General features: G+C 64.2%; 52 protein-coding genes, 1 tRNA gene and 1 pseudogene (1 of these 54 running past the window's edge). 22 read left to right on the top strand and 32 right to left on the bottom strand.

From position 1 onward, the window contains the following. From AC1RR3_RS35470 to AC1RR3_RS35450, 5 genes are all read left to right on the top strand, one after another. Positions 1-432, top strand: partial view of a 2-oxoglutarate dehydrogenase E1 component gene (locus tag AC1RR3_RS35470; protein ID WP_492829440.1) — the final stretch only. It extends 2,538 nt beyond the left edge of the window; 432 of the gene's 2,970 nt are visible here — the last part of the coding sequence; the start codon falls outside the window, past its left edge; its stop codon occupies positions 430-432. Between the two features lie 161 nt (positions 433-593). Further along, on the top strand, positions 594-1,838 hold the full coding sequence (gene odhB / locus AC1RR3_RS35465; protein WP_492829439.1) for a 2-oxoglutarate dehydrogenase complex dihydrolipoyllysine-residue succinyltransferase: 1,245 nt from the start codon (positions 594-596) through the stop codon (positions 1,836-1,838). A 55-nt stretch (positions 1,839-1,893) separates the two neighbouring features. Continuing rightward, the gene (locus tag AC1RR3_RS35460) at positions 1,894-2,655 is read left to right on the top strand and encodes an SDR family oxidoreductase (RefSeq protein WP_492829437.1); all 762 of its coding nucleotides are present in this window, start codon (positions 1,894-1,896) and stop codon (positions 2,653-2,655) included. Between the two features lie 57 nt (positions 2,656-2,712). After that, positions 2,713-4,113: a dihydrolipoyl dehydrogenase gene (gene lpdA, locus AC1RR3_RS35455; RefSeq protein WP_492829435.1), complete on the top strand. Its 1,401-nt coding sequence runs from the start codon at positions 2,713-2,715 to the stop codon at positions 4,111-4,113. Positions 4,114-4,147: 34 nt separating this feature from the next. After that, positions 4,148-4,678 carry a hypothetical protein gene (locus AC1RR3_RS35450; RefSeq protein WP_492829432.1) on the top strand — a complete coding sequence of 177 codons (531 nt, stop codon included), beginning with the start codon at positions 4,148-4,150 and terminating at the stop codon, positions 4,676-4,678. A gap of 160 nt (positions 4,679-4,838) precedes the next feature. Here the strand turns inward: AC1RR3_RS35450 and AC1RR3_RS35445 are convergent, their stop codons facing one another. Then, positions 4,839-5,429 (bottom strand): DUF4337 domain-containing protein, encoded by a 591-nt coding sequence (locus tag AC1RR3_RS35445; RefSeq protein WP_492829430.1) that lies wholly within the window; start codon positions 5,427-5,429, stop codon positions 4,839-4,841. 83 nt (positions 5,430-5,512) lie between these two features. Then, a complete protein-coding gene (locus AC1RR3_RS35440; protein WP_492829428.1) occupies positions 5,513-6,475 on the bottom strand; it encodes a tyrosine recombinase XerC in 963 nt (320 codons plus the stop codon). A 112-nt stretch (positions 6,476-6,587) separates the two neighbouring features. Here AC1RR3_RS35440 and AC1RR3_RS35435 point away from each other — a divergent pair, with 112 nt between their 5' ends. Continuing rightward, complete coding sequence (locus AC1RR3_RS35435) at positions 6,588-8,798, top strand: primosomal protein N' (protein ID WP_492829427.1); 2,211 nt, start codon at positions 6,588-6,590, stop codon at positions 8,796-8,798. Positions 8,799-9,092: 294 nt separating this feature from the next. Here AC1RR3_RS35435 and AC1RR3_RS35430 read toward each other — a convergent pair whose 3' ends face one another. Next, on the bottom strand, positions 9,093-9,596 hold the full coding sequence (locus AC1RR3_RS35430) for a septal ring lytic transglycosylase RlpA family protein (protein WP_492829425.1): 504 nt from the start codon (positions 9,594-9,596) through the stop codon (positions 9,093-9,095). Between the two features lie 649 nt (positions 9,597-10,245). Here AC1RR3_RS35430 and AC1RR3_RS35425 point away from each other — a divergent pair. From AC1RR3_RS35425 to AC1RR3_RS35400, 6 genes are all read left to right on the top strand, one after another. After that, positions 10,246-10,806 carry a F0F1 ATP synthase subunit delta gene (locus AC1RR3_RS35425; protein ID WP_492829424.1) on the top strand — a complete coding sequence of 187 codons (561 nt, stop codon included), beginning with the start codon at positions 10,246-10,248 and terminating at the stop codon, positions 10,804-10,806. Next, entirely contained in the window at positions 10,806-12,335 is a 1,530-nt protein-coding gene (atpA, locus tag AC1RR3_RS35420) for a F0F1 ATP synthase subunit alpha (RefSeq protein ID WP_008134187.1), read from the top strand. The genes AC1RR3_RS35425 and atpA overlap by 1 nt, the downstream gene beginning before the upstream one ends. 174 nt (positions 12,336-12,509) lie before the next feature. Next, complete coding sequence (locus tag AC1RR3_RS35415; protein WP_035965381.1) at positions 12,510-13,382, top strand: F0F1 ATP synthase subunit gamma; 873 nt, start codon at positions 12,510-12,512, stop codon at positions 13,380-13,382. 88 nt (positions 13,383-13,470) lie between these two features. Further along, on the top strand, positions 13,471-14,904 hold the full coding sequence (atpD, locus tag AC1RR3_RS35410; protein ID WP_492829422.1) for a F0F1 ATP synthase subunit beta: 1,434 nt from the start codon (positions 13,471-13,473) through the stop codon (positions 14,902-14,904). 86 nt (positions 14,905-14,990) lie between these two features. Further along, complete coding sequence (locus tag AC1RR3_RS35405; RefSeq protein ID WP_492829420.1) at positions 14,991-15,398, top strand: F0F1 ATP synthase subunit epsilon; 408 nt, start codon at positions 14,991-14,993, stop codon at positions 15,396-15,398. A 150-nt stretch (positions 15,399-15,548) separates the two neighbouring features. Beyond that, complete coding sequence (locus AC1RR3_RS35400) at positions 15,549-17,216, top strand: adenylate/guanylate cyclase domain-containing protein (RefSeq protein ID WP_492829418.1); 1,668 nt, start codon at positions 15,549-15,551, stop codon at positions 17,214-17,216. A gap of 153 nt (positions 17,217-17,369) precedes the next feature. Here AC1RR3_RS35400 and AC1RR3_RS35395 read toward each other — a convergent pair whose 3' ends face one another. The 10 genes from AC1RR3_RS35395 to proB form a co-directional block, all read right to left on the bottom strand. After that, complete coding sequence (locus AC1RR3_RS35395) at positions 17,370-17,870, bottom strand: RNA pyrophosphohydrolase (RefSeq protein ID WP_492829416.1); 501 nt, start codon at positions 17,868-17,870, stop codon at positions 17,370-17,372. Between the two features lie 104 nt (positions 17,871-17,974). After that, positions 17,975-18,478, bottom strand: coding sequence for an RNA pyrophosphohydrolase (locus tag AC1RR3_RS35390; RefSeq protein ID WP_492829414.1), 504 nt, complete (start codon positions 18,476-18,478; stop codon positions 17,975-17,977). Between the two features lie 73 nt (positions 18,479-18,551). Further along, positions 18,552-19,769, bottom strand: a complete 1,218-nt coding sequence (locus AC1RR3_RS35385) for a divergent polysaccharide deacetylase family protein (RefSeq protein WP_492829412.1) — start codon at positions 19,767-19,769, stop codon at positions 18,552-18,554. A gap of 155 nt (positions 19,770-19,924) precedes the next feature. Next, positions 19,925-21,286, bottom strand: a complete 1,362-nt coding sequence (locus AC1RR3_RS35380) for a S41 family peptidase (RefSeq protein WP_492829410.1) — start codon at positions 21,284-21,286, stop codon at positions 19,925-19,927. Next, on the bottom strand, positions 21,283-22,614 hold the full coding sequence (locus AC1RR3_RS35375; RefSeq protein WP_492829408.1) for a murein hydrolase activator EnvC family protein: 1,332 nt from the start codon (positions 22,612-22,614) through the stop codon (positions 21,283-21,285). The genes AC1RR3_RS35380 and AC1RR3_RS35375 overlap by 4 nt, the downstream gene beginning before the upstream one ends. A 33-nt stretch (positions 22,615-22,647) precedes the next feature. Continuing rightward, complete coding sequence (gene rlmH, locus AC1RR3_RS35370) at positions 22,648-23,130, bottom strand: 23S rRNA (pseudouridine(1915)-N(3))-methyltransferase RlmH (protein WP_492829406.1); 483 nt, start codon at positions 23,128-23,130, stop codon at positions 22,648-22,650. A gap of 96 nt (positions 23,131-23,226) precedes the next feature. Next, entirely contained in the window at positions 23,227-23,598 is a 372-nt protein-coding gene (rsfS, locus tag AC1RR3_RS35365) for a ribosome silencing factor (protein WP_492829405.1), read from the bottom strand. Between the two features lie 208 nt (positions 23,599-23,806). Beyond that, on the bottom strand, positions 23,807-24,451 hold the full coding sequence (locus tag AC1RR3_RS35360; RefSeq protein ID WP_492829403.1) for a nicotinate-nucleotide adenylyltransferase: 645 nt from the start codon (positions 24,449-24,451) through the stop codon (positions 23,807-23,809). Between the two features lie 22 nt (positions 24,452-24,473). Continuing rightward, entirely contained in the window at positions 24,474-25,769 is a 1,296-nt protein-coding gene (locus AC1RR3_RS35355) for a glutamate-5-semialdehyde dehydrogenase (RefSeq protein WP_492829401.1), read from the bottom strand. Positions 25,770-25,906: 137 nt separating this feature from the next. Next, the gene (proB, locus tag AC1RR3_RS35350) at positions 25,907-27,028 is read right to left on the bottom strand and encodes a glutamate 5-kinase (protein WP_492829399.1); all 1,122 of its coding nucleotides are present in this window, start codon (positions 27,026-27,028) and stop codon (positions 25,907-25,909) included. Positions 27,029-27,233: 205 nt separating this feature from the next. On the opposite strand from proB, the gene AC1RR3_RS35345 reads away from it, so the two are divergent. After that, positions 27,234-28,235 (top strand): Bug family tripartite tricarboxylate transporter substrate binding protein, encoded by a 1,002-nt coding sequence (locus AC1RR3_RS35345; RefSeq protein ID WP_492829397.1) that lies wholly within the window; start codon positions 27,234-27,236, stop codon positions 28,233-28,235. Positions 28,236-28,305: 70 nt separating this feature from the next. On the opposite strand, the gene AC1RR3_RS35340 is transcribed toward AC1RR3_RS35345, so the two are convergent. The 3 genes from AC1RR3_RS35340 to AC1RR3_RS35330 all read right to left on the bottom strand — a co-directional run bounded on the left by AC1RR3_RS35340 (position 28,306) and on the right by AC1RR3_RS35330 (position 31,787). Beyond that, positions 28,306-29,940: an alkaline phosphatase family protein gene (locus AC1RR3_RS35340; protein WP_492829395.1), complete on the bottom strand. Its 1,635-nt coding sequence runs from the start codon at positions 29,938-29,940 to the stop codon at positions 28,306-28,308. Positions 29,941-30,178: 238 nt separating this feature from the next. Continuing rightward, positions 30,179-31,219 carry a GTPase ObgE gene (obgE, locus tag AC1RR3_RS35335; protein ID WP_492829393.1) on the bottom strand — a complete coding sequence of 347 codons (1,041 nt, stop codon included), beginning with the start codon at positions 31,217-31,219 and terminating at the stop codon, positions 30,179-30,181. Between the two features lie 85 nt (positions 31,220-31,304). After that, positions 31,305-31,787 carry a MaoC family dehydratase gene (locus AC1RR3_RS35330; RefSeq protein WP_492829392.1) on the bottom strand — a complete coding sequence of 161 codons (483 nt, stop codon included), beginning with the start codon at positions 31,785-31,787 and terminating at the stop codon, positions 31,305-31,307. A 265-nt stretch (positions 31,788-32,052) separates the two neighbouring features. Here AC1RR3_RS35330 and AC1RR3_RS35325 point away from each other — a divergent pair, with 265 nt between their 5' ends. Next, positions 32,053-32,967, top strand: a complete 915-nt coding sequence (locus AC1RR3_RS35325; protein WP_492829391.1) for a DMT family transporter — start codon at positions 32,053-32,055, stop codon at positions 32,965-32,967. Positions 32,968-32,972: 5 nt separating this feature from the next. Here AC1RR3_RS35325 and AC1RR3_RS35320 read toward each other — a convergent pair whose 3' ends face one another. From AC1RR3_RS35320 to rplU, 3 genes are all read right to left on the bottom strand, one after another. Continuing rightward, on the bottom strand, positions 32,973-33,566 hold the full coding sequence (locus tag AC1RR3_RS35320; RefSeq protein ID WP_492829389.1) for a GNAT family N-acetyltransferase: 594 nt from the start codon (positions 33,564-33,566) through the stop codon (positions 32,973-32,975). Between the two features lie 156 nt (positions 33,567-33,722). Continuing rightward, the gene (rpmA, locus tag AC1RR3_RS35315) at positions 33,723-33,992 is read right to left on the bottom strand and encodes a 50S ribosomal protein L27 (protein WP_008137923.1); all 270 of its coding nucleotides are present in this window, start codon (positions 33,990-33,992) and stop codon (positions 33,723-33,725) included. Between the two features lie 97 nt (positions 33,993-34,089). Next, positions 34,090-34,482, bottom strand: coding sequence for a 50S ribosomal protein L21 (gene rplU, locus AC1RR3_RS35310; RefSeq protein WP_492829387.1), 393 nt, complete (start codon positions 34,480-34,482; stop codon positions 34,090-34,092). A gap of 330 nt (positions 34,483-34,812) precedes the next feature. Here rplU and AC1RR3_RS35305 point away from each other — a divergent pair, with 330 nt between their 5' ends. Then, positions 34,813-35,952 carry an ROK family protein gene (locus AC1RR3_RS35305; protein ID WP_492829385.1) on the top strand — a complete coding sequence of 380 codons (1,140 nt, stop codon included), beginning with the start codon at positions 34,813-34,815 and terminating at the stop codon, positions 35,950-35,952. Positions 35,953-36,339: 387 nt separating this feature from the next. Here AC1RR3_RS35305 and AC1RR3_RS35300 read toward each other — a convergent pair whose 3' ends face one another. Next, entirely contained in the window at positions 36,340-37,203 is an 864-nt protein-coding gene (locus AC1RR3_RS35300) for an alpha/beta fold hydrolase (RefSeq protein ID WP_492829383.1), read from the bottom strand. Positions 37,204-37,402: 199 nt separating this feature from the next. On the opposite strand from AC1RR3_RS35300, the gene AC1RR3_RS35295 reads away from it, so the two are divergent. Both AC1RR3_RS35295 and AC1RR3_RS35290 read left to right on the top strand, forming a co-directional pair. Then, positions 37,403-37,492, top strand: a tRNA-Ser gene (locus AC1RR3_RS35295). Positions 37,493-37,719: 227 nt separating this feature from the next. After that, entirely contained in the window at positions 37,720-40,632 is a 2,913-nt protein-coding gene (locus tag AC1RR3_RS35290; RefSeq protein WP_492829381.1) for a class I SAM-dependent DNA methyltransferase, read from the top strand. A gap of 202 nt (positions 40,633-40,834) precedes the next feature. Here AC1RR3_RS35290 and AC1RR3_RS35285 read toward each other — a convergent pair whose 3' ends face one another. From AC1RR3_RS35285 to AC1RR3_RS35250, 8 genes are all read right to left on the bottom strand, one after another. After that, positions 40,835-41,263: a type II toxin-antitoxin system VapC family toxin gene (locus AC1RR3_RS35285; protein ID WP_492829379.1), complete on the bottom strand. Its 429-nt coding sequence runs from the start codon at positions 41,261-41,263 to the stop codon at positions 40,835-40,837. Further along, positions 41,260-41,544, bottom strand: coding sequence for a hypothetical protein (locus AC1RR3_RS35280; protein ID WP_492829377.1), 285 nt, complete (start codon positions 41,542-41,544; stop codon positions 41,260-41,262). Before AC1RR3_RS35280 ends, AC1RR3_RS35285 begins: the two co-directional genes overlap by 4 nt. 206 nt (positions 41,545-41,750) lie before the next feature. Further along, complete coding sequence (locus AC1RR3_RS35275) at positions 41,751-42,560, bottom strand: ABC transporter ATP-binding protein (protein WP_492829376.1); 810 nt, start codon at positions 42,558-42,560, stop codon at positions 41,751-41,753. Beyond that, positions 42,557-43,348 carry a pyrimidine utilization protein D gene (gene rutD, locus AC1RR3_RS35270; protein ID WP_492829374.1) on the bottom strand — a complete coding sequence of 264 codons (792 nt, stop codon included), beginning with the start codon at positions 43,346-43,348 and terminating at the stop codon, positions 42,557-42,559. The genes AC1RR3_RS35275 and rutD overlap by 4 nt, the downstream gene beginning before the upstream one ends. Positions 43,349-43,382: 34 nt before the next feature. Further along, entirely contained in the window at positions 43,383-44,183 is an 801-nt protein-coding gene (locus AC1RR3_RS35265) for an ABC transporter permease (protein WP_492829372.1), read from the bottom strand. 1 nt (position 44,184) lies between these two features. Continuing rightward, on the bottom strand, positions 44,185-44,571 hold the full coding sequence (rutC, locus tag AC1RR3_RS35260; RefSeq protein WP_492829370.1) for a pyrimidine utilization protein C: 387 nt from the start codon (positions 44,569-44,571) through the stop codon (positions 44,185-44,187). Then, positions 44,568-45,308 carry a pyrimidine utilization protein B gene (rutB, locus tag AC1RR3_RS35255; RefSeq protein WP_492829368.1) on the bottom strand — a complete coding sequence of 247 codons (741 nt, stop codon included), beginning with the start codon at positions 45,306-45,308 and terminating at the stop codon, positions 44,568-44,570. The genes rutC and rutB overlap by 4 nt, the downstream gene beginning before the upstream one ends. Further along, on the bottom strand, positions 45,308-46,321 hold the full coding sequence (locus AC1RR3_RS35250; RefSeq protein WP_492829366.1) for an ABC transporter substrate-binding protein: 1,014 nt from the start codon (positions 46,319-46,321) through the stop codon (positions 45,308-45,310). The genes rutB and AC1RR3_RS35250 overlap by 1 nt, the downstream gene beginning before the upstream one ends. A 139-nt stretch (positions 46,322-46,460) precedes the next feature. Here AC1RR3_RS35250 and AC1RR3_RS35245 point away from each other — a divergent pair, with 139 nt between their 5' ends. The 3 genes and pseudogenes from AC1RR3_RS35245 (at position 46,461) to AC1RR3_RS35235 (ending at position 49,365) form a co-directional block, all read left to right on the top strand. After that, positions 46,461-47,381, top strand: a complete 921-nt coding sequence (locus AC1RR3_RS35245) for a LysR family transcriptional regulator (RefSeq protein WP_492829364.1) — start codon at positions 46,461-46,463, stop codon at positions 47,379-47,381. Between the two features lie 119 nt (positions 47,382-47,500). Next, a complete protein-coding gene (locus AC1RR3_RS35240; protein ID WP_492829361.1) occupies positions 47,501-48,772 on the top strand; it encodes a DUF2157 domain-containing protein in 1,272 nt (423 codons plus the stop codon). Further along, a pseudogene (locus tag AC1RR3_RS35235) lies at positions 48,769-49,365 on the top strand (GDYXXLXY domain-containing protein). The gene AC1RR3_RS35240 and the pseudogene AC1RR3_RS35235 overlap by 4 nt, the downstream one beginning before the upstream one ends. On the opposite strand, the gene AC1RR3_RS35230 reads toward AC1RR3_RS35235, so the two are convergent. Next, complete coding sequence (locus tag AC1RR3_RS35230) at positions 49,362-50,732, bottom strand: aminotransferase-like domain-containing protein (RefSeq protein ID WP_492829607.1); 1,371 nt, start codon at positions 50,730-50,732, stop codon at positions 49,362-49,364. The pseudogene AC1RR3_RS35235 and the gene AC1RR3_RS35230 sit on opposite strands and share 4 nt — an antisense overlap. Positions 50,733-50,894: 162 nt before the next feature. Between AC1RR3_RS35230 and AC1RR3_RS35225 the strand changes: the two genes are divergently transcribed. Next, positions 50,895-51,755 carry a DMT family transporter gene (locus AC1RR3_RS35225; protein ID WP_492829359.1) on the top strand — a complete coding sequence of 287 codons (861 nt, stop codon included), beginning with the start codon at positions 50,895-50,897 and terminating at the stop codon, positions 51,753-51,755. Between the two features lie 25 nt (positions 51,756-51,780). Here the strand turns inward: AC1RR3_RS35225 and AC1RR3_RS35220 are convergent, their stop codons facing one another. From AC1RR3_RS35220 to AC1RR3_RS35210, 3 genes are all read right to left on the bottom strand, one after another. Continuing rightward, a complete protein-coding gene (locus tag AC1RR3_RS35220) occupies positions 51,781-52,995 on the bottom strand; it encodes an EAL domain-containing protein (protein ID WP_492829357.1) in 1,215 nt (404 codons plus the stop codon). Positions 52,996-53,277: 282 nt separating this feature from the next. Then, positions 53,278-53,703, bottom strand: a complete 426-nt coding sequence (locus AC1RR3_RS35215; protein WP_492829605.1) for a hypothetical protein — start codon at positions 53,701-53,703, stop codon at positions 53,278-53,280. Positions 53,704-54,105: 402 nt separating this feature from the next. Further along, the gene (locus AC1RR3_RS35210; protein WP_492829355.1) at positions 54,106-55,269 is read right to left on the bottom strand and encodes a hypothetical protein; all 1,164 of its coding nucleotides are present in this window, start codon (positions 55,267-55,269) and stop codon (positions 54,106-54,108) included. Between the two features lie 341 nt (positions 55,270-55,610). On the opposite strand from AC1RR3_RS35210, the gene AC1RR3_RS35205 reads away from it, so the two are divergent. Then, positions 55,611-56,234, top strand: a complete 624-nt coding sequence (locus AC1RR3_RS35205) for a helix-turn-helix transcriptional regulator (RefSeq protein WP_492829353.1) — start codon at positions 55,611-55,613, stop codon at positions 56,232-56,234. Positions 56,235-56,282: the final 48 nt, after the last annotated feature.

Raw genomic sequence — 56,282 nt, 5'->3', positions numbered from 1 at the left:
CGCATCCTCTATGATGACGCCCAGATGCTGCCGAACGAGCCGATCAAGCTCGTCCCCGACGAGAAGGTCCGCCGCATCGTGCTGTGCTCGGGCAAGGTCTATTACGACCTCTACGAGGAGCGCGAGAAGCGCGGCATCGACGACATCTATTTGATGCGCGTCGAGCAGCTCTATCCGGTGCCGCTCAAGGCGCTGGTGGCCGAGCTGTCGCGCTTCAAGAAGGCGGAAGTGATCTGGTGCCAGGAAGAGCCCCGCAACATGGGTGCCTGGCACTTCATCGAGCCCTATCTGGAATGGGTGCTGAACCAGGTGAACGGTGTGAGCCGGCGTCCGCGTTATGTCGGCCGCGCCGCTTCCGCCGCGACCGCCACGGGTCTGATGTCCAAGCATCAGGCTCAGTTGAAGGCGTTCCTGGACGAAGCACTGAGCTGAGAAGTTTTCTGGACGACGTCATGCCCCGCGAAGGCGGGGCATCCAGTATTCCGCGCCGCTCGTTTCAATCACGAAAGTCACGGCGTACTGGATTGCCCGCGTTCGCGGGCAATGACGTATGGAATTCATGACCGCATTGGCGATCCCTTAAGGAAAAGACCATGACTGAAATTCGTGTGCCGACGCTCGGCGAATCCGTCACCGAGGCCACCATCGGCCGCTGGTTCAAGAAGGCCGGCGATGCCGTCGCCGTCGACGAGCCCTTGGTGGAGCTCGAGACCGACAAGGTCACCATCGAAGTCCCGGCGCCGTCCGCCGGCACGCTGAGCGAGATCATCGCCGCTGATGGCACCACCGTTGCGGTCGGCGCGCTGCTCGGCCAGATCACGGAAGGCGCCGCCGGCGCGGCCAAGCCGGCCGCTGCTCCTGCGAAGCCCGCCGCCGCTCCAGCCGCCGCGGCTGCTGCTGCCGCGCCCGCTCCGGCCGCGAAGGCGCCGCCGGCTGACGCTCCGCTCGCGCCGTCCGTGCGAAAACTCTCGGCCGAGACCGGCGTTGACGCTTCGACCGTTCCGGGCTCCGGCAAGGACGGCCGCGTCACCAAGGGTGACATGCTCGCCGCGATCGAGCGCGCCGCCTCCGCGCCGACCCCGGTCAACCAGCCTGCCGCCGCCGTCCAGGTCCGCGCGCCGTCGCCGGCCGATGACGCCGCCCGCGAAGAGCGCGTCAAGATGACCCGGCTGCGCCAGACCATCGCGCGCCGCCTCAAGGACGTGCAGAACACCGCGGCCATGCTGACGACCTTCAACGAGGTCGACATGACCAACGTCATGGCGCTGCGTGCCCACTACAAGGATGCGTTCGAGAAGAAGCACGGCAGCAAGCTCGGCTTCATGGGCTTCTTCACCAAGGCCGTCGTGCAGGCGCTGAAGGACATCCCGGCCGTCAACGCCGAGATCGACGGCACCGATTTGATCTACAAGAACTACTATCACATCGGCGTCGCCGTCGGCACCGACAAGGGCCTCGTCGTGCCTGTCGTCCGCGACTGCGACAACAAGTCGATCGCCGACATCGAGAAGGGCATCGCCGATTTCGGCCGCCGCGCCCGTGACGGCCAGCTCAAGATCGACGAGATGCAGGGCGGCACCTTCACCATTACCAATGGCGGCATCTACGGCTCGCTGATGTCGACCCCGATCCTGAACGCGCCGCAGTCCGGCATTCTCGGCATGCACAAGATCCAGGAGCGGCCGATGGTCGTCGGCGGCAAGATCGAGGTCCGCCCGATGATGTATCTGGCGCTGTCCTACGATCACCGCGTCATCGACGGCAAGGAAGCCGTCACCTTCCTGGTTCGCGTCAAGGAGAGCCTGGAAGATCCGGCGCGTCTGGTGCTCGATCTCTGATCGCTGATGCTCTGCGAGCGCCGTCGCCCTCTCGCGCGACGGCGCGTGTCGAACCATGGAGGCGGGCGTGACGGATAAAGTCGTTGTCATCACCGGCGGCAGCCGCGGCATCGGGCGGGCGACTGCGATTGCGGCGGCCGCGCGTGGCTTCCGTGTCGTGGTCGGCTACGCCAGCAACAACAAGGCTGCCGATGAAGTGGTCAGCCAGATCGAGGCCAGCAACGGCAAGGCCATCGCGGTGAAATGCGATGTCGCGGTGGAAAGCGACATCATCGACCTGTTCAAGCAAGCCGACAAGTTCGGCACGCTCGGTGCCCTCGTCAACAACGGCGGCATCGTCGGCCAGAGCGGCGTGCGCGTCGACGAGATGTCAGCCGAACGCATCCAGCGCGTGATGGCGGTCAACGTCACCGGCTCGATCCTCTGTGCGCGCGAAGCCGTGAAGCGGATGTCGACCAAGCATGGCGGCAAGGGCGGCGTCATCGTCAATCTGTCATCGGTTGCTGCCAAGCTCGGCGCGCCGAACACTTACGTCGACTATGCCGCGTCCAAGGGCGCGATCGATTCCTTCACTATCGGCCTCGGCTATGAGGTTGCCGGCGAAGGCATTCGCGTCGCCGCGATCCGTCCCGGCCTGATCGACACCGAAATCCACGCCTCCGGCGGCGAGCCCGATCGGCACCATCGTCTGGCCCATATGGTGCCGATGAAGCGTGTCGGCACATCAGATGAAATCGCCAATGCCATCGTCTGGCTGATGTCGGACGATGCCTCCTACGTCACCTCAGCCATTCTCGATGTGTCCGGCGGACGCTGACGCGCCGCGCGGACGCTGACACATCATCATCACGCTAAACTTACGGGACTTTCTCTCATGGCTACCTACGATCTCGTCGTCATCGGCACCGGACCTGGCGGTTATGTCTGCGCAGTGCGCGCCAGCCAGCTCGGCATGAAAGTCGCCGTGGTGGAAAAGAACGCCACGCTCGGCGGCACCTGCCTCAATGTCGGCTGCATGCCGTCGAAGGCGCTGCTGCACGCCTCCGAAATGTTCGAGGAAGCCGGGCATTCCTTCGCCAAGATGGGCGTCAGCGTCTCCGCGCCGAAGCTCGAGCTTCCGGCGATGATGAACTTCAAGCAGCAGGGCATCGACGGCAACGTCAAGGGCGTCGAGTTCCTGATGAAGAAGAACAAGGTCGACGTCTTGAAGGGCACCGGCAAGATCCTCGGCACCGGCAAGGTGGAAGTCTCCGCCGACGGCAAGTCGCAGGTGATCGAGACCAAGAGCATCGTCATCGCCACCGGCTCGGACATCGCGCGTCTCAAGGGCATCGAGATCGACGAGAAGCGCATCGTCTCGTCCACCGGCGCGCTGTCGCTCGACAAGGTCCCCGGCAAGCTCTTGATCGTCGGCGCCGGCGTGATCGGCCTCGAGCTCGGCTCGGTGTGGAAGCGCCTCGGCGCCGAAGTGGTCGTCGTTGAATTCCTCGACCGCATCCTGCCTGGCATGGATGGCGAGATCGCCAAGCAATTCCAGCGCATCCTGGAGAAGCAGGGCTTTGCGTTCAAGCTCGGCGCCAAGGTCACGGCCGTCGACACCTCAGGCAAGACGCTGAAGGCGACCATCGAGCCCGCCGCCGGCGGCGCTGCCGAAACGCTGGAAGCCGACGTCGTGCTCGTCTGCATCGGCCGCGTGCCGTACACGAACGGGCTCGGGCTGAAGGAAGCCGGCGTTGCGCTGGACAATCGCGGCCGCGTGCAGATCGATCCGCACTTCGCCACCAGCCTGAAGGGCGTCTATGCCATCGGCGACGTCGTCGCTGGTCCCATGCTCGCGCACAAGGCCGAGGATGAAGGCGTTGCGGTTGCGGAGATCATCGCAGGCCAGGCCGGCCACGTGAATTACGATGTTATTCCAGGCGTCGTGTATACCACGCCGGAAGTGTCCTCCGTCGGCAAGACCGAGGAGGAACTGAAGCAGGCGGGTGTGGCTTATACCGTCGGGAAGTTTCCCTTTACCGCCAACGGCCGCTCCAAGGTCAACCAGACCACCGACGGCTTTGTGAAGATTCTCGCAGATGCGAAGACCGATCGCGTGCTCGGCGTGCACATTATCGGCATTGAGGCCGGCGAAATGATCCATGAAGCGTGCGTTCTCATGGAGTTTGGCGGCAGCGCGGAGGATCTCGCGCGGACCTGCCACGCGCATCCGACCCGCTCGGAAGCCGTCAAGGAGGCCGCGCTTGCAGTCGGCAAGCGGGCCATCCATATGTAGGCCACGCCGCGAGCCGAATCGGGCGGGACAACACATGCTGCGCCGCCTACTTCAACCGGTCTGGGTCCTGCTGGCGATCGTCTTCCTGATCGAAGCCTGGCTGTGGGACCATCTCGAACCGATCGTCGCGCGGGTTGTCGCAGCGATTCCGCTGGCGCGCTTCAAGCAATGGCTGACGGATCGCGTCGATGCGCTGTCGCCGGCCATGACGCTGATCGTGTTCGCGGTCCCCATCATCCCGCTGTTTCCGCTCAAGCTGGTCGGCCTGTGGCTGCTCACGCATGAGTACTGGACCAGCGCGGTCTTCACGATCCTGTTCGCAAAGCTGCTCGGCGTCGGCGTCACCGCCTTCGTGTTCGACGTGACGCGCGACAAGCTGATGGAGATGCACTGGTTCGAGCGGCTCTACGATCTCGTGATGACGCTGCGCGCCAAGGCCGCCGAGCTGGTCGATCCCGTCAAGCAGCGCATCAAGGAGATCATCAGCGGCAACGGCGAAGGCTGGTCCTCCCGCACGCTGCGTTTGATCCAGCGCTTCCGCAAGAGCGTGCACCAGACGCGCTAGCTGCTCGCCGTACATTCGGTGTCATCGCCCGGCTTGACCGGGCGATCCAGTATTCCAGAGACGTCAATCGAATACGGAGAAGCCGCGGCGTACTGGATGCCCCGGTCAAGCCGGGGCATGACACCGTCTGTGTAGCATCAAGCCACGCGTCTCAACCTCACTAATGCAAATGCAGCAGATGCGGCCACCACAGGCCGAGCGCGGTCATGAGGATGCCGCCCAGCGTCAGGATGCCGGCGACATAGGCGAGCGCGAACATGCCGGTGATGATGGTGGCCGAGGCCAGCACGATGCCGATCTGGAAGGCGGCCGACGCCAGCTCGAAATGATGGTACTTCGCGGTCGCCTCGTCGCGCTCGTGCTCGGCGTGCTTGGCTTTCTCGGCCAGCTGCTCGGTGCCTTCCCCGGTCTCGGGCTCGGAGCGGTAGCGCGCCGCGGTCTTGGTCCAGTCGTCGATCTGCTTCTGCACCACCGCCTTCATGGCGTCATCGGTGGTGGCCGCCAGCGTCAGCTTGCCCTGCTCGGTCGCGGTCACCACCACGGTGCGGCGGATGCTCTTGGCCTGGAAGAACGCCCAGAGATTGGCGCCCTCGACGTTCTTGCTGATCGATTCGGTCTGGGCGCCCTTGCCGAGCGTTTCCGAGATCGCCAGAAACAGCGCCAGCACGGCGATCAGCAGCGCGATCTTCTTGTTCGAGCCGGACGCGTGTTCGGCGTGCTCGGCGTGCTCCATGCTTTCATGTGCGCTCATGATGTTCCTCCTGCCTCGGTTCCCCACGATTGACCGAACCGCGGGCGCCGCGCAAGAGGCAAGCAAGTTATGACGTCAGTGTGTCAGCGCCGCGGATGCGCGCTGGCATAGACTTCCAGCAGCCGTTCAGAATCGATGCCGGTATAGATTTGCGTGGTCGAGAGCGAGGAGTGGCCGAGCAATTCCTGGATGGCGCGCAAGTCCCCGCCGCGCGAGAGCAGATGCGTGGCAAAGGAATGCCGCAGCGCGTGCGGCGTCGCGCTGTCGGGTAGCCCAAGCGCGCCTCGCAGCCGCTCCATCGCGAGCTGGATGATGCGCGGGCTGAGCGGCCCGCCGCGCGCGCCGACGAAGATCGGGCCTTCCGCCGGCAGCGGATACGGGCACATCGAAACATATTCCTGCACCAGTTCCAGCACGTTCTGGAGCACCGGCACCATGCGGGTCTTGTTGCCTTTGCCTGTCACGATCAGCACGTCGCCTTCGCCCGGCTTTGGCACCTCGCGGTGCTTCAGGCCGAGCGCTTCGGAGATGCGCAGGCCCGAGCCATAGAGCAGCGCCATCACCGCGGCGTCGCGCGCCAGAATCCAGGTCTCGCGATCCTCGCCGGCGCGCTCGTCGGCATCGGCGAGACGTTTGGCGGATGCCATCGGCAGCGGTTTTGGTAATGTCTTGGCCACTTTCGGCGCACGGATGGCCGAGAGCGCGCCGACCTTGCCCTTACCCTCGCGCTCCAGAAAGCGGCCGAACGAGCGCAGCCCTGCCAGCGCGCGCATCAGCGAGCGGCCGGCAATGTCGTCGGCCCGGCGCATCGCCATGAAGGCGCGGATGTCGGTGGCTTCCAGCGATGCGAAGCGCTTGAGCGTCACGCGCTCGCCCCAATGGCTGCAAAGGAAATCCAGGCATTGCCTGAGGTCGCGGGCATAGGCCTCCAGCGTCTTCGGCGACAGCCGCCGCTCGGCGCCGAGATGCGACAGCCAGCGCGTCATCTGCTGCGCGATCGAGGGATCGGCGCTGGCAAGCTCGATGGGTGGTGCGGCTTTGCTCATGCGCTCTGGACGTGGTGATTCCACTCAGTATATCGCATCACACTCGTTTATCGTTCGCTAAGGCCGCCCCACGGCGATAGCCTTGAAGCCCCCGGGTTCCGATTCTCAGGTCATGGACGGCACGTCCCGCAACAGCACCGCCCCCGCCAACGCGACTCGCATGGTCGACGTGCTGGTGCCGGTCGCGCTCGACCAGACCTATTCCTACAAGGTGCCGCGCGGCATGGAGCTGAAGGCGGGCGATCTCGTCGGCGTGCCGCTTGGGCCCCGCGAGGTGCTGGCCGTGGTCTGGGCGGAAAACGCCAATCCGGATCCGCGCCTGCACAACCGCCTCAAGGAGGTCAATGAGAAGCTCGACCTCCCATCCTTGAAGCCCGAGCTGCGCTCGGTCGTCGACTGGGTCGCCAACTACACGCTGAGCCCGCGCGGCATGGTGCTGCGCATGTGCCTGCGGATGGGCGAGAACCTCGGCCCCGAACGGGTCCGCGCCGGCGTGCGTCTGGTCGGCGATCCCCCGAAGCGGTTGACACCGGCGCGGCAGCGCCTGCTCGAGGTGCTGTCGGACCGGCTGCTGCACGGCAAGTCGGAAGCCGCCAAGGAAGCCGGCGTCTCGGCCGGCGTGATCGACGGCCTCGTCGATGAAGGCACGCTCACGGTCGAGCCGATGCCGCCGCCTCCGCCGCCGCCAGCCCCCGATCCGGATTTCGCCCGGCCGGATTTTTCGCCGCTGCAGCGTGCCGGCGTGGATGCGATGCGCGCGCTCGCGGCCAACGGAACGTTCCACGTCGCATTGCTCGACGGCGTCACCGGCTCGGGCAAGACCGAGGTCTATTTCGAGGCGATTGCGGAAGCCATCCGCCGCGGCAAGCAATCCCTGATCCTGATGCCGGAGATCGCGCTCACCGGCCAGTTCCTCGACCGTTTTGCGCAACGGTTCGGCGTGCGTCCGATCGAATGGCACTCCGAGCTGACGCCGCGCACCCGCGCGCGCAACTGGGCGGCGATCTCGGACGGCAGCGCACCGGTCGTGGTCGGTGCGCGCTCGGCGCTGTTCCTTCCCTACGCCAATCTCGGCCTCATCGTCGTCGATGAAGAGCACGACCAGGCCTACAAGCAGGACGAGGGCGTGCATTATCACGCCCGCGACATGGCGGTGGTGCGCGCGCATATCGCAAAAATTCCGATCGTGCTGGCCTCGGCGACGCCGTCGGTCGAGTCCGAGGTCAATGCGCGCAAGAACCGCTATCAGCGCATCGCGCTGCCCTCGCGCTTCGGCGGCCAGCACATGCCGCATATCGAGGCCATCGACCTGCGCCGCGAGCCGCCGGCGCGCGGCCGCTATATCTCGCCGCGCCTTGCCGGTGAGATCAGAAAAGCGATCGAAAAGCGTGAGCAGGCATTGTTGTTCCTCAATCGCCGCGGCTATGCGCCGCTGACGCTGTGCCGGGCCTGCGGCCACCGCTTCGCCTGCACCATCTGCGATGCCTGGCTGGTCGATCACCGCTTTCGCCAGCGCCTCGTCTGTCACCATTGCGGCTTCTCGATGCCGCGCCCGCAGACTTGCCCGCATTGTGCGGCGGAGGAATCGCTGGTCGCGGTCGGCCCCGGCGTCGAGCGCTTGCAGGAGGAGGCGGCGGCGCTGTTTCCGGACGCGCGCACCATGGTGCTGTCGAGCGATCTCATCACCTCGATCGAGACCATGCGGAGCGAGCTGAACGAAATTGCCGAAGGCCGCGTCGATGTCATCATCGGCACGCAGCTCGTGGCGAAGGGGCACAACTTCCCGCGGCTTAATCTCGTCGGCGTGATCGATGCGGATCTTGGTCTGAGCAACGGCGATCCGCGCGCCTCCGAACGTACCTGGCAATTGCTCAACCAGGTCATCGGCCGCGCCGGGCGCGAGCAGGGCCGCGGCGTCGGTTATCTCCAGACCCACCAGCCCGATCATCCCGTGATGAAGGCGCTGATCGCGTGCGATCGCGAGGCCTTCTACGACAGCGAGATCGACCTGCGCGAGCGCACGCTCTATCCGCCGTTCGGCCGGCTCGCGAGCCTCATCATTTCCGCAGGCGACCGTCCGAGCGCGGAAGGCTTTGGCCGCAGGCTGGTGGCGCTCGCACCGCACGACGAGCGCGTGGTCGTGCTCGGCCCGGCGGAAGCCCCGCTCGCGGTCATCAAAGGCCGCTACCGCTTCCGCATCCTGGTGAAATCGGCGCGCGGTTTCGATCTGTCGGATTATCTGCGCAACTGGCTCGCCGTGTGCCCGAAGCCGAAGGGCAACCAGAAGCTCGAAGTCGACGTCGATCCCCAGAGTTTTTTGTAGGGGATCTCGTCTCGTGCCCCGGACGCAGCGCAGCGTCTCTTCGACGGTGCGCTGCAGAGCAGGGGCCCATCTCACCGCGTGCCGCGTCGCTTTTTGGGTCCCGGCTCTGCGCAGCAACGCTACGCGCTGCAGCGCGTCCGGGACACGAGAGAGATGAGTGTCTGCTCTAAAGGCAAACAAAAAGCCCGCCGTCCCCCAAGACGGCGGGCTTGTTTCGCCCGCGCTGATCTCGCCGCTCACATGTCCGCAGACAATGACGAGAGCTGCGCTTTGAGGCTAAGCGCTCTCGCGCCTTTACGACACCACTTCCGCGGTGACGCGGCCGACGCCGGCGCCGGTGAGGCCGATGGCGCGGGCAGCACCCGTGGAGAGGTCGAGGACACGGCCGCGCACGAACGGGCCGCGGTCGTTGATGGTGACGATGACGCTCGAGCCGCCATGGGTGACGCGCAGCTTGGTGCCGAACGGCAGCGAACGGTGCGCGGCGGTCATGGCGTTCTGGTTGAAGCGCTGGCCCGAGGCGGTGCGGCTGCCGGACTCGTTGCCGTAATAGGAGGCCATGCCGGAGAAGCTGTGGCCCGAACCGGACGACGGCGTCATCGACGCGTTGGCGTTGCGCCAGTCGGAGGTTGCGTTGGTGTCAGCCTGGGCGTGGTGGCGGTGGTGAGCGTGCCGGTGGTGATGCCGGGATTTGGCGGAAGCTTCGGTGGCAGTTCCACCGACGAGGAGAGTTGCGGCAATGAAAGCGATCGCCGTACGCGGCCGGGTCACAGTGCCCAGCGTCTTCAAAGACAGCATTTAGTGGTCCCTAAGCTAGTATTGCCACATATGTGGCCAGTGGAGCCCCCATCAGTTTGTGAGCGGGTTGGCGTTTCCTTTGGCAATGAGGCGTGAATTGGGCAGTAAATCTGTTCTGTGTCGTCATGAAATATCTTGTTACTGGCATCGATATTGCAGCCGATGTTCCGTAATCTTGCGCTTTAACACTTCTTTAACTCTTAAATTACTTGCGAATACTGTAAAATAAAGTCATCCCCCTGCGGGTTTAGAATTGGGTAAGTATTCGGGGCGGCCGAATAATCAGGTCCTGCTCACGCCTCAGCGATCCGTGTTCATGGCCGCTATGCGCTGAGGGCAGGAACGAATGGGCCCGAGACGGCCGCAAGGCTCACGGCAATTCCGTGGCGTGGCAGGTCGTCATGGGGATCAACCTTGAAGCGGCGTGGACTGCGACGAACTGGCGACAGAACCTCGTGCCTTTAATTTGGCGTCATGTTGCACGTGCGCGCCTGCTATGTTAGCAAAGCCGCGATTTTAACGGACCCGGCACTCTCCGTGTCGGCCGAAAATCGAAGTCCCGCTTGAATTCCAAGGGCTTGGATCGCTAGGCGCCGCTTTGTGGCGACGGTTTTTCCCTTGCGAGTTTGACAGCAAAAAGAGCGCGTCTGTGGCTGCAGAAGATACGTCCGTTTCAGGTGTGTCCGGCCGTTATGCAACGGCCTTGTTTGAACTGGCCCGCGACCAGAAAGTGGTCGACGAGGTCAAAGCCGATCTCGAAAAGTTCGAGGGTCTGCTGAGCGAGAGCGCCGATCTCAAGCGCCTCGTCCGCAGCCCGGTATTCGCGGCCGATGCCCAGTCCAGGGCCCTCTCGGCCGTGCTGGCCAAGGCCGGCATCGCCGGCATCACCGCCAATTTCCTGAAAGTGCTGACCGCCAACCGGCGCCTGTTCGTGGTGGCTGACGTCATTCGCGCCTACCGCGCCCTGGTCGCCAAGTTCAAGGGCGAGGCGACCGCCGACGTCACGGTGGCGGAAGCGCTGTCTGACAAGAATCTCGACGCCCTCAAGGTTGCCCTGAAGTCGGTGACCGGCAAGGACGTCGCGCTGAACGTGAAAGTCGATCCCTCGATCATCGGTGGCCTCGTCGTCAAGCTGGGCAGCCGCATGGTGGATGGTTCGCTTCGCACCAAACTCAATTCGATCAAGCACGCGATGAAAGAGGCAGGCTGATGGACATCCGCGCCGCGGAAATTTCCGCGATCCTCAAGGACCAGATCAAGAATTTCGGCCAGGAAGCTGAAGTCTCCGAAGTCGGACAGGTGCTGTCCGTCGGCGACGGTATCGCCCGCGTCTACGGTCTGGACAACGTCCAGGCCGGTGAAATGGTCGAGTTCGAGAACGGCACCCGCGGCATGGCGCTGAACCTCGAAACCGACAACGTCGGTGTCGTTATCTTCGGTGCCGACCGTGAAATTAAGGAAGGCCAGACCGTCAAGCGCACCCGCGCCATCGTGGACGCGCCGGTCGGCAAGGGCCTGCTCGGCCGCGTCGTCGACGGACTCGGCAACCCGATCGACGGCAAGGGTCCGATCCAGGCCGACAAGCGCATGCGCGTCGACGTCAAGGCGCCCGGCATCATTCCGCGCAAGTCGGTGAACGAGCCGATGGCGACCGGCCTCAAGGCGATCGACGCCCTGATCCCGATCGGCCGTGGCCAGCGCGAGCTGATCATCGGCGACCGTCAGACCGGCAAGACCGCGATCGCGCTCGACACCATCCTGAACCAGAAGCCGCTCAACGCGCAGCCGGACGAGAACATCAAGCTGTACTGCGTCTACGTCGCGGTCGGCCAGAAGCGTTCGACCGTCGCCCAGTTCGTGAAGGTGCTGGAAGAGCAGGGCGCGCTCGAATACTCGATCGTCGTCGCCGCCACCGCGTCGGATCCGGCGCCGATGCAGTACATCGCGCCGTTCACCGGCTGCACCATGGGCGAGTATTTCCGCGACAACGGCATGCACGCCGTCATCATCTATGACGATCTGTCCAAGCAGGCCGTCGCCTACCGCCAGATGTCGCTGCTGCTGCGCCGCCCGCCGGGCCGCGAAGCCTATCCGGGCGACGTGTTCTATCTGCACTCCCGCCTGCTCGAGCGCGCGGCGAAGCTGAACAAGGACCAGGGCTCGGGCTCGCTGACGGCGCTGCCGGTCATCGAAACCCAGGCCAACGACGTGTCGGCCTACATCCCGACCAACGTCATCTCGATCACCGACGGCCAGATCTTCCTGGAAACCGACCTGTTCTTCCAGGGCATCCGCCCCGCGGTGAACGTCGGTCTGTCGGTGTCGCGCGTCGGTTCGTCGGCGCAGACCAAGGCCACCAAGAAGGTCGCCGGCAAGATCAAGGGCGAGCTGGCGCAGTACCGCGAAATGGCGGCGTTCGCGCAGTTCGGCTCCGACCTCGACGCCTCGACCCAGCGCCTGCTGAACCGCGGTTCGCGCCTCACCGAGCTCCTGAAGCAGCCGCAGTTCTCGCCGCTGAAGATGGAAGAGCAGGTCTGTGTGATCTGGGCCGGCACCAACGGCTATCTCGATCCGCTTCCGGTCAACAAGGTGCGTGCGTTCGAGGACGGTCTGCTGTCGCTGCTGCGCGGCAAGAACGCCGAGATCCTCAATTCGATCCGCGACACCCGCGACCTCACCGACGACACCGCCGCCAAGCTGAAGTCGGTGGTCGAAGGTTTTGCGAAGAGCTTTGCGTAAGAACCGTCACGGCCGGGCCAAAAGCGCGAAGCGCGTCTTCGCATTTGATGTCCCGGCCATTCACGCCTTACCGCGTGGAAGACGAAGACGTGGATGCCCGGGACAAGCCCGGGCATGACGACAGGGACAGGCTAGCGGTTTGACCGCAAGGGATCGAACCGTCGGGGACGAAGAATGGCGTCACTTAAAGACATGCGCGTCCGCATCGCCTCCACCAAGGCGACGCAGAAGATCACCAAGGCCATGCAGATGGTCGCGGCCTCGAAGCTGCGCCGCGCGCAGACCGCGGCGGAAGCGGCGCGTCCCTATGCCGACAAGATGAGCGCGGTGATCTCCAACATCGCCAGCGCCGCTGCGGGTTCGCCCGGCGCGCCCGTGCTGCTGGCCGGCACCGGCAAGGACCAGGTTCACCTGCTGCTGGTCTGCACCGGCGAGCGCGGCCTGTCCGGCGCCTTCAACTCCTCGATCGTGCGTCTCGCCCGCGAGCGCGCCCAGGCGCTGATGGCGCAGGGCAAGGAAGTCAAATTCTTCTGCGTCGGCCGCAAGGGCTATGAGCAGCTCCGCCGCCTGTTCGACAAGCAGATCGTCGAGCATCTCGACCTGCGCAGCGTTCGCCAGCTCGGCTTCGTCAACGCCGAGGACATCGCCAAGAAGGTGCTGGCCCGTTTCGACAACGGCGAGTTCGACGTCTGCACGCTGTTCTATTCGCGCTTCCGCTCGGTGATCGCGCAGATCCCGACCGCCCAGCAGGTCATCCCGCTGGTGGTCGAGGCGGGCGCTGCCGCCAACACCACCTCCTACGAATACGAGCCGGAAGAGGACGAGATTCTCACGCGTCTCTTGCCGCGCAATCTCGCGGTCCAGATCTTCCGCGCGCTGCTCGAGAACAACGCCTCGTTCTACGGCGCACAGATGAGCGCGATGGACAATGCGACGCGCAACGCCGGTGAGATGATCCGCAAGCAGACGCTGGTCTACAACCGCACGCGTCAGGCGCAGATCACCAAGGAACTGATCGAAATCATCTCGGGCGCCGAAGCCGTCTAGCAGAGACGCATCGGTACCCGTCAAACTCAACATCCCGGTCAACAAGCCGACCGTGGTCTACAAATTCGGATCGAAGGAGACATTCAAAATGGCAGCCCAGTCCGGTCGCGTCACCCAGGTCATCGGCGCCGTCGTCGACGTGCAGTTCGAAGGCCACCTCCCGGCCATTCTCAACGCGCTCGAGACCAAGAACGGCGGCAACCGCCTGGTGCTCGAAGTTGCCCAGCATCTCGGTGAGTCGACTGTCCGCACCATCTCGATGGACACCACCGAAGGTCTGGTTCGCGGCCAGGAAGTCACCGACACCGGTTCGCCGATCCGCGTTCCCGTCGGCGAAGGCACGCTCGGCCGCATCATCAACGTCATCGGCGAGCCGATCGACGAAGCCGGCCCGGTCAAGACCGACGGCCTGCGCGCCATCCACCAGGAGGCGCCGCTCTACACCGACCAGTCGACTGAGGCTGAAATTCTCGTCACCGGCATCAAGGTCGTCGACCTCCTGGCTCCCTACGCCAAGGGCGGCAAGATCGGCCTGTTCGGCGGCGCCGGCGTCGGCAAGACCGTGCTGATTCAGGAGCTGATCAACAACGTCGCCAAGGCGCACGGCGGTTACTCCGTGTTCGCCGGCGTCGGCGAGCGGACCCGCGAGGGTAACGACCTCTATCACGAATTCATCGAGTCCAAGGTCAATGCCGATCCGCACAATCCGGATCCGAGCGTGAAGTCGAAGTGCGCGCTGGTGTTCGGCCAGATGAACGAGCCCCCGGGCGCCCGCGCCCGCGTCGCGCTCACCGGTCTGACCATCGCGGAAGACTTCCGCGACAAGGGCCAGGACGTGCTGTTCTTCGTCGACAACATCTTCCGCTTCACCCAGGCCGGCTCGGAAGTGTCGGCGCTCCTGGGTCGTATTCCTTCGGCGGTGGGTTATCAGCCGACGCTCGCCACCGACATGGGCGCGCTGCAGGAGCGCATCACCACCACGCAGAAGGGCTCGATCACCTCGGTGCAGGCCATCTACGTTCCGGCCGACGACTTGACCGACCCGGCGCCCGCGACCTCGTTCGCGCATCTTGATGCGACCACCACGCTGTCGCGCTCGATCGCCGAAAAGGGCATCTATCCGGCGGTGGACCCGCTCGACTCGACCTCGCGCATGCTCTCTCCGCTGGTCGTCGGCGAGGAGCACTACGCGGTCGCCCGTCAGGTCCAGCAGGTGCTGCAGCGGTACAAGGCGCTCCAGGACATCATCGCCATTCTCGGCATGGACGAGCTTTCTGAAGAGGACAAGCTGACCGTGGCCCGCGCCCGCAAGGTCGAGCGCTTCATGTCGCAGCCGTTCCACGTCGCCGAAATCTTCACGGGTTCGCCGGGCAAGTTCGTCGACCTCGCCGACACCATCAAGGGCTTCAAGGGCCTGGTGGAAGGCAAGTACGACCACCTGCCGGAAGCCGCCTTCTACATGGTCGGCACCATCGAAGAGGCGGTCGAGAAGGGCAAGAAGCTGGCGGCGGAAGCGGCCTAAGGCGCGAATGGCGGATAGGGAGTGGCGACCAGCTGCTCCCTGTTTCAGCCAATCGCCATTCGCTACTCACTATTCGCAGGTTCTCCATGGCCACCTTCCACTTCGATCTCGTTTCGCCGGAAAAGCTCGCGTTCTCGGGTGAGGTCGACCAGGTCGACATTCCCGGCGTCGAGGGTGATTTCGGCGTGCTGGCCGGACACGCACCGGTCGTGGCTGCGATCCGCCCGGGCATCCTCACCATCACCACCGGCGGCAAGCACGAGAAGGTCATCGTGCTCGGCGGTCTCGCCGAAGTCTCCGACAAGGGTCTGACTGTTCTTGCCGACGTCGCGACGTCGCTGGCCGAGCTTGATCGCGCCCAGTTCGCCGAGACCATCGCGGAGATGGAAGAGGGCCTGAAGGAGCACGAAGGCGGCGAGCTCGATCACGCCATCGAGCGGCTCGACCATTACAAGAGCATCCAGCAGCAGCTCAACTCCACGGCTATGCACTAAGCCCCGGCGCAACCGCTCCGGGGCTCAAGCCCGAAATTCCTGAATAAGTTCAGCGCTCGTCACGGAAGTGGCGGGCGCTGAAACTTTGTTGCACCGCGCCGGAGATAGCGGCATTCTGCCGCCGCGGAAGGGTTCCAGGGCAGGTCGCAGATGAAGCGCAAGATCGCGGCGATTTTCGCGGCCGATATTGCCGGCTATTCGAGGCTCGTTGCGGAAGACGAGGAGGAGACGCTGCGGCGTCTGGCCTCCTACCGCGAGGTCATCGACGACTTCATCGCCAAGGCAAACGGACGCATCTTCAACACGGCGGGCGACGCCGTGCTTGCGGAATTTCCGAGCGCGGTTGATGCGGTGCGCTGCGCGATCGACATCCAGGAAAGCTTGCGAACCCGCAACATGGCCTATCCGCCAAGCCGGCAGATGTCGTTCCGCATCGGCATCACCATCGGCGACGTGGTCGAGCGCAACGGCGACCTCCTGGGGGACGGCGTCAATATCGCTGCGCGGCTGGAAGGTCTCGCCGAGGTCGGCGGCATCTGCGTCTCCCGTGCGGTGCACGAGCAGGTCGCCAACAAGCTGTCGGTGCAGTTCGCCGATATCGGCGCGCAGGAGGTCAAGAACATCCCGACGCCGGTGCACGCCTACATGGTGGCGATGCGGCGCGAGGACGGCACCTACGCCACGCCGAAGCTGAAGAAGCCCGCGTCCAAGCTGGCCGCAGCACCTGTGTGGATGTGGCCGCTGGTGGTCGCGATCGTCTCGGTCGTCGCCATCCTTGTCACCGGCTTCCTCTACAACACCAAGCTCAAGCAGGCGATGACGGCCGCGGTGACGCCGGCCGCGACGCCGAGCCCAACGCCCACGGCAGCCGCTGTCGCGCCGAGCCCGACGCCGACCCAGATGGCCAAGGCGCCGATGGCGCCGATGCCTCCGTCGAATGCCGGCGCTGCGATGGCGCCGATGCCCGCACCGACACCGTCGGCATCGCCGATGTCAGGCAAGCTTGCTGCCGACAGTGTGCCCTTCATCAACGAGCGCGTCCGCAGCTACCTTGCCGGCGACTATTCCACTTCCGGCGACTACAAGGCCTTCGCGCTCAATATCGGCGGTTTCACCGGCTCGGCGCTGAACCAGCCCAACGAGGAGGCCGCGCGGAACGCCGCACTCGATCAGTGCCAGAAGCGCGCCGACGCCGCGCAATCGCCGCGGCGCTGCGAGCTTTATGCGGTCGGCAACACCGTGGTCTACACCCACGGCAAGCCGCCGATGCCGTCGCCGCCTTTTTTCCGGCATGATGCCATGACCGAGCGGGCCTTCGTGTCGAAGGACTTTCCGATGGTGCGTGATCCCGCAAAGATCCGGCTCGAGAACATGTTTGTGCCGGCGGCGAAATCGCGAACGGTCGCGCTCGGGCCGGGCGGCCAATACTTCATGACGTTGGGAGCACCATCCGCCGACGATGCGGCGCGGCGTTCGCTGGAATCGTGCGGCGCCATCTCCGGCGTTGCCTGCATGATCGTCGCGGTCGACGATAATTTCGTGGTGCCGATCCCGACCCTGCTCAGGATCACCGGCTTCTTCCACGCCGCCAGCAACGCCTCGATCATCGCCGACGCCCGCGACGAAGTCGTGCGCAAGCTCGGCGACGCCATGGGCTGGAACGCGGTGGCCGTCGGCACCGCAGGCCGCCCCGGCCTCGGCCTGAAAGCCGCGGACGAGCAGACCGCCGTCAACTCCGCCCTCGCCGACTGCGTCAAACGCGACAGCGACTGCCACGTTATCGCGATCGGCCCGTTCACCGTGGGGCCGACAAATTAGGGCTGAAAGAGTTCCGCGAGGGCGTTACCGGCCGATTTCGCGACGATTGCGCCCGGTCGCCGATTCTCTTCGACGGTTCAGCAACTTCGCAACAACCACAGCACACCGCGCCGGCGGTGTTCGGCTACTGTGCATGGGGTTGTTTTCGCAGTTTTAGTTTGCGAACGGCGCGAACTGCTGCGCCACTGCGCGATAGACCTCGCGCCGGAACGGCACCACGAGGTCGACGACGCGGTCGAGGCGCTCCCAGCGCCACGCGTCGAACTCGGCGGGCTGACCGTTCTGCGGCGTCAGCGGGTCGATCTCGTCATCCTTGCCGGTGAAGCGCAGCGCGAACCATTTCTGGCGCTGGCCGCGGAATTTCGCCAGCCGGTGCGTTTGCGGGCCGTCATAGGGCGGGAATTCGTAGGTGAGCCAGTCGGTCTCGCCGAGGAATTCGGCGCTGACGACGTTGGTCTCCTCCCAGAGCTCGCGCATCGCCGCATCACGCAGATTCTCGCCCTCGTCGACGCCGCCCTGCGGCATCTGCCAATCGAGGCCCGGCAGGATGATCTCGGGTCCGTCGCCCTTGAAGCGATGGCCGATCAGCACGTGGCCATCGGCGTTGAACAGCGCGATCCCGACATTGGGACGATAGGGTTTTTCATTCGTCATGCGGTGACTTCTTTGATCGTCATTCCGGGATGGTCCGAAGGACCAGATCCGGAATCTCGAGATTCCGGGTTCGTGCTTCGCACGCCCCGGAATGACGATGCAAACTATTCATCCGCGAGCGACGAAAATTCCTTCACCACGCGCTCATAGACCGGGCGCTTGAACGGGATGATCAGCTCGGGGAGATTCTTCATCGGTTCCCAGCGCCAGCTGACGAATTCGGCCTTGTGGCCGCCGCCGGGATTTTCGACGTTGATCTCGCTGTCCTTGCCGGTGAAGCGTACCGCGAACCATTTCTGGCGCTGACCGCGATAACGGCCCTTCCAGGCGCGGCCTGCGACCGTGCGCGGAATGTCGTAGATCAGCCAGTCCGGAACTTCGCCGAGCCGCTCGACCGAGCGCACGCTGGTTTCCTCGTAGAGCTCGCGCCTGGCGGCATCCCAGGTGTCCTCGCCGGGATCGACGCCTCCCTGCGGCATCTGCCAGACATGGCTGTCGTCGACATGCTCGATGCCGCCGGCGCGGCGGCCGATGAACACCAACCCCTTATTGTTGATCAGCATCACACCAACGCAGGTCCGGTAGGGCAGATCCTCGTAACGCGCCATTCCGCCAGACCTCTCGCGTGCTCTTGGTTGGGTATGCCGGCCCAAAGGACTCGTGCCGTACCAATCCGTTGATTTAGCTGGATTTTGATTTCAGCATCGCGGTTGTCAATGGCACCAGCAGAATACCCCGGTCGCCCAATGTCTTGGTCCAGGCGCCGATGCGCTCGATCGAGACCGGGAGGGCGGAGGCGGTGCCGACGGCCGCGCCGCGCTCGCGCGCCGCCGATTCGAGCTTGTTCAGGGCGCGGTCGATCTCGGTCGGGGTTGGGACCGCGTCGATCGCGATGTCGCCCTTGCCGAACGGCATCGCCGCGCTGGCCGCCGCCTGGGGCGCGATGCTGCGGGGCGAGGAGCCGTCGTCGAAGAAGCCGAGGCCGCGCCTGGCCGCCTCGCGGATGATCGGCTGCATCGCCGCGTCCGTCGCCACGAAGCGGGCGCCCATGAAATTGGTGATGCCGGCATAGCCCTGCATCCGGCTCAGATGCCAGTACAGGCGGTCCATGTTCTGGTCGGCGGTGAGCGAGGTCAGCAGCGTCTGCGGCCCCGGATCGTTGTCCGGGAAGTCGTAGGGCTCCATCGGGATCTGGAGGAAGATCTCGTGGCGCTGGGCACGGGCCCGCTCGGCGAGTTTGCCGGGGTCGGAGCCATAAGGCGTGAAGGCCAGCGTCACCGCCGGCGGCAGCTTCATGATCGCGTCGGTGGTCTTGGCGGCACCGACGCCGAGGCCGCCGATCACGATCGCGACGACAGGCATCTTGGCGGCTTTGGCGCGGTCCGCATCTGCGGCGTAGACGTTGAACGGCTTCAGGTCTCCGGCGACCGTCGGGATCATGCCGTAGCGCGATTTCTCCAGCAGTTTTGGGTCAATCCCGGCCATGACGGGCGGCGGGGCGGACGCGGCCGCCGCTTCGCCCTTGTCGGCGGCATCGCCGGCGCCGATCACCACGTCGTGGCGTGCACCGGTGGAGCCGTCGATCATGGTGACGGTCTTCGGGTCGCCCGCCTGCTTCGGCGCTTCCTTGGTCTCGTGCTTGCCCTCTGGCTTGCTCTCGTGGCCGGAGGCGGCCGGCTTCTCGTCCGTGGCTTTGGGCTCGCCGATCGCGATCCGCGTCATCGGCTCGCCGCCGAGCGGATCCTTGTTGAAGATGGCAAAGCCGGCAAAGGCGACCAGGAACAGGCCGAGCAAAATGGCAAGCGCCTGCATGGCCGTGAACGGCAGCCGCAGCCGGCGTTTCCGGCGCGGCTTGTCCTGTCCGAGCGGGGCGCTCAGATCATCGGCCGTTTCAGTCATGCGCGATCCCGAATCACTGCCGCCGACGATACCACGCCGGGGTCAAGCGGCGGCAGGCCGGGAGAGGCCGGGGGCATCGGGGTTCCAAGCAAAAAGGGCGGCTCGAGGAGCCGCCCTTTGCGAGGATCGCGCGATGCCAATACCTGGCTTGACGCCTAGTTCGCCGCTTTGGGCTTGTCGGTCGTCGCGCCCTTGTTGTCGTTGCCCGGCGTCGGCGCCGCAGAGGCGCTGTTCTTGATGCCGTGGAGCAGATCGTCGGCGAGCTTGAGCGCCTTGTCGTCCTTGGCGTCCGGCGGCACGTAGGACTGCGAGCCGGTCTTCTCGTCGCCGTCGTTCTTGAGATGGCCGCGCAGCGAAGCCTCGCCCTTGGTGTCGGTGCGCGACTTCAGCTCGTCCGGCACGTCCTGCAGCACTTCGATGTCGGGCACGATGCCCTTGGCCTGGATCGACTTGCCCGACGGCGTGTAGTAGCGCGCCGTGGTCAGACGCAGCGCACCGTTGCCCGAGCCGAGCGGGATGATGGTCTGCACCGAGCCCTTGCCGAACGAGCGCGTGCCGACGATGGTCGCGCGCTTGTGGTCCTGCAGCGCGCCGGCGACGATTTCCGACGCCGAGGCCGAGCCGCCATTGACCAGCACGATGACGGGCTTGCCCTTGGTGAGGTCGCCGGCATGTGCGGTACGGCGCTGGGTCTCCTCGGCATTGCGGCCGCGGGTCGAGACGATCTCGCCCTTCTCCAGGAACGAGTCGGAGACGGTGACCGCTTCCTCGAGCAGGCCGCCCGGGTTGTTGCGGAGGTCGATGACGTAGCCCTTCAGCTTGTCGCCGATCTGATTCGAGAGGTTGGCGACCTCGCGCTTCAGGCCTTCGGTGGTCTGCTCGTTGAAGGTGGTGATGCGAATATAGGCGATGTCGTCGGCTTCGATGCGGGCGCGCACCGAGCGGACGCGGATGTTGTCGCGCACGAGCGTCACGTCGAGCGGATTGTCCTGGCCCTTGCGGATGATCTTGAGCTTGATCTTGGTGTTGACCGGGCCGCGCATCTTCTCGACCGCCTGGTTCAGGGTCAGGCCCTGCACCGCTTCGTCGTCGAGATTGGTGATGATGTCGTTGGCCATGATACCGGCGCGCGAAGCGGGCGTGTCGTCGATCGGCGAGACCACCTTGATCAGGCCGTCCTCCATCGTGACCTCGATGCCGAGACCGCCGAACTCACCGCGGGTCTGCACCTGCATGTCGCGGAAGCTCTTGGCGTCCATGTAGCTGGAATGCGGATCGAGGCCGGAGAGCATGCCGCTGATGGCGGATTCGATCAGCTTGGTGTCGTCGGGCTTCTCGACATAGTCGGAGCGCACGCGCTCGAAGACGTCGCCGAACAGATTGAGCTGGCGATAGGTGTCCGCGGTTGCGGCTCGCGCGCTGGAGCCCATGAACACCGCGCGCGGCTGGGTCGCGAACAGCGTCAGCGCTGCACCGGTGGCCGCGCTGAGGAGGATAACTGAAGTCTTGCGCATCATCCGCGAACCTTCTCGCCTTCATTTGCGGCCCACCATGGGCCTGGATCGATTGGAGTGCCGTCTTTGCGGAACTCGACATACAGCACAGGTTGACTCGCGTTCGTGGCGAGAATGGAGGCGACTTGAGATGTCGACCCCATGGTCGCGACCGGCTCCCCCGTGAGAACAAACTGACCGATGTTGACCGAAATGCGCTCCATCCCGGCGATCAGGACATGATACCCGCCACCGGCATTGAGGATCAAGAGTTGTCCATAGCTGCGGAACGGGCCGGAATAGACCACCCAGCCGTCGCACGGCGTCGTGACCTGCGAGCCGGGCTTGGTTGCCAGCGAAATCCCCTTCTGGACCCCGCCGACCCCGTCGGAACCGCCAAAGTCCCTGATCTTGTTACCGTTAACCGGAAGCGGCAGGAGGCCCTTGGCCGAGGCGAAGGCGATGGCCGGGGTGGTCCGGGAGCGGTCCTTGAAGGTCCCAGGTCCCGGCTTGGCGCTGGCGGCCGCCTTGGCCTCGGCCTGCTTTGCCGCCTCAGCCGCCTTCTCAGCCGCCTTGGCGGCGCTTTGCAGGTCCTGCTCCATCTTGGTGATCAGCCCCTGGAGATCGCCGACCTGTCGTGAGAGCGCGATGGCGCGCGCATTCTCGGCGTCCAGGTCCTTCTCGCGGGCGGACTGCTGGCGCTGCCGTTCGTCGACCAGGGCCGTGAGCCGGGTCTGGTCGTTGCGGACCTTGTCGCGGTCGGTGGCGAGCTGATCGCGTTCGGTGGCGATGTTCTTGCGCAAGGAAACAAGCTCGCCGAGCTCGCTTGCGATCTTTTCTGCGCGGCCGCGCAATTCCGGCACGACGGCGCCGAGCAACATCGCGGTGCGCAGCGATTGCAGCGCATCTTCGGGGCGCACCAAGAGCGCCGGCGGCGTGCGCCGGCCGGCGCGCTGCAACGCCGCCAGCACCTCGACGATGTCGGCGCGGCGCGAATCAAGCGACGTGCGCATCGCCTGCTCGCGGTCGTTCAGCGTCTTCAGCCGCGCTTCGGCCTCGTCGATCTTGGTCTCGACGGTCCGCACATTGGCGGCGGTGTCGATCAATTGCTGGTTGAGCTGGGTGCGGTCCTGGCCGAGCGAGGTGATCTCGGCCTTGAGCTTGGCCTGCGCCTCTTCCGCGCTCTTCTTGCTCGCGCGCGCAGCTTCCAGCTCCTGCTCGCGCTGCTTGATCGCGTCGGGCGAGACGGCTGCGGTCTGGGGTGCAGGCACCTGAACTTGCGTCTGAGCTTGCGCGAGGCTTGCGCCGGCAACGCTTGCGATCAGCAGCAGGTTGAGGACAGGCGCTCGCATCGCTTTAGGCAAAGGTGCTCGTTGTGGCGCGCATCACGCGCGGTGATAGGGATGGCCGGCCAGAATGGTGGCGGCCCGATATAGCTGTTCCAGAAGCATGACGCGGACCATTTGATGCGGCCAGGTCGCAGAGCCGAACGCGATCGCGAGCTTGGCCTTACGGCGCAATTCGGGCGAAAGTCCGTCCGCCCCTCCGATCACGAACATAGTATGACCGGCACCCTCGTCGCGCCAGCGCCCCAGATGCCGTGCGAATACGGTGGAATCGAGATTCTGGCCACGCTCGTCCAGCGCCACCAGGATGGATTTTTCAGGGATATGCGCGGAGATCGCCGCGGCCTCTTCGGCCATCCGCGTCGCGGTGTCGCGTGCGCGGCTCTCGGGGATTTCGTGGATGCTGAGCTCGCGGAATCCGAGCTTGCGGCCGGCTTCGTCGAACCGCTCGAAATAGCGGTCGGCAAGCTCCCGTTCGGGGCCCTGCTTCAGCCGGCCCACCGCAATGACAGCAACACGCATGGTTTCTTCGGAGTCGCGTTTTCAAGACCGCGCGCAGATTGCGCGCGCACGACGCTAGCATGCGCGTCAGCCGATTCGAAATCGGCTTAAGTCGGCCTAGATCGCCTTCGCCGCGATCGCTTTCGCCGCCCCTGGGCCCTGCGTGTACAACCGCTCGAGGTTGTAGAACTCTCGGACCTCGGGTCGGAAGACGTGCACGATCACATCACCGGAATCGATCAGCACCCAGTCGCAATTGGGCAAGCCCTCGACGTGGATGTTCTTGATGCCGTTTTCCTTGAGGCCCTTGGCGACGTTCTCCGCGATCGCGCCGACGTGCCGGTTGACCCGGCCGGTGGTGACGATCATGTAGTCGGAGTAGGCCGATTTGCCGCGAAGGTCGATGGTGACCGTCTCTTCCGCCTTCATGTCGTCCAGGCGGGAGAGGATCAGGCTCAGCGTCTTGTCGGCGTCGGGTTGCGCCTCCAAGGCCGCAGCTTTGGTCGATGTTTTACGCGTTGGCTTGGCAACCTTGGGTAAAACAGACTTGGACAATACAGATGTGGTCAGGGACCATTCCTTTCACTGTATCGCGAACGCCGAATCCAGCGCTCACGGGCTACACTACATCATGTGGGGTTAAGGGTTTCAATATGCCAGACAGCCCGAAATCCACACGACCTCCGCACAGTCTGACTCACTTCGTACCTTTCCAGCTTCCGTCCGGGTTCCGCAGGCCGGTCGAGGAGAGATTCAGCTTCATTCCGGTCAGGAAGACCCAGGCCGGCGCCGGCTGATCCGCAAGCAGGGCTGCCTTATTCTCGGGCAGGCGGTAGCGTGCCAGCGCCTGGGCGGCGGGCGAGGCGAGGGCGCGAAAACTCTGCGGCGGGCGATCGATGACCGCAATCGGCACCTGGTCGGCGATGCGCCGCCAGTGCTGCCAACGATGGAATTGAGCGAGGTTGTCGGCGCCCATAATCCAGACAAAGCGCAGGCCGGAGAGGCGGCGGCGCAAGGTGTTGATCGTGTCGATAGTATAGCGGGTGCGAATGACGGATTCGAGACAGCTCACCTCGATCCTGGAATCGTTGGCGACGTCGCGCGCGGCCTGCATGCGCTCGCCGAGCTCATGCAGATTGCCGTTCTCCTTGAGCGGATTGCCCGGCGTCACCAGCCACCACACGCGATCGAGCTGAAGGCGTTTCAGCGCGAACTGGCTGATCGCGCGATGGGCCTGGTGCGGTGGATTGAACGAGCCGCCGAGCAGGCCGATACGCATGCCTTCGGTGTAAGGCGGTATGGCCTGCGCGAAGAAACGTGGCGCGACGAAATTGTTACTCAATGTCCGCGCCTCGCGACGTTACTTACGGCCGCGTCTGCCCGGTGCCATGGACGCGATACTTGAAGCTCGTCAGCTGCTCGGCGCCGACGGGGCCGCGCGCATGGAAGCGGCCGGTGGCGATGCCGATCTCGGCACCGAAACCGAACTCGCCGCCATCGGCGAACTGCGTCGAGGCATTGTGCAGTACGATCGCGGAATCGACCTCGCTCAGGAATTTCTTCGCGGTCGCCTCATCCGCGCTCACGATCGCATCGGTATGATGCGAGCCGTGGGTCTGGATATGCGCGATCGCGCCGTCGACGCCGTCCACCACCTTCGCCGCGATGATCGCGTCGAGATATTCGGTGTCCCAATCGTCTTCGCTGGCAGGCTTTACGCGCGCATCGGTCTTCTGCACGGCGTCGTCGCCGCGCACCTCGCAGCCGGCCTCGATCAGCATCTCGACCAGCGGCTTCAGGTTTTTCGCAGCCGCCGCGCGATCGACCAGCAGCGTCTCGGCCGCACCGCAGACGCCGGTGCGGCGCATCTTGGCGTTGAGCACGATCGACTTCGCCATGGCGAGGTCGGCGCTGGCATCGATGTAGACGTGGTTGACGCCTTCGAGATGCGCGAACACGGGCACGCGTGCCTCCTGCTCGACGCGCGCCACGAGGCTCTTGCCGCCGCGCGGCACGATGACATCGACGGAGCCGTTGAGGCCGGACAGCATCATGCCGACCGCCGCGCGGTCGCGCGTCGGCACCAGCGTGATGGCAGCTTCGGGCAGGCCGGCTTCACGCAGGCCCTGCACCAGGCATTGATGGATGGCGCGGCAGGAGCGGAAACTGTCGGAGCCGCCGCGCAGGATCACGGCATTGCCGGACTTCAAGCACAGCACGCCCGCATCCGCCGCAACATTCGGCCGGCTCTCAAAGATCACGCCGACGACGCCGAGCGGCACGCGCACGCGCTCGATGGTCATGCCGTTCGGCCGCTGCCAGCTCTCGGTGACGATGCCGACGGGATCGGCGATGCCGCGCACGATGCCGATGCCCTCGGCCATCGACTCGACCCGCGCCGGGGTCAGCGTCAGGCGGTCGATGAAGGACGCGGTCATGTTGCTGGACGTGCGGGCTTCCGCGACGTCCTCGGCATTGGCGGCGAGGATCGCCGCAGAGTTTGCGCGGATCGCCCGCTCCATGGCTTCCAGCGCCCGGTTCTTCTGCTCCGGCGGCGCCAGCGCCAGCACGCGCGCGGCAGCGCGGGCACGGGTGGCGAGATCGGACATCAGCGCCTGTAGATCGGCATTGCCGTCAACGGCTTTGAGGGGGGCGGCCATGGGGAGTTCAACCTTCTGCTAAGGCAGTGTCCTAGCACGGAAATCCCGCTTTTGCGAAGGGTGGGGCGGGTATGGCAGGTCTCCCGGCCGCGTGCAGACTAGGTCATTGGGCCAGTAAAATGGGGCCGCGGCGGCCCCTACCCGCCCACCACCAGATCGTCGCGATGGATCATCTCGGCGCGGCCGCTGATGCCGAGGATGGTCATCACATCAGGGGAGGAGCGGCCCTTGATGCGCTCGGCGTCGTCGGCGTCATAGGCGATCAGGCCGCGGCCGATCTCGCTGGTGTCGGGGCCGCGCACGATCACGGCATCGCCGCGGGCGAACTGGCCCTCGACCTTGATGACGCCGGCCGGCAGCAGGCTGGCGCCGGCGCGCAGCGCGGTCACGGCGCCGGCGTCGATGGTCAGCGTGCCCTTCGGCTCCAGCGTACCCGCGATCCAGCGTTTTCGCGATGTGATGGGATTGGCCGGCGTCAGGAACCAGGTGCAGCGGCCGCCGTCGGCGATCGCCTGCAGGGGATGCTCGATCTTGCCGGAGGCGATCAGCATGTGCGTGCCGCCTGTCGTCGCGATCTTGGCAGCCTCGACCTTGGTGCGCATGCCGCCGCGCGACAGTTCGGATTCGGCGTCGCCTGCGACAGCCTCGATCTCCGGGGAGATGCTGTCGACCACCGGAATGAGCTTTGCGTTCGGGTTGTTCTTCGGCGGGGCGTCGTAGAGGCCGTCGATGTCGGACAGCAGCACCAGCAGGTCGGCGCTCGCCATGGTGGCGACGCGCGCGGCGAGGCGGTCATTGTCGCCGTAGCGGATCTCGGTGGTGGCGACCGTGTCGTTCTCGTTGATCACGGGGATCGCGCGCCACTCCAAGAGCTTGCCGATGGTGGAGCGCGCATTGAGATAGCGGCGGCGCTCCTCGGTATCCCCAGGCGTGACCAGGATCTGGCCGGCGTCGATGCCGTGGGCCCCTAACACCTCGGACCAGATTCGCGCCAGCGCGATCTGGCCGACGGCAGCCGCCGCCTGGCTCTCCTCCAGCTTCAGCGGGCCGCGCGGCAGCTTGAGCCGGCTGCGGCCGAGCGCGATCGAGCCCGAGGAGACGACGAGCACGTCGCGGCCTTCCTTGTGCAGCTTGGCCATGTCGTCGGCGAGCGCAGCGAGCCAGGACGCCCGCACCTCGCCCTTGTCGGAATCGACCAGCAGCGCGGAGCCGACCTTGACGACGATGCGGCGGAATTGACTGAGTTCGGGGCTGGCCATGTCTGTATGTGTTGGCGCGTTGCTGCGAATTGCTCTGCTTCGAAAGACGGCGGAGCGACAGGCGGCGCCGATAAGGCCTGCTTTTGCAGCAGGACGATGGCCGGCGCAAGGCGGCCGCGATGGTAAACGGCGAAGGTCGGCCTTGCCCGGAAAGCCCGCCTGGCTCTAATGGGCGCCAACCATAATGGGCTGAACGAGGAAACGAATGGATCGCCGCAAATTCATGGCCGGATGTCTTGGTGCAGGTCTTGGGGCAGGTCTTGGGTCAGGTCTTGGGCTGCCGCTGCTGACGCAGGCGGGCGGGGCAGAAGCGCAGGCCGGGCTGACAAAAATGATCTTCCCGTTCGCCGCGGGTGCCGGCGGCGACACGCTGTGCCGGCTGATTGCACAGGAGATGGCCCCGGCGCTGCAACGGACCATCGTGGTCGAGAACCGCACCGGCGGCGACGGCCTGATCGGCATCAAGGCGGTGAAGGGTGCCAGCCCCGACGGCAGCATGGTGCTGGTGACGACTGGGCCCACCATGTACCTGCTGCCGATGGTCGAGACGACGCCCAGCTTCGACACGGCGAAGGACTTCATGCCGGTGTCGCTGCTGGCGCGGTTCGAATTCGCCGTTGTGGTCGGCCCGGCGGTCGATGCCGCGGATTTCAAGAGTTTCGTCGCATGGCTGAAGGCGCATCCGGACAAATCGTCGTTCGGGGTGCCGAGCAACGGCACCATTCCGCATTTCATGGGCTCCAAGCTCGAGAAGGATCTCGGCATCCCCCTGACCCGCGTGCCCTATCGCGGCAGCGCGCCGATCCTCAACGATCTCATTGGCGGCCATCTGTCGTTCGGCATAGTGACGTTGGCGGATGCGCTGTCGCAGCATCGCGCCAAGGGCGTGAAGATCATCGCGGCCTCGAGCGCGGAGCGTTCGCCCTTCGCACCCGAGGTGCCGACGCTGAAGGAGAGCGGCATCGATCTCGTTGCGGACGCCTGGTACGGCATGTGGCTTCCCGCCGGCAGCCCGCCGGACTTCGCCAGCAAGCTCGGTGCCGCCGCGCGCGCCGCACTCGCCAAGCCAGAGGTGAAGGAGAAGCTCACCGCGATTGGCCTGATCCCGGTCGGCAGCACGGCCGACGGGCTTGCCAAGGAGCTCGCCGCGAACGCGGCGTTCTGGCAGCCGATCGTGACCGCGACGGGATACAAGATCGAGAATTGAGGTCTGGCGCGCCACTCCATCCCCTCATCCTGAGGAGCGCGCTCTTGCGCGCCTCCTCACCATGAGGGTTTTAGAGTTTCCCACGCTGGGCGATGCCGTCCTTGATCGACGCTAGCTCCGCCTCGTCCCAGATGCCGATCAGCACCCCGCCCTTCACCTGGAGCTGGTTGTCCGCATAGTTCGCGATCTTTTCGCGCGGCGTGGTGATGTGATCGTTCGGATGCAGCGCCCAGTCGAACAATTCAGCCTGTAACCTCGCGATCACAGCTGCGCAATCAGGATCGTCGCCGCGATCGACATACTCATCCGGATCGGTTTCGAGATCGTACAGCATCGGGCGGAAGCCGGAGGCGTGGATGTATTTCCAGCGGCCGTCGAACACCATGAACAGGCGGCAGCGCTCGATCGGCTGGTTCAGCTTCAGCCGCACGTCCTGCATGGCGTAGTCGTATTCGGAGAACGCCACCTTGCGCCAGTCGCCCGGCGTCGGCCCGCGCAGCAGCGGCAGCAGCGAGCGTCCTTCGAGGATGTGGCCGGCCACCTTGCCGCCGAAATAATCGACGAAGGTCGGGGCGAGATCGATGCCTTCGACCAGCGCGTCGCTGCGCGTGCCGCGGGTGGCGTCGGCTTCCCTGGAGGGATCTATGATGATCAGCGGAATCTTGGCCGACTGCTCGTGGAACAGGTCCTTCTCGCCCATCCAGTGATCGCCGAGATAATCGCCGTGATCGGAGGTGAATACGATCATGGTGGTTTCCAGCAGGCCGCGCGCCTCCAGGAATTTCATCAGCACGCCCATCTGGTCGTCGATCTGGGTGATCAGGCCCATATAGGTCGGGATCACCTTCTCGCGGGCATCGTCGCGCGCCATGTTGCGAGAGTAGCGCATGTCCATATAGGCGCCGAACACCGGATGCGGATTCTGCCGCTCGCGCTCGGAGCGGATCACCGGGATCATGTCGGCGGTCGAATACATGCTGGCATAGGGTTCTGGCGCGATATAGGGCCAGTGCGGCTTGATATAGGACAGATGCAGGCACCACGGCCGTCCGTCGGTCTCGGCCTCGCCGATGAAATCCATCGCGCGCCGCGTCATGTAGGGCGTCTCGGAATGCTCGTCCGGCACGCGCGCGGCCTTGTCGGCATGCACCAGCAGCCAGCCGTTCTGCAACGAGCCATCTTCCGCCGCACCGGAATTGGCCCAGTGCTCCCAAGGGTTGGTGGCGTCGAATCCTTGGCTGCGCAGATAGTCATCGTATTTCGGGCGCGGCCGTCCGGTCGGATGCAGGCCGTCGTCGCGCTCATAAGGCTCGAACCCGCATTCGGCGACGTGCACGCCGATGACAGATTCCGGCGGGATGCCGAGCGCCTTCATGCCCTCGAGGTCGGGCGCCATGTGGGTCTTGCCGACCAGCACGTTGCGCACGCCGATCTTCTTCAGGTGATCGCCGAGCGTGGGCTCGCCGACGCGCAGCGGCCAGCCGTTCCAGTGCGAGCCGTGCGAGCGCATGTAGCGGCCGGTGTAGAACGACATTCGCGAGGGACCGCAGATCGGCGATTGCACGTAAGCCTTGCTGAACAGCACGCCGCGCCTGGCCATGGCGTCGATGTTGGGAGTCTTCAGCGTGGGATGGCCGGTGCAGCCGAGATAGTCGTAGCGAAGCTGGTCGCACATGATCCAGAGAACGTTCTTCGCGCGCGCCATGCGTCATCCCTGCCGTTTCTTGATGGCTGGATGCTGCGCTATCGAGGACGCGAAGACAAGCCGCGGCCAGTGATGTCCGTGCTTACAGCCATACATTCAAATGTCGTCCCGGCGAAGGCCGGGACCCATACTCCTCAGCAGAAGTTATGGTGCGAGAAGGCAATGACCGATCTTCGCCAAACTACGTTCGGTGGGTCCCGGCCCCCGTGCGCAATTGCGCACTAGGCCGGGACGACAATTACGCCGACCACGGCTCCGCTTCGGCCGTGCTCTTGGCCTTGGCGGATACCGGTGCCTCGCCGATCACATCCACCAGCGCGCGCAGCGCTTCCTTCACGCCATCGCCGGCGATGCCCGACATCAGCAGCGGCGTCTTCTTGGCGGCGCGCTTGAGCCGGTCCTTCTGCTTCTTCAATTCGTCCGGCTCGACCGCGTCGATCTTGTTCAACGCCACGATCTCGATCTTGTCGGTGAGCAGGCCGCCATAGGCATTGAGCTCGTTGCGCACGGTCTTGTAGGCCTTGCCGGCATGCTCGCAGGTCGCATCGATGAGATGCAGCAGCACGCGGCAGCGCTCGACATGGCCGAGGAAGCGGTCGCCGAGCCCCGCGCCTTCATGCGCGCCCTCGATCAGACCTGGAATGTCGGCCAGCACGAATTCGCGGCCGTCGGAATTCACGACGCCGAGCTGCGGATGCAGCGTGGTGAAGGGATAGTCGGCGATCTTCGGCTTGGCCGCACTGACCTTGCTGAGGAAGGTCGACTTGCCGGCATTGGGCAGGCCGACGAGGCCGGCGTCGGCAATGAGTTTCAGCCGCAGCCAGATCCAGCGCTCCTCGCCCACCTGGCCGGGATTGGCGTTGCGCGGCGCGCGGTTGGTGGAGGACTTGAAATGGGCATTGCCGAAGCCGCCATTGCCGCCCTCCGCCAGCACGAATTTCTCGCCGACATCGGTGAAGTCGTGGATCAGCGTCTCGCGGTCCTCGTCGAAGATCTGGGTGCCCATCGGCACCTTCAGCACGATGTTCTTGCCGTTGGCGCCGTGACGGTCCGAGCCCGCGCCATTCTCGCCCTTCTGGGCCTTGAAATGCTGCTGGTAGCGGTAGTCGATCAGCGTGTTGAGGCCGTCGGCGACCTCGATGATGACATTGCCGCCGCGGCCGCCATTGCCGCCGGAGGGACCGCCGAATTCGATGAACTTCTCGCGGCGGAACGCCACGCAGCCGTTCCCGCCGTCACCGGAGCGGATATAGACCTTTGCTTCGTCGAGGAATTTCATGGGCCATAGGTAGGCCAGCCGGTCCCCCGCGGCAACCCGGACTTACCCGCAAATCGGCCGAAATTCCGCGAATTTTGGCCCTTGCTTAACCAACCGGCCGGCGCCGGATCAGGAATTTCTGCATGCCCTCCAGCACCAGCTCCTTGCGCTGGTTGAACACGGTGCTTTTGAGCGCCACCGCGCCGGTGGTGCGGCCCGGCACCAGTTCGGTGACCTCGAGCGCGGGATAGATGGTGTCGTCGGCGAACACGGGCTTGAGGAACCGGCTCGATTGCTCGAGGAAGCCGACCAGGGACTCCTCGACCATGAACGGAAACAGGCCGGCGCCGGGCGCGGTGTGGATCAGGGTCTGGAAGCCGTGGGCGAGCAGATGCGGCATGCCGCGGCTGCGGCAATATTCCAAATCGTAATGCACCGGATGGGTGTCGCCGCTCGCGGTCTGGAACGCCGCGAACACCGCCGAGGTCTGGGTCCGGCTCGGCAGCACGAAGCGCTCGCCGACGACGAAATCCTCAAACCAGCGTTGCGTGGGGATCATGCGGTGCCGGGTCGGATCGAAGTCGGTCATTTCCATGCTCCCTGTTCGCGGGCGGCCTATCGCTACCGCGCCGCGAAGAGTGCGACAATCCGTTCAATTCGGCTTGTGCGGGCTTGTCGCGGCTGCTCACGTCATTAAAACGACCGCAAGCGACTCTAGTCGCTGATTTCCGACGCTCTCTCCCCGTCATTGCGAGGAGCGAAGCGACGAAGCAATCCAGACTGCCGCTGTGGAGACAGTCTGGATTGCTTCGCTTCGCTCGCAATGACGAGCCCCCAAACCCACACCCGTATCGATGCCCTTCTTCAAGAATCTTTCCGCCTATGACGACCGATCGGCGCGGCTGGCCGGCATCGGTCTGATGGTGCTGTCGATCTTCATGTTCTCGTTCGGCGACGCCATGGGCAAGTTCCTGGTCGGGACCTATTCGGTGGGGCAGCTGCTGTTCCTGCGCGCCTGCGCGGCGCTGTTGCTGCTGCTGCCGATGATCTGGCGGCATCGCCAGGATTTCGTTCGCCTCGAGCGGCCGTGGTTGCAGCTCGTCCGCGTCACGCTGTCGACGCTGGAGGTCGCGGCCTTCTTCATCGCAACGGTCTATCTGCCGCTCGCCGACGTCATCACCTATTATCTCGCCGGTCCGATCTTCGTCACCGCGATGTCGGCGATCTTCCTGCGCGAAAAGGTCGGCTGGCGGCGCTGGACCGCGATCCTGATCGGCTTCTGCGGCGTCGTGATCGCGCTGCGGCCGTCGGCGCAGACCGTCAGCCTGCCGGCGCTGATCGCGCTCGGCGGCAGTCTTTCTTTCGCGGTCCTGATGCTGATCACCCGCAGCCTGCGCAAGACGCCCGACATCGTGATGGCGTCCTCGCAATTCATCGGCACCTTCCTGCTGGGGGCGGCGCTGTCGGCGTTTCACTGGGTGCCGCCGACGCCGGGCAGCCTCGTGATCTTCGCGCTGGCGGGGCTCATCTCGGTGACCGCGCTGTTCTGCGTCAACCGTTCGCTCAAGCTCGCGCCGGCCAGCGTCGTCGTGCCCTATCAATATTCGATGATCGTCTGGGCCGTGATCTTCGGCTTCGTCGTGTTCGGCGACGTGCCGTCGATCGCCACGATCGTCGGCGCCGCCATCATCATCGGCGCCGGGTTCTATATCTACGTGCGCGAGCGCGATCTGGGGCGTGCCGGCGGAGAGGTGAATCCGCCGGCGTAGAGCACCTACCTCACGCGCCTTGCACTGCTCCAGCTCTTCAGCGACGACCACACCCCGCGCGAGAGGCGGAAGCAGTCGACCGGCGTCGAGGAGCCGAGCGCCAGGAAACGATGCAGCTGCACGCCGCTCCACTGGAAGCCGCATTTCTCCAGCACGTTGCGCGAGGCCGGGTTGGTGACGCGCGCGCCGGCATGGAGGTGATCGTCCTCGAACTCCTCGAAGAAGAAGTCGATCGCGCCGCGCGCGGCCTCGGTGGCATAACCCCGGCCCCAATGCGCGACGCCGAGCCAGTAGCCGAGTTCGGCATTGCCGGGCGTGGAGCGGTCGATCCCGACCATGCCGACCGGCCCGCAGTCGTGCTCGATCAGGAACACGGTCTCAGCTCCGAGCGCGGCGGTGGCACGGATGAATTCGACGGCGTGGTCCTGCGAATAGGGATGCGGGAGGCGGCGGGTGTTTTCCGCGACGCGGCGGTCGTTGGCGAGGAGGGCAATGGTCCTGACGTCGGCGAGGGTCGGCCGCCGCAAGGTCAGCCGTTCGGTGGCGACGACGCTGGGTCTCGCCTCGGCCAAGGTCACGCTCGAAAAATCCTGCAACATGTCCGGCTCCGCTAGAAGTCACTAAGTCAAAAGTGAGCAAGTCAAACGAAAGGGGAGGCCGGTTTCCCTGCCTCCCCTGGAGCCGTCGATCTTTCGATCTGAAGGACTCCGCCGGTTCGGTCAAGGACCCGGCGGACTCCGAATTTGATCCGCCGTCTATTCAGCCGCCTCTGCGAGCGGAAGCACCGATACGAAGGTGCGGCCGTTGGCTTTGGCCTGGAACGTGACACGACCCTCGATCTTGGCGAACAGAGTGTGGTCCGTGCCCATGCCGACATTAAGGCCGGGATGCCAGGTGGTGCCGCGCTGACGCGCAATGATGTTGCCGGGAATCACAACTTCCCCGCCGAACGCCTTGATACCGAGGCGCTTGCCCTTGGAATCGCGACCGTTGCGCGATGAACCGCCTGCTTTTTTGTGAGCCATGGCTCGTCTCCGAAATCCTGAGTAGGTCTAGATCAATTCCTTGACGGAATCATTTCAAAATCTCTCACGCATCAATTCGTGAATTGGCGTGATCAATTTATGCGGCGTCGGCTTCTTCCTTGGCCGTCTCCTTGACGACCTTCTCCCGCTTCGGACGCGGGCCCTTGGTGGGCTTGGCGCCATCAGTCAGGATCTCGGAGATGCGGAGCACCGTGATCTCGTCGCGGTAGCCGCGCTTGCGGCGCGAATTCTTGCGGCGGCGCTTCTTGAACGCGATGACCTTGGGGCCGCGCTTGTGGTCGAGCACCTCGACCGCAACGGACGCACCAGCGACCATCGGGACGCCCAGGATCGGCGTGTCGCCGCCGAGCACCAGAACTTCATTCAGCTGGATGATCGAGCCGACTTCGCCTTCGATCTTGCCTACTTCGAGAACATCATCCGGCACGACGCGGTATTGCTTGCCGCCGGTTTTGATGACTGCGAACATCGTTTTTTCTCCGTGTTCAATCCCGGCCTCGCGACGGATTGTCGGGGGCCGGCTTTTTGTCAGTCGCTATGGGTTTATGCGAGTTTTGTGCGGGCGGGAGTTATCCCTTTGAAAACCCACGCAAAAACAAGCGGCGCGAGAAACGCCCCGCGCCGGTTGTGGGACTTATAGCCGCCGAGCGCGGAGAGTCAAGGAAAACCGCCGGAAAAGGCCCGGATTTGAAGGATTTGGCCCGGCTCCTGACCTGCGGCCGAATCTCGTTCGGCTTTGCAACCAACGGGTTCCCGGGCGGTTGTCCCCCCGATTTCGCAAGCGGGCAAGGGCACTTTCATGGCAACAGACGAGCTGGTCAAGACGACGACGGGCATCGCCCATCACGGTGCCGAGCGGCTGCCGTCGGTGGACATCGACAGTTTCAACATCGAGATCAAGGACGAGGACGGCTTTCTCGGCGACCGCGCCAGCAAGGGCGCGTTCCGCGAGATTCTCGACCGCTGGCGCAAGCCGCTGCGCAAGAGCGGCGAGGACCCCTTTGGCGATGAGCCGTCGGACGAGATCAGCAAGAAGACGCTGGATGCGATCCTGGTCGGCGACGACACCGAGGCCTCCGCGATCGTGCACAGCGCGATCGAGGATTTCGCCCAGGAGCTCGCCTACGTCACCCGCCGCTTCCTCAAGACCAAGGCCTGGGCCAGGACCGAGCGCATCGTGGTCGGCGGCGGCTTTCGCGACAGCCGGCTCGGCGAGCTCGCGATCGCGCGCACCGCGATCATCCTGAAATCCGAGGATTTCAAGATCGATCTGGTGCCGATCCGGAATCATCCCGATGAAGCCGGTCTGCTCGGCGCGCTGCATCTGGCGCCGTCGTGGATCTTCGAGGCGCATGACAGCATTCTCGCCGTCGACATCGGCGGCACCAACATTCGCTGCGGCCTCGTCGAGACCAGCTGGAAAAAGGCAAAAGACCTGTCGAAGGCCAAGGTCGTGACATCCGAGCTGTGGCGCCACGCCGATGACGAGCCGACGCGCGAAGGCGCGGTGAAGCGGCTCACAAAGATGCTGAAAGGGCTGATCACCGAGGCCGAGAAGGAGGGCTTCAAGCTCGCGCCCTTCATCGGCATCGCCTGTCCCGGCGTGATCAATGCGGACGGCTCGATCGAGAAGGGCGCACAGAATCTTCCGGGCAATTGGGAGAGCAGCAAGTTCAACCTGCCGGCGAGCCTGCTGGAGGGTATTCCGCAGATCGGCGAGCACGACACCGCCATCCTGATGCACAATGACGGCGTGGTTCAGGGCCTCTCCGAGGTGCCGTTCATGCAGGACGTCGACCGCTGGGGTGTGCTGACCATCGGCACCGGCCTTGGCAATGCCCGCTTCACCAACCGTCGCAAGGACAATGGGAAAGACCGGGATTCTACCGAGAACGGGAAGGAAACGAACAAGAAAAAAGGTAAGTCTGACAAGGAGTAACCTTGACTGGTTAGGTTAAGGGACGGATTGCGTTGCGGCGCACAGGGCACACGCTACGGTCGAATCGTCGTCTCACCTGGCCAGCGAAGCCGCCCTTCCTGGCCAGTGTTTCAATGAGCGGCACGGGACCGCCAGTGTTTACCGCGTCTGGCGGTCCCACCCCTGTTTTTCAAGACATCGATGAGGTTCGACGCCCCGCCGCGACGGCGGTGCGCTCCTTCCCCCGCTTGCGGGGGAAGGTCGGGGAGAGGGTGTCTCCGCGCCGGGGTTGTCGAGAATTTGCCGAGTGTCCCTCCGCGGCGAGAGCCCTCACCCGCCGCGCTCTGCGAGCGCGTCGGCCTCTCCCGCAAGCGGGAGAGGCCGAGCAAGCCCACGGACAGTCACGCCTCAGCTCCAGCCAATCCGTGCAAAGAACGCCGCGATCTCCGCGGCCGCGCTGTCAGGATCTTCCCGATGCGGGAAGTGGCCGACATCAGGAAACATCCCAAGATCAAGCGCACTGAACGTCTCGCCCAGCCGGTCGGTCCACGCATAGGGAAACAGCGGATCGTGCTCGGCCCAGCGCACGCAGGTCGGCACAACGATCGACGGCAGTGGCGGCGCCTCGCCCTTCATCATCGCGATACGCCCGGCATGCGCGGCGCGATAATACGCAAAGCCGCCGGCGAGGTTGCCCGGCTTGAAAAAGTTGTCGGCGAAGGCGTCGAGCACATCGTCGAAGGCGTTCTTGCGATGCGCCCAGCCCTTGAGGAAATGACTGACATAGAGCCGGCAGCTCTCGCGGCTGGCGCCGACCAGCGCCGGCGCCATCTCCATCTGGTGAAAGGATTGATACCAGATGTGGTTGAGCCGATCGGGCGCGGCCATGCGCGGCCCGATGCCGGGATAGACGAAATCGAACAAGAACAGCCCGGCGAGCCGCTCCGGCGCCTGCCGGGCCAGCGGCTGCATCACGGCACCCCCGACATCATGGCCGACCACGCCGAATCGCTCGATGCCGAGCTCGTCCATCAGCGCCAGCATGTCGGCGGCATGGCCGTCCGCCCCAAAAGGCCCGTCCGGCTTGTCGCTGTCGCCAAAGCCGCGCAGATCGGGCGCTACAAGCATGAAGCGGTCGGAAAGCCTGGATATCACCGGCTCCCAGGTCAGCCAGAATTCCGGCCAACCATGCAGCAAAAGCAGCGGTTTTCCGCGGCCCGCGCGGACCAGGTGGACATCGGCGCCGTTGGCCGGGATCGTCAGGTGCTCCATGGCGGTTCCTCCCGGCGGCAAGCGTTTTCAACCCAACTGGACCCCAATGCGCCCGGGAAAACGCGTCAAACGAGAATTGAGCTGGTGCGGGGCTGAAAGAGGCGGCGGATTTTCCCCTTTCGCGCCTTGTCTGGCCCGCCATCCTCGCCTATTAACGCCCCCAACCACAGGGGCCCAGCTCCTACATATGGCGCCTTCAGGAGAGGTGGCAGAGTGGTTGAATGCACCGCACTCGAAATGCGGCATAGGTGCAAGCCTATCGGGGGTTCGAATCCCTCCCTCTCCGCCATACCTTGTAACTAACATGCTCTTTTAATTGTGTTTCAAGTCGTAATAGACGCCGCTATTCCTCCGCTGACCCTTCGGAGGATGGGCCTGCTGAACCTGATGTGTCGACGTCGGCTCCAAGGGCGTGGCGACCGAAGTTAATGCAAGGGAGCCGGATCGACCACCTAATGGGGCGGCACATCTCGCTCTCATAGATGCTTGTGCCGAATCTCTGCTAACTCTCACAGGATGACCCCAGACGAATTCATCGACAAATGGCGTAGGGCGGACCGTACCGAGCGGCAGGCCGCGCAAGAGCATTTTTGCGATCTTTGCCGTCTACTCGGGGAGCTCACTCCGAATGAGGCGGCCGATCCAATTGGCTACACCTTTGAAAAGGGCGTCTCAAAGCTCGACGGCTCGGCTGGTTTTGCTGATGTATGGAAGCGGGGGTACTTCGGTTGGGAGTACAAGAAGGACCGCGCAAATCTGGATCGTGCATATCAGCAGCTCCAAAACTATGCCGTAGCGCTTGAGAATCCTCCGCTGCTTGTCGTGTCCGATACGAAACGATTTCGTATCTATACCAATTGGACGAATACCGTTCAAGAGCGGCACGATTTTGCACTTGAGGATTTAGCGCATTCTGGCACTCGTGAACTACTGCGCAACGTCTTCCTCCATCCAGAGCGGCTTCAGCCGACAAAGACGCGCGAAGAGGTCACTAAGGACGTAGCCAAAGATTTCTCGATCATCGCTGAGCGATTGCGTTCAGCAGGCCATGCTCCTGAAAGTGTCGCTCATTTCCTCAACCGCATTGTGTTCTGCTTGTTCGCAGAAGATGTGGACCTGCTTCAAGATGACTTGTTCAAGCGCTTGCTGGAAACATTAGCAAAGCGGCGCGACGAAGTGCCGTCGCGGTCGCAGAAGATGCTCTCTGATCTATTTTCTAGCATGCGTGCTGGGGGCAATTACGGTATCGATCACATATTGCATTTCAATGGCGGTCTATTCGACGCGGATGAAGCATTGCCTCTCGATGCGGACTCTCTTGATCTTCTGCGAGTAATCGCCAAGCAGGATTGGTCGGCCGTCGATCCAACCATCTTAGGTACATTGTTCGAACGTTTGCTCGATCCAGACAAGCGTGCGCAGATTGGAGCCCACTACACCGACCCCCAGAAGATCATGATGATCGTCGAGCCTGTGCTGCTTCGACCCCTGGAGGCCGAATGGGGGGCCTTGAAGGCACAACTCGCGGGCCTTCTCGCGAAGGGACGCGCACGCGACGGTCGCCCTGGCCCCGCTGCTAAATCAAGGGCGGAAGCGCGCCTCGACGTGTTCTTGAAGCGTCTCGATAATATCCGCGTGCTCGATCCGGCGTGTGGCTCAGGCAATTTCCTGTATCTCGCGCTTCAGTCGCTAAAGGATCTAGAGCGGCGCGTGATCGTTGAGGCCGAGGAAATGGGCCTTGCATATCGTGTGGTCCATTGCGGTCCACACAATGTGAAGGGTATCGAAATGAATCCTTATGCCGCGGAGCTTGCGCGCACCTCAATTTGGATCGGCAATATTCAATGGCTGCGGCGGAACGGTTTCGCGGCGCGTAAGGAACCAGTGTTAGAAGACTTGGAGGCTATCGAATGCCGCGATGCCCTTGTCACGAAGAGGGAAGACGGAAGCTACGATGACGCGCTGTGGCCTGACGCGGAGTTTATCATTGGAAATCCACCGTTTCTGGGCGGAAAGCTCTTACGAACAGGTCTCGGGAATAAATACGTCGAAATTCTCTTCCAGGTATTCAAGGGTCGCGTACCCCCGGAAGCTGATCTAGTTTTGTACTGGTTCGAGAAAACGCGAGCAGCGCTAAGCTCAGGCTTTACTCGACGCGCAGGATTGGTAGCCACCAATTCCATTCGCGGTGGTGCCAACCGAAAGATCATTGACCGCATCAACGGCGAAACTCGTATCTTTACGGCTTGGAGTGACGAGGCTTGGGTCGTTGATGGTGCGGCTGTTCGAGTTTCTATCGTTTGTTTTGGTGATGACAGCGCGCTTCGGCAATTGGATGGCAAAACGGTCTCCATCATCAACGCCGACCTAACTGACCATTTGACGAACTTGATGCTGGCTCGGCGACTGGTGGAGAATGCAGATACGGCGTTTATGGGTGATACAAAGGGTGGCCCCTTCGACATACCAGGAAAACTTGCGCGAGAATGGCTAAAGGCACCGTTAAATCCAAATGGACGCCCCAACAGTGACGTATTGAAGCCGTGGGCGAACGGAGCCGAAATCGCGAAGAGGCCTCGGGACTACTGGATTATCGACTTTGGTTGGAAGATTCAGGAATCCGAAGCGGCTCTCTATGAGCTGCCTTTCCAATATGCTGCGGAACGTGTGCGGCCAAAGAAAATCGTGAATCCCCGGCCGTCTTATCGCCTGCGTTGGTGGCAGCATACGGAAGCGCGACAGGGTTTTTGGAAGCGCATGGAGAAATGCAGTCGCTATATTGGTACAGTCCGTCATTCTAAATTTCGCGCATTCAAATGGTTTGATCGTCGGATAGTGCCAGATAGCGCCTTGATCGCAATTGCTCGTGACGACGATACAACGTTCGGAATCTTGCATTCGCGCTATCATGAAGCATGGTCTCTAAGACTCTGTTCGTGGATCGGTGTCGGCAACGACCCGCGCTATACTCCCACCACTACGTTTGAAACATTTCCTTTTCCAGAGGGGCTCACGCCGAATTTCCAGGCCAGCTCGTATGCTGACGACCCTCGGGCCATTGCAATTGCGAATGCCGCACGTACGCTCGATCAGCGGCGCAACAATTGGCTGAACCCCTCAGATCTCGTCGATGTAATTCCCGAAGTCGTGTCGGGCTATCCCGATCGTATGTTGGCAAAAAATGAAGCGGCGGCGGTCGAACTCAAAAAGCGTACTCTTACCAACCTGTACAACGCCTCCCCTCAATGGCTCATAGATGCGCACCGAGAACTGGATGAGGCTGTAGCAGCAGCCTATGGCTGGGTTGCCGACATTTCCGAAGATGACGCGATTGCTGAATTACTAAAAATCAACCTTGTTCGACGCGCTGCGGACGCACAGGACGGCCTAGAGTTGGATGGTGTTGAGTCGGAGATATCTGCCGATTAATCACGGTGGGTTGCCGCACGGCCGTCGCGCTTAGTTTTCTTTAGAATGGCCTAGCATTGGATTTCGTCCGACCTTGCGAAGGGCCGGCGGCAAACTGGCACGTTCCCGCCAATCCATACCCCGCACTGATGCCATCATGCCCCTGTTTTGCCCGACGAGTCAAAAGACACCCGACGTCATTCGAAATCCACCGTCACGACGATCAATGCCCCTCTCCACCGCCCCCAAACGGATTCATCACCTTCGCCCCCAGCCCCGCAACGTCGCGATCGTTCCGCGTCACCAGCGTCAGATCATGCGTCAAGGCGGTTGCCGCGAGCAGGCCATCGATGACCGGGACGGACCTGATGGCGCTGATGCGCCCCCATTGATCGGACACGGCGTTGTCGATGCCGATCACGCGTCCATCGAATGCGGCTTCGACGTCACGCAGCCAGCGTTCGAGCGCAGCCGCCTTGCCCGCGTCCCGCGCGCGAGCGAGCTCGATGCCCTTTCGGATCTCGCCAAGCACGAGCGTGCTCAGGAAGATATCCGCATCGGCAATTGACGCATACCAGGCGGAGACGTGGACGTCGCAACGCGCGCCCTTGCGGAGTTCGGAAATGATGTTGGTGTCGATCAGATAGCTCACAGGTCGACGTCGCGGCCGGGATCAGGGCTGCGATCGAGCTCGATCCCGTCGAGCGGCGCGGACGCGAGCAGCGCCTTCAGGCTGACATGGGACGGCTCGACAAAGCGCTGTCGAAGCAGCGCGCGCGCCTCCGCCTGGCGCGCGGGATCGGACAAGGCCGAAGCCACCCGGCGAACGAGACTCACATCTTCCTTGCGGACATTGACCTCGACCCGCACGAAGCCCTGGCGCTCGCGACGTGCGCGGTGATTGGCGACAGGGGATTTTGATTTGCCGGTCATTGCGCGACCCTTGTTTCCGGAAATGTTACCGGAAATCTAGACGAATGCAAGCGGCGTGGGTTCGCAATTGGGCGGCTTCGACGCGGATTTGGACCCATCATCGTCCGGCGTGCGTCGCCCCTACGTAAGTCATTGATTTTGCAGCTGCCGCCTACTGTGCATGGGGTTGTTTTCGACGTTTTTGTTGTCGGGGCACCGCCCGCTCGTCACACCACCCCCGCCGGCTTCTCCAGATCCGCCCATATCCTCGCAAAATACGCCTGGAACGCCGCATCGGTTCGCAGCCCCGCCGGATCACGTCCCTCCCGCGGCAGCTCGATCACATGCATCGCCCGCACCGTCGCGGGGCGTGCGCTCAGCACCAGCACGCGGTCGGCCATGGCGATGGCTTCGCCGATGTCGTGGGTGACGAGGATGGCGCTCTTGCCGCGCTCGGCGATGATGCGGGAGACGTCGGCCTGCATCAGCAGGCGGGTCTGGAAGTCGAGCGCCGAGAACGGCTCGTCGAGCAGGATCACTTCGGGGTCGAAGGCGAGCGTGCGCATGATGGCGACGCGCTGGCGCATGCCGCCGGAGAGCGCCGCGGGCTTGGCGTGCTCGAAGCCGGCGAGGCCGTAAGCTTTGATCAGCTCCAGCGCGATCTCGCGCGCACGCGGCTTCGGGACTTTACGGACCTCGAGGCCGAGCATGACGTTGTCGAGCACGCTGCGCCACGGCAGCAGCAGATCCTTTTGCAGCATGTAGCCGACATGGCCGGCGGCATCGTCGACGCGGCGCCCCGCCACCTCGACATGGCCGCGGGTCGGCCGCAGCAGGCCGGCAATCGCATTGAACAGCGTGGACTTGCCGCAGCCGGAGGGGCCGACGATCGCCAGCGTCTCGCCGCGGTGCAGCTCAAAGTCCACCTTGCGGATCGCTTCGACGGGCCGCCCGCCGCCATCGAAGGTGACGCCGACATTCTCGGCGCGCAGCACGATCGGCGCGGTCTCAGTGAGGTTCTGCGCGAGCGCATTCATCGGTCCACCTCCTTGCAGAAGTCGAGCAGCGTGTCGTTGAAGATTTTTGGCGTGACCACGCTGAAGGCGTGCGCGCCCCAATCGACCTCGTGCACCCGCGCATCCGGAATCGCGGCGGCGAGCTCGCGGGTGAGATAGGCCGGCACCAGCGCGTCGTCCTTGGCGGAGGACAGCAGTGTCGGCACGTTGATCTCCTTGAGGCGCCTGCCGCCCTCGAACGCCAGGAACATGTCGATACGCTCATTCATCGTCGCGACGGAGGGGAAGTGTTTCAGGATCTTCTCTTCCTCGGCATCGAGATGCGCGATGTTCTCGGAGATCCATTGCGGCGGATAGAGGAACAGCGGCTGCGCCCGCACATAGGCCTGCGGGCCGGACTGGTTGAGCAGCGCTTTCCGGATCTCGAAGCAGCGCCGCAGGAACGGATCGGCGCGGCCCCAGCCGTTGACCACGGTGAGGCTGCGCAGGCGTTTTGGATGACGCAATGCCAGTTCGATGCCGACGATGCCGCCGATGGCGTGGCCGACCACATGCGCGGCATCGACGTTCGCATGGTCGAGCACGCCGGCGATGTCGTCGGCCATGCCGGCGATGCTGCGGCTGCCGCCATCGCTGCGGCCGGTGCCGACGTGATCGTAGAGAATGACCTGGTGACGCGCGGCAAGCGCATCGAGCTGCGGGGCCCAGAACGAGCCGCTGCCGCCCATGCCGGCCGAGAGCAGAACCGGCGTGCCGCGCCCGTGAACTTCGTAATAGATCTCGGTATCCCTGCCGCGTGCAAAAGCCATGACGTCCCAGCGATTGGAGTGATGTGGTTTCGGATCAGGAGAGCAGGCGCCGCTCGATCAGGTCGATCGCGCCATACATCAGCAGCGCCACCACCATCAGCGTGGCGATGCCGACCCAGACCGCGTTGAGGTCGTAGAGCACCCCGGCGTAGTAGATCATGTAGCCAAGGCCCTCCTTGGAGGCGATGTACTCGCCGACGACGGCGCCGATCAGGGCGAAGCCGACATTGAGGCGGAAGGCCGCGACGATCCACGGCATCGCGCCGGGCACGATCACGGTGCGCCAGGTTTTGGCGCGGCTGGCGCCGAGCGAGCGCAGCAGCTTGACCAGATCGGCATCGACCTCCTTGGCGCCCTGCAGCGCCGTGATGACGGCGACGATGAAGGTGATGATCGCCGCGATCGCGATCTTCGAGGAGAGGCCGATGCCGAACCAGACGATGATCAGCGGCGCCAGCGCGATCTTCGGCAGGCCGTTGAGCGCGACGAGATAAGGCCGCAGCACCGCGGCGCCTGTTGGCACCAGCCACAGCGCGAGCCCCGCCGCGCTGCCGAGCACCGTTCCGATCAGGAAGCCGGCAATGGCTTCCCATGCGGTGAGTGCGGCGTCGCGCAGCAGCTCGCCGCTGCCGATCAGCTTGGCGCCCTTGGCGATGATGCCGCTCGGCTGGCCGTAGAGATAAACCGCGATCAGCCCGAAGCGGATCGCAAGCTCCCATGCCGCGAGCAGCGCCACCAGCAGTGCGACCTGGAGCAGCGCGATGCGCAGCGCAGGCGGCAACTTGAAGCGCGCGCCGCCTGTCACCGCGGCCTGGCCGGCATCGAGCACGGCCACCTCAAATCCTCTTGTGCGCGACCGAGGCGATCTCGACGAGGCAGGCGGGCTTCACCAGGCCGCATTGAATGCAGTAGCGCGCCGGCTTCTCGCCCGGAAAATACTCGGCATAGACCTTGTTGACCGCGGCATAGTTGGCCCAGTCGGTGATGAAGATCGAGTTGAAGGTGACGTCCGCGAGGCTCGATCCCGCCGTCTCCAGCACGCGCTTGATGGTTTCCAGGATGTGCCGGGTCTGGCCGGCGGCATCGCCGACATGGACGACGTCGTTGTTGGCATCGAAGGCCAGCGTACCCGACACGTAGATCACGTTGTCGGCCATCATCCCCGGCGAGAACGGGGCGATGGGCGCGGTGGTACCTGCCGGAATGATGGCGCGGTCGGTCATAGCGAGTCCTCCTTGGCTGGAACGGCTTCGGTCTGGGCAAAGGCGCGACGAAAATCGCTCGCACTGGAGACCCAGCCGAAGAATGTCTCGATGTTGAAGATGGAGGCCTTCTGGATGTAGTCGGGCCCGGCCTGATGCGTCGCGTCCTCCAGCATCACGCCGAAATATTCGAGGTGAAAGCCGTCGCGCAGCGTCGACTCCACGCAGACATTGGTGGCGATGCCGCAGAACACGAGATTGCGAATGCCGCGGGCGCGCAGGATGCTGTCGAACTGGCTGTTGAAGAAGCCGCTGTAGCGTGTCTTGGGCACCACGATGTCGCCGGGCTTCGGCTGGAGATCGTCGACCAGCGCGTAGTCCCAGCCGCCCTTGGCGAGCAGTTTGCCTTGCAGCTCGGGCCGCTTGCGCATCGTCTTCAGCGCGTTCGACTTGTGCCAGTTCGGCGAGCCCGGCCCGCCGGCCTCGACATAGTCAGCATCCCAGCCATTCTGGAAGAAGATCACGGGAACGCCGGCGCCGCGTGCGACGCTCACCACATCCTGGATCGCCGTGATCGCAGCCTTGGCGCCGGAGATGTCGAAGCCGGCAAGATCGAGATAGCCGTTCGGCGAGGCATAGGCGTTCTGCATGTCGACGACGACGACCGCAGTCTCGTCGACCGCAAGCCGAAGCGGCTCGGGCCGCGCCGGCAGCGTGACGTAGCGCTGTTCGCGCGCGGGAGAGGTATTTACTGTCATCACACCAGACCGAACTGCTTGGTTGCCTGCTCGGCAAAACGGTTGTCGACCATCTGCGCGTAGGGAAGTACGGCCTGCACCGCGCCACCGCCTTGCTCGAGCTGCATCGCGCGGTCCCATTCGTCCGCCGAAATGGTCGGGTTTCGCGGGATCGCGGTCTTCGAGCCGAAGAAGTTTTTCGTTGCGCTGGCGACGACTGAAGGCGTGACCTTCGGGAAATATTTTTCGGCGACCTCGGTGAAGACGGCGTTGTTCTCGTGCATCAGCTTCTGCGCCTCCGCGATCGCGTTACAGAAACCCTGAACGGCGGTCGGATTGTTTGTGATGGTCTCTTCGGTCGCCATTGCTGTGGTGAAGCAGAGCGATCCCAGCGCATCAGCAAAGGACAGCACGGGGACGAGGCCGAACTGCTCGGCGGCGATGCTGACGTCCCATTCGAAGGCGGTGGCGATGTCGGCGCGGCCGTCCTTCACCGCGGCGGCCTGCGCGCCCGGCGGCAGCTCGAGGAAGGTGACGCCGGCCTCCTTCGGATCGAACTTGCCGATGGTCTTGATCGCGTAGGTCGGCACTTGAATCGTCGAGGACGGAAATTTCAGCGTCGCGATGGTCTTGCCGCGCAGATCCTCGATCGTCCTGATCTTGCTGTCGGGACTGGCGATGCCCCACATCGACACGCCGCCGACGATCTTGGCGATGTTCTTGATCTTGCCGCCCTCGCGCACCGCGTTCACCGACATGCCCGGGCTGGTCACGCCGATCTGGCCGCGCCCCGAGAGCAGGATCGGCATCGGCAGCGCGATGCCGCCGGCGGTGGAGAGATCGGCGTCAAGGCCGTGCTTGGCGAACAGCCCTTTGTCGGCGGCGACATAGAGCGAGTTGTACATGCCGAGCCGCAGCGCCTCGGCGATCGCGACCTTGCTGCCGGCCGCGAAGCTGGGGGTGCTGAGGCCGGCCAGGGGCGCCGTGGCGGCTCCGAGCAGAGAATATTTCACGAGGTCGCGTCTGTTGATCACGTCCCAGTCCTTTGACTTGACAGAACAACGAGTTAGCTCGTCGTCTGCCCAATTGATGGTCATTCCCGGTCTTCGCCCAAAATCCTTGCATTGGAGATTTTCATTAACAATCCGGAATAGAGAGATATATTTATAAGCCATGCTGATAGATCAGCTCGACCTGAAACAGCTCCGTGCCTTCGTCCGCGTCGTCGAGACCGGCAGCTTCAGCGCCGCGGCGCGCGCGCTCGGCATGTCGCAATCCGCCGTCAGCCAGGCGGTGCGCCAGCTCGAGGAAAACCTGCGGCTGCGGCTGCTCGATCGCACCACGCGAAAGCTTCAGCTCAGCAAGGTCGGCGCGGATTTCATGCCGGGCATCCAGCGCCTGCTCGCCGATCTCGATCGCCAGCTCCAGGATCTGCGCGACTTGCGCGAACATCGCCGCGGTCACGTCACCGTCGCCTGCGTGCCCTCGGTGGCGCTGCGGCTGATGCCGCGCGTGCTCGCCGTGTTTCAGCGCGAGCATCCGATGGTCGCGGTGACGCTGAAGGAGATTTCGCGACACCAGATCTTTGCCGCGCTGCGCGGCGGCGATGTCGATCTCGGCATTGCCAACGTGCCCGGCGACGATCCCGAACTCGATGCCTCGCGCCTGCTCGTCGACAATTTTGCGCTGGTGATGCGGCGCGATCATCCGCTCAGCGCGCGCGACGCGGTGAGCTGGGCAGAAGCGTCGAAAGCCGGCCTCGTGGTGATGGCCTCAGGCACCGGCATCCGGCTCGAGATCGAGCGCGGCGTCGCCGAGCTCGGCCAGGGCACGCCGATCCATGAAGCCGAGCATCCCGCGACGCTGCTGGCGCTGGTCGAGGCCGGTGTCGGCGTCGCACCGTTGCCGAGCCTCGCCTGGCCCGAAGCTGATCACCCCGTGCTCACCTGGCGCAAGCTGGTCGATCCCGTGATCGAGCGCGAGCTCTATCTGCTCTGGCGCATCGGCCGCGACCTCTCGCCGGCTGCGCGCGCGCTCCAACGCGGCATTTTGGCGGGCGCGCAGGCGATCCGCGAACAGAAGCTCGCGGGCTGATGCGCAGCAATCGACAAGCCAGTGCCTGCAACCGAAGTGGTGATAAGTTGAACCTGCCAGCGGCGCGGTTCGACCAACAGCATCCCGCCGTCCGGCCGGGAGCCAGGTGATTTACGACGATGTTCGACAAGACCTACCGGCAGCGCCTCGAAGCTGATCTTGCGCAATGGGAAGCCGACGGCGTGATCGCGCCGGCGGCGGCCACCTCTATCCGCAATGCGCCTCCCCCGCTCTCGCCCGGCATCAACATCGCGGTGGTCGTCGCCATCGTCGGCGGCCTCCTGATCGCAGCCGCGTTCCTCGCCTTCGTCGCGGCGCACTGGACCGAAATCGCGCGGCTGATGCGGTTCGCGATCCTGATTGCCGGCATGGTGGTCGCCGGTGGCGTCGGGGCGTGGTTCGCCACGACGGGCCGCGCAATTCTCGCCGACCTCTGCGCCAGCATCGGCGCCATCATCTTTGGCGCCGGCATCGCGCTGGTCGGCCAGATGTACCATCTTGGTGACGACTTTGCCGGCGGCATGCTGCTGTGGTCGATCGGCGCGTTTGCCGCCGCGCTGCTGACCGGCTCGCGCGGCGCGCTCGCGGTCGGCCTCGTCGCCGCCTGCATCTGGACCTGCATGCGCAGTTATGATGCGCCTGATGTCCTGCATCTTCCATTCGTCGTGGTCTGGCTGATCGCCGCCGCCGTCGCGTTCGTCTGGAATTCCCGCGTCGCCGCCCACCTCGTCGCGATCGCGGTGCTGCCCTGGTGGATCGCGACCTCGCTTCGCTTCGACTTCGATGGCGCCCAGCCGTCATTCGTGCTCGCGAATGGCGCGGCCCTGCTGTTCGGCGCCGGACTCGCGATCGCGGCTGCGCCCTCGCCGAGGGCGCAGCGGCTCGGGAGCGTCCTGTCGATCTACGGCGCGTTTTCGCTGGCCATCGTCGCGTTCCTGGAGGTGACAACGGTTGACGACATCATCCGCCTCCGGACCAGCACGGCGTCAGCTCAACCGCTTTGGGCTATCCTGTGCGGGGCTGCGGGTGTGGTCCTCGCGCTCGCGTCCACCGGCATCACCAGGCGCGCAGGTGAAATCCTTGCAGCATGTTCGATCGGGCTCGTCCTGATCGCGGCGCCGATCTGGCCGGCATCCGCGGCCGGAGAGCCCTGGTTCGCCTATGCCGCGCTGCTCTGCGCCATGCTCTGCCTCGTCGTCTCCGGCATGCTCGACGACGTGCGCCCGCGCATCGTTGCCGGCTGGCTCGGGATCGCAGGCGTCATTGCGGGCATCACCTGGGCGGTGAAGGGCTCGCTGCTGCGTCGCTCCGCCTTCCTTGCGGTGGCCGGCATCATTGCGGTCGTCTTTGCCACCGCGCTCAATCGCATGCTGCCGAGGGCTGAGCGATGATCGAATCCATCACAAGGCTCTGGCAACGCGTCCCGAAAGCCGTGCTGTTCGGCGTCGCCGTCCTGCTTCAATGCGCGCTGCTGGTCCTGATGGTCGCTGACCGCATGCAGATCCTGCGCGAAGGCCGCGAGGTGACCTTGCAGACCCAGCCGGTTGATCCCCGCGATCTCCTGCGCGGCGATTACGTGGTGCTCCGCTACGACATTTCGCAGGTGCCGGCAGGCGCGCTTGCGGGCAAGACCGCTGAAACGCGCAATCCTATCGTGTTCGTCAAGCTCGCACCCAATGCCAACGGCCTTTACGAGGCCGTCTCGGTCTCCGCCGAGCCAGTCGCGGTCGCCGCACCCGAAATCCTGATCCGCGGCCGCGTCAGCTACTCCTGCGGGTCGACCAGCCGCACCTTCTGCGACAAGATCCAGATCAAATAGGGTCTCGAAAGCTATTTCGTGCCCGAAGGCGAGGGCAGGAAGCTCGAGCAGGCGCGCAACCAGCAGAAGCTGCGTGTCGTCGCCGCTGTGCTCCCCTCAGGCCGCGCCGCCATCAAGCGGCTGCTGCTCGACGGCGAGCCGGTGTATGAGGAGCCGTTGTATTAGCGGCCGGTCGATTTCGCCTTCAACGCCCGTCGCAGCACGTCCCACATCCGCGGTTCGCTCATGTGCGCCACGTTGAATCGCATGAAGCTCGACGCCGTTTGCGACACGCTGAACACGTTGCCGGGTGCGAGCACGACATCCTCCTCGAGCGCGGCCCGCGCGACGGCTGTCGCGTCCTGTCCGCCCGCGAGGCGGCACCAGAGGAAGAAGCCGCCGCGCGGCATCAGCCACGGTTCGATGCCCAGCGCCTGAAGTTTACGCGCGATGTCGCGCCGCGTGCGCGTAAGTCTCTGTCTGAGCTCGTCCATGTGCTTGCGATAGCTGCCGCCGGCCAGGACCCCGGTTATGATTTCGGTCGCAACCGGGCTCGAGCCCCCAAAGCTGGTCGCGACCTGGAGGTCGACAAGATGCTCGATCCAGTCAGCGCGCCCGGCGATGTAGCCGCAGCGCACAGAGGCCGAGAGTGTCTTGGAGAAGCTGCCGATACGGATCACGCGGGTGAGGCCATCGAGCGCCGCGAGGCGCGGCGAGCGCTCTGGTTCGAAGTCACCAAAAATATCGTCCTCGATGATTGTGAGGTCGTGTGCAGCCGCAGTAGTCAAAAGCCGGTGTGCGGTCTGAAGCGAGAGCGTTGCGCCGGTCGGGTTGTGCAGCGCTGAATTGGTGATGTAGAGCCGCGGACGTTCGGCTGCGAGGATCTGCTCGAAGCGGGCGACATCGGGGCCTGACGGCGTGTAGGGCACGCTGACGATCCTGGCCTGATGCGCCCGCAGCAGCGCGCGGAAATTGAAATAGCAGGGATCGTCCACCAGCACCGTGTCGCCGGGACGGAGCAGGAAGCGGCAGATCAGATCGGTCGCCTGCGTGCCCGAACCGGTCAACATCAGCTGATTGATCGAGGCTTCGATCTCATCTTCCGCGAGGCGCGTCAGCAGCAGCCGGCGTAGAGCGAGGGAGCCTGACGTCGAACCGTAATTGGTCAGCACACTGGCTTCAGTCCGGGCCAACGCGCGTGTGGCACGGCGCAGCGCCGCTTCCGGCATCCACTCCGGTGGCAGCCAGCCGCAGCCGGGTTTTGGCACGGCATCATCCGTGTCGAGCGATTGCCTGGAGACCCAGAACGGATCGACTGCGCGGTCGCGGCGCGGTTCGGCCTCGGTCAATGCCAGCGGCGGCGTGACCGCCGGCGAGACATAGAAGCCCGAGCCGCGGCGGGCGCGGATCAGACCTTCGGCGGCGAGGCGATCATAGGCTTCGACAACGGTGGAGGGCGAAACGCCCATCGTGGTTGCGAGGCTGCGGATCGACGGCAAACGGTCGCCGGCGCCAAGCGCCCGACCAGCGATCTTGGTGCGGATCGCAGTCATCACATCCACGGTCCGCGTTCCGCCGCGACCTCTTGTCTGCGCCTCGCCATCCAAGTGTATGACCTTCCATACCCATACAGATTTGCCAGATTGTATTGGATTGTCTCTGGCTTTGCCACCGGCGAGTGCCGATTATCGTCGTTCAAAAAAGGTAAGGCGGAAATGCAGTCTGCGGGCACTGGCTGGGGCAACGGGCTTCTCGGCGTCATCATCTTCAGCGGCTCTTTGCCGGCGACGCGCGTGGCGATCGGCGGATTCTCCGCGCTGTTCCTGACGTCCGCACGTGCCGTCATCGCGGCGCTGATCGGCGTGGCCGTGCTCGGGTTGCTTCGCCAGGCGCGGCCCGAGCGAAAGGATCTCGTTTCGCTGACCATCGTCTCCATCGGCGTCGTGGTTGGCTTCCCCTTGCTGACCGCGCTCGCGCTCCAGCACGTCACTTCCGCGCATTCGATCGTCTTCATCGGCTTGCTGCCGCTGTCGACCGCGATCTTCGCCGTGCTGCGCGGGGGCGAGCGGCCGCGGCCGTTGTTCTGGCTGTTCGCTGTCCTCGGCAGCACGACGGTGGCGGGCTTTGCCCTGTCCAACGATGGCTCGGCCTCGCTCACCGGCGACCTCCTGATGGTCGCCGCGATCGTGCTGTGCGGGCTCGGCTATGCCGAGGGTGCCGCGCTGTCGCGCCGTCTCGGCGGCTGGCAGGTGATCTCCTGGGCGCTGCTGCTGGCGCTGCCGCTGATGATTCCGGTCGCGATCTGGACATGGCCGCCGACCTGGAGCGGCGTCAGCGTGCCCGCCTGGATCGGGCTCGCTTACGTCTCGATCTTCAGCATGTTCGTCGGCTTCATCTTCTGGTACCGCGGGCTCGCCATTGGCGGCATCGCCCGCGTCGGCCAATTGCAGCAGCTCCAGCCGTTCTTCGGCCTCGCGCTCGCCGGCTTCCTGCTGCACGAGCCCGTCGCATGGAGCATGATCGCCGCGACCGCACTCGTGGTCGTCTGCGTCTTCTTCGCGCGGCGGTTTGCCTGAGGCCTTTTTGTTCAGGCTTTGCGCCTCACACCTGCCCCATCACCGTCTGCGTCAGCGTGCTCCTTGCGAATTTCTTCAGCGGCATCGGCTTTCCGAACAGAAAGCCCTGGACCAGGTCGAAGCCGAGCTCGTTGGCGGCGACGAGGTCGGCGCGGCTCTCGACGCCTTCGGCGATCGCGCGCGCGCCATAGCCCTGCGCGAGCTCGACGATGTGACGGCACACCGTGCGCTTGAGGCGGTCACTGCCACTGCCGGTGACGAAGTGCCGGTCGGCCTTCAGCTTGATGAAGGGGATCCTGTCGAGATCCATCAGCGACGGCCAGTTGGCGCCGAGATTGTCGATCGACAGGCCGATATTGTGCAAGCGCATCTCGCGGGCGACCTCCGTCAGGACATCGAGATCGCGGATCGCCTCTTCGCTGTCGACCTCGATCGTCAGTCCGCCGAAGGCCGGATGCGTCGGCACCCGGCGGCAGAGATCGCGCACGGCCTGCGGCTCCTTCAGATACGACGCCGGCAAATTGATCGAGAGGTCGACCTGGCTCTGCCGCTCCAGCAGATAATGCCAGTCCTGCACGGCGCGCTCGATCACGAATTCCGAGAGGTCGCGGAAGTGCGGATCGTGCGCTTCGGGAATGAAATAGGCGGGCGGCACCACGCCCCAGGTCGGATGCCGCATCCGCACCAGCGCTTCGGCGCCGCTGCGGATCAGCGTCTTCGCGTCGATCTTGGGCTGGTACCAGAGCTCGAGCCAGCCGGCATGCAGGGCTTCGCCGACATGCACGGCCGGGCTCGGCGCCGGCTCGTCCGGCAGCAGCATCGCGACGCGCTCGCGCAGCGTCTCCGCGGCGAAGGGCGTGGTCAGCGGCGGCAGCATCACAAGGCCATATTCCTCGCCGACCTGCTGGACCGCCCGGACGATGATCGACTCGCGGGCGCCGACGGCCAGAACCTTGCCGTCGAAAGCCTCGCGCACCAAGATCTCCAGAAATTTCCCGGGCTCGATGCCGTCGGCGGCGATGCCGAGCAGGATCAGGTCCGGCAACTCGTTGGCCAGCATCGCTTGCAGCTCGTCCGCGCTGCCGCATTCGCTGGTGACGAAGCCGAGATCCTCCAGCACCTCGCTCATGAAGGCGCGCAGATGGCGCTTGCTGTCGGCCACGCAGGCGCGCGGTGTCACTTTTCGCCGTCCGAAGGTTTTGGGCCTTCGTCCGGCGAGCTCAACAATCTCATCATTCATCGCAAACCACTCCCATTCCGCGACCGGTGTTAGCGATGGGAGCAGTTTCAAATATGGAGGGCTTCAGTCGATCGTTGAATTATCTGGGTAACGTTAAAGCCCGCACCATGTCTAAAATTGTCCGGATCTCAGTGAAGAAGTTTTTACGTCTGCCCGGGCGTTGCGCGCGGCCGTGAGGCAATCATGCGAGATTTCCGCGATGCACGTCTTTCGTCGAGCGCGCGCAGTGTCCTGCAATTGGACGAAGCCTTTCGCGCTTCGCCCAATTGGATAACCGCTGCCTCAATTGCTTGTGGCCTTCTCGTGTTGGGCCATGCCGACCGCCTTGTAGTCATAGGTCGGATAGAACTCTGTGCGGTAGGGTCCCCACGCGCTGTCTTCGATGACGCGATTGACTTCGCGCAGCCGCGAGGCCGGCAGACGCAGCGTGATCACCTGGCCGATGCCCATCATCACGTACCAGCTGACCACCTCGACACCGGGCGGCGGGAAGGATTTGTAGTAGCCCTGCTTATCGAGCTGTGCATTCAGCTCGTTCAACGGGCGGGACTGGTCGTGCTTGAAGAAGACGGTGAGCAGCACTGCGTTGTCGGCGGTCGGAGCGGCATTGCTCTGCGGCGGCGAGGTCTGTGCCATCGTCGTCGATGTGAGCGCCAGCGCGCTCGCAAGCAACGCGACCATCGTCATTGTCCTTCGGTTTGATCTCATCGCGGATTCCTTCCCAATGCTCATGCGATGGATCTGAGAATAGGAGAGAGGTGCAGCGCCGAAGAACTCATTTTCGCGCAATGCGGGCATGTTCCGCGTTCGCTCGTGACGGTTCTGCGACAATGCGCGCGGGCGTGGCGGCGCGAGTGTGAAGCACATCACATGTGCATTGCTGCAGCCGCGCTATTGCTGCGTATAGCCGGTGGTGGGCTGTCGAGGATTACAGCTATGTCGATGCGGCGAATGATGTATTGGTGGTTCAGATTCGTGCTGTCAGGCCGATTTCTCGATCGTTTCCTGTGCCTGCCGCGCTAGCCGCGCGCCTTGTTTTTTGAGCACGATCTTGCCGGAAAACCGCTGCACACTTGGCGCTAACGCGGCCCTTCGGGTCTGGATCGTGCTCTAGGTCTGCCCGATCAATTTGCGAAACGCCGCCGCGCCATCCTGCACAACGTCACGTCCCTTCCAGGCCAAGTAGGACAGTTTGCCTCCGAGCGTGTCGTGGCTGCGCAGCCGGCGCGAGCCGAGGATGTGGCCGACATTGGAGGGGAAGCGGCTGACCTCCGCAGACACCAGCGCCGCGATTGCGTCCATCAATTGCTGGAGGCGAATGCCCCATTCGCAATGTTCGATGCCGTCAATGCGGACCTTGAGCGCATATTCGGTGTCGTAGATATCGGCGAGCAGGTCGCGGGCAACCAGCACCCGGTTGTGCCGGAGTGCGATCCGCAAGGCGAGGCGCTTGTCGTCGAGCCGGTCGAGCACCATGGGCACGACGCAGGCATAGGGCGTGGCGGCGACATCGGTCGCGCTCTTGCTCGCGGCGGCCTTGGTGGCAAGGCGCACCAATTCCCAGGACGTTTTCAGCCGCCGCGCCACCAGCGCCAGCGCGAAGGGAAGTGCGTCGGGATGAGATTTCCTGAAGGCGTCGAGCTGTGCGGTGATCTGGGCAACCCGGCCGTCGTCGAATTTTGCGATCTTCTCGGGCAGCTTTTCGTTGAACTTCGGCAGCGCGTCGCCGGCGCGCAGCACCTGCTGCATCTTCCTGACATCGTCGAAGGCCGTCCGCGAGGCGGTGTATTGCGCGAGCTTGCCGCGCGCGAGCTCGGCGCTCTCGGCCGAGGCCATCGTGTTCTCGAGCACCTTGATGACCTTGGTCTGGAAGATCGCCGCGGTCTTCAGCAATTCCTTCGGATTGTTGGCGGCGGCCTGATCGTTGATCGCCTTGATGTAGTCGCGCGCCATGGTTGGCAGCATGTCGCGGCAGATCCATTCCCAGATCGGGGTGAGCGTGTTGCGCGAGATCCGCCCCGCGTTGGGATGCTCGGGCGCGCCGTCGATCAGAAGCAGCTCGAGCGGTGCGAAGAAATAGCGTGAGGGGTTGGTGGCGCGTGCCTGGGTCGATCCGTCCTTGCGAAACTCGGCGCGAAGCCTGGCCTGGACGCTGGCCGAGCCCGGCATGTCGATGCCGCACAGCTCGAGCCGCTCAAGCTCGCTGAGCAGACAGCTGCGCGACAGCGGCGTCAGCTTTTGCAAGAACTCCGATAGCTGGTCGATCTCGTTCATGGCACGCAATCTTCCGCAACGATTCCAGCAGGCCTAACCGGCCCAATGCATGGAGGCATTTGCGCGCTCTCAGTCGTGATCTAGAAAAGCAAGTCGCCGTTAATTTATCCGTAAAATCCGGGGCCATGGGCGCGTGGCCGGAAGACGGCGGTTAAACAGGCCTTGGCCCGTTTGCCCAGGATCTGGGCAAAATCCTCAACCCTTGCGTGGTCGAGATCAGCCTCGCGCAAGCATAAATTGTGCCGGTGTCGGCATTTTAGCGCAAAACCGCCAAAATCACCGTAGTCATACGGAGCAAAAAGTTAACCACAGTTCGGCCCCGGTTCCGCTAAACAGGTCACATGGGGTCACAGAATGATACGGCCACCGATTCGCGGCCGTCGGAATGGTTCGAAAGCAGCACTGCTCCAGCTGAAGAGCTCGATTTCGTCCGCCTGAATGCCGCCCGCGCCAAGGCTGCCGACGAAATGGCCGCCGCCATCGCCCGCGAGCTCAACGGCCCCCTGACCGCGCTCCTGCTCTACATGGGCGAGATCAAGCACCACAGCGATCAGCTCGCGCCTGTTACCGGCGACCGCGTCTATTTGCAGCGGGTGGTCGAGAATGCGCTGGCACAGACCGAGCGCGTTTGTGGCCTGGTCAAGCAGCTTGCCGGTGCTCACAAGGGTGGCTTGCCGATTCCGTCCGGGACCGAGGACGCCGAATTGAGGGCTGCCCGCGTGCCGCCGCCGCAACGCGTGCCGAGCGCCGAGCTGCTGGGCCTGTCGGGCCAGAAGCGGCTGACCAAGCGCGAACGCGAGGTGCTCCGGCTGATCAGCGAGGGTTATTCGAACAAGCAGGGGGCGCTGCGGATGCAGATCAGTCCGCGCACGTTCGAGAGCCATCGTGCCGAGGCGATGCGCAAGCTCGGCGCCCGCAACACCGCGGACCTCGTCCGCGCAGCGCTGCTGCATTCGATCGACTGAGATTCTTGTCTTGGGGCGCCGAGGGGGGGGGGGGGACAAAAAAAAAAA

This window comes from Bradyrhizobium sp. GW821-FHT13H05 (assembly GCF_058804065.1).
Note: the sequence above shows the minus strand (reverse complement) of the source record. Positions and strands in the feature narration are given on the sequence as shown.

Excerpts from the sequence above, each read along its gene's own strand:
- AC1RR3_RS35225 (WP_492829359.1), top strand. The coding sequence starts at position 50,895 with ATGCAGTCTGCGGGCACTGGCTGGGGCAACGGGCTTCTCGGCGTCATC.
- AC1RR3_RS35390 (WP_492829414.1), bottom strand. The coding sequence starts at position 18,478 with ATGGCGCGTTACGAGGATCTGCCCTACCGGACCTGCGTTGGTGTGATG.
- rlmH (WP_492829406.1), bottom strand. The coding sequence starts at position 23,130 with ATGCGTGTTGCTGTCATTGCGGTGGGCCGGCTGAAGCAGGGCCCCGAA.
- AC1RR3_RS35340 (WP_492829395.1), bottom strand. The coding sequence starts at position 29,940 with ATGGCGCGCGCGAAGAACGTTCTCTGGATCATGTGCGACCAGCTTCGC.
- rutB (WP_492829368.1), bottom strand. The coding sequence starts at position 45,308 with ATGACAGTAAATACCTCTCCCGCGCGCGAACAGCGCTACGTCACGCTG.
- AC1RR3_RS35385 (WP_492829412.1), bottom strand. The coding sequence starts at position 19,769 with ATGACTGAAACGGCCGATGATCTGAGCGCCCCGCTCGGACAGGACAAG.
- AC1RR3_RS35415 (WP_035965381.1), top strand. The coding sequence starts at position 12,510 with ATGGCGTCACTTAAAGACATGCGCGTCCGCATCGCCTCCACCAAGGCG.
- obgE (WP_492829393.1), bottom strand. The coding sequence starts at position 31,219 with ATGAAATTCCTCGACGAAGCAAAGGTCTATATCCGCTCCGGTGACGGC.
- AC1RR3_RS35380 (WP_492829410.1), bottom strand. The coding sequence starts at position 21,286 with ATGATGCGCAAGACTTCAGTTATCCTCCTCAGCGCGGCCACCGGTGCA.
- AC1RR3_RS35440 (WP_492829428.1), bottom strand. The coding sequence starts at position 6,475 with ATGAGCAAAGCCGCACCACCCATCGAGCTTGCCAGCGCCGATCCCTCG.
- AC1RR3_RS35320 (WP_492829389.1), bottom strand. The coding sequence starts at position 33,566 with ATGTTGCAGGATTTTTCGAGCGTGACCTTGGCCGAGGCGAGACCCAGC.
- rutD (WP_492829374.1), bottom strand. The coding sequence starts at position 43,348 with ATGGCTTTTGCACGCGGCAGGGATACCGAGATCTATTACGAAGTTCAC.
- AC1RR3_RS35205 (WP_492829353.1), top strand. The coding sequence starts at position 55,611 with ATGGGGTCACAGAATGATACGGCCACCGATTCGCGGCCGTCGGAATGG.
- AC1RR3_RS35355 (WP_492829401.1), bottom strand. The coding sequence starts at position 25,769 with ATGGCCGCCCCCCTCAAAGCCGTTGACGGCAATGCCGATCTACAGGCG.
- rpmA (WP_008137923.1), bottom strand. The coding sequence starts at position 33,992 with ATGGCTCACAAAAAAGCAGGCGGTTCATCGCGCAACGGTCGCGATTCC.
- AC1RR3_RS35330 (WP_492829392.1), bottom strand. The coding sequence starts at position 31,787 with ATGACCGACTTCGATCCGACCCGGCACCGCATGATCCCCACGCAACGC.
- AC1RR3_RS35300 (WP_492829383.1), bottom strand. The coding sequence starts at position 37,203 with ATGGAGCACCTGACGATCCCGGCCAACGGCGCCGATGTCCACCTGGTC.
- AC1RR3_RS35215 (WP_492829605.1), bottom strand. The coding sequence starts at position 53,703 with ATGAGATCAAACCGAAGGACAATGACGATGGTCGCGTTGCTTGCGAGC.
- AC1RR3_RS35445 (WP_492829430.1), bottom strand. The coding sequence starts at position 5,429 with ATGAGCGCACATGAAAGCATGGAGCACGCCGAGCACGCCGAACACGCG.
- AC1RR3_RS35375 (WP_492829408.1), bottom strand. The coding sequence starts at position 22,614 with ATGCGAGCGCCTGTCCTCAACCTGCTGCTGATCGCAAGCGTTGCCGGC.
- rplU (WP_492829387.1), bottom strand. The coding sequence starts at position 34,482 with ATGTTCGCAGTCATCAAAACCGGCGGCAAGCAATACCGCGTCGTGCCG.
- AC1RR3_RS35325 (WP_492829391.1), top strand. The coding sequence starts at position 32,053 with ATGCCCTTCTTCAAGAATCTTTCCGCCTATGACGACCGATCGGCGCGG.
- AC1RR3_RS35460 (WP_492829437.1), top strand. The coding sequence starts at position 1,894 with ATGGAGGCGGGCGTGACGGATAAAGTCGTTGTCATCACCGGCGGCAGC.
- atpA (WP_008134187.1), top strand. The coding sequence starts at position 10,806 with ATGGACATCCGCGCCGCGGAAATTTCCGCGATCCTCAAGGACCAGATC.
- AC1RR3_RS35435 (WP_492829427.1), top strand. The coding sequence starts at position 6,588 with ATGGACGGCACGTCCCGCAACAGCACCGCCCCCGCCAACGCGACTCGC.
- AC1RR3_RS35275 (WP_492829376.1), bottom strand. The coding sequence starts at position 42,560 with ATGAATGCGCTCGCGCAGAACCTCACTGAGACCGCGCCGATCGTGCTG.
- AC1RR3_RS35240 (WP_492829361.1), top strand. The coding sequence starts at position 47,501 with ATGTTCGACAAGACCTACCGGCAGCGCCTCGAAGCTGATCTTGCGCAA.
- AC1RR3_RS35395 (WP_492829416.1), bottom strand. The coding sequence starts at position 17,870 with ATGACGAATGAAAAACCCTATCGTCCCAATGTCGGGATCGCGCTGTTC.
- AC1RR3_RS35345 (WP_492829397.1), top strand. The coding sequence starts at position 27,234 with ATGGATCGCCGCAAATTCATGGCCGGATGTCTTGGTGCAGGTCTTGGG.
- proB (WP_492829399.1), bottom strand. The coding sequence starts at position 27,028 with ATGGCCAGCCCCGAACTCAGTCAATTCCGCCGCATCGTCGTCAAGGTC.
- rutC (WP_492829370.1), bottom strand. The coding sequence starts at position 44,571 with ATGACCGACCGCGCCATCATTCCGGCAGGTACCACCGCGCCCATCGCC.
- AC1RR3_RS35245 (WP_492829364.1), top strand. The coding sequence starts at position 46,461 with ATGCTGATAGATCAGCTCGACCTGAAACAGCTCCGTGCCTTCGTCCGC.
- atpD (WP_492829422.1), top strand. The coding sequence starts at position 13,471 with ATGGCAGCCCAGTCCGGTCGCGTCACCCAGGTCATCGGCGCCGTCGTC.
- AC1RR3_RS35400 (WP_492829418.1), top strand. The coding sequence starts at position 15,549 with ATGAAGCGCAAGATCGCGGCGATTTTCGCGGCCGATATTGCCGGCTAT.
- AC1RR3_RS35450 (WP_492829432.1), top strand. The coding sequence starts at position 4,148 with ATGCTGCGCCGCCTACTTCAACCGGTCTGGGTCCTGCTGGCGATCGTC.
- odhB (WP_492829439.1), top strand. The coding sequence starts at position 594 with ATGACTGAAATTCGTGTGCCGACGCTCGGCGAATCCGTCACCGAGGCC.
- AC1RR3_RS35405 (WP_492829420.1), top strand. The coding sequence starts at position 14,991 with ATGGCCACCTTCCACTTCGATCTCGTTTCGCCGGAAAAGCTCGCGTTC.
- AC1RR3_RS35430 (WP_492829425.1), bottom strand. The coding sequence starts at position 9,596 with ATGCTGTCTTTGAAGACGCTGGGCACTGTGACCCGGCCGCGTACGGCG.
- AC1RR3_RS35280 (WP_492829377.1), bottom strand. The coding sequence starts at position 41,544 with ATGACCGGCAAATCAAAATCCCCTGTCGCCAATCACCGCGCACGTCGC.
- AC1RR3_RS35220 (WP_492829357.1), bottom strand. The coding sequence starts at position 52,995 with ATGAATGATGAGATTGTTGAGCTCGCCGGACGAAGGCCCAAAACCTTC.
- AC1RR3_RS35210 (WP_492829355.1), bottom strand. The coding sequence starts at position 55,269 with ATGAACGAGATCGACCAGCTATCGGAGTTCTTGCAAAAGCTGACGCCG.
- lpdA (WP_492829435.1), top strand. The coding sequence starts at position 2,713 with ATGGCTACCTACGATCTCGTCGTCATCGGCACCGGACCTGGCGGTTAT.
- AC1RR3_RS35305 (WP_492829385.1), top strand. The coding sequence starts at position 34,813 with ATGGCAACAGACGAGCTGGTCAAGACGACGACGGGCATCGCCCATCAC.
- AC1RR3_RS35290 (WP_492829381.1), top strand. The coding sequence starts at position 37,720 with ATGACCCCAGACGAATTCATCGACAAATGGCGTAGGGCGGACCGTACC.
- AC1RR3_RS35230 (WP_492829607.1), bottom strand. The coding sequence starts at position 50,732 with ATGACTGCGATCCGCACCAAGATCGCTGGTCGGGCGCTTGGCGCCGGC.